Raw genomic sequence first — 57,671 nt, 5'->3', positions numbered from 1 at the left:
AACCCTTGATATCGCTCTGGATGCCCTCGATCACCTGAATGCAACAGGAAAAACCATCGGTGTTATCAGCCATGTTGAAGCGATGAAAGAGCGTATCCCTGTGCAAATCAAAGTAGAAAAAATGAATGGATTAGGAGTCAGTAAGTTATCGCCGGAATTCAGTGTTCATTGTCATAACAGAAATTGATATAACAAGACCATAAGGGAATTTGCCTGTCGTAAAATCCGTCTTTGGACGGATTTTACGGTGCAATGACAATATTGATAATAGTTCTAGATATTAGTTATACACCCATCATCAGAACCGCCAGACAAAACCAGCATTAACACTATTGTCCTGATGAGCAGAAGATAACAATCCACTATAACCAAGCGTAAATGACACATTCTTGCCTGCTGTCATTTCAGCATTTGCCTTCAAGACAAGGCCATCACGCGAAACCGGAACACTGTGGGCAACGAAAATTTTGTTACTTCCACGAAACGCTGAACTCACCGCGCGTTCACGTTCACCATACTGGTGTTGCCAACCTAACTCACCACGCAGGGCAATAATAGCTCCCCACTTGGTCTGCCAATCATGGTTAGCACGTAATCCAAGTGTGGAAAGCGTTGTTTCTGTATGCTGTTTATCAGCCTGAAGCGCTACGGGGCCACCACTTTCGTTAATATCATTATTACGGAAACCAACATAAGAAAGATTCATAAACGGTTCCAGATTTACCGGAGCTATAGGCAGATTGTACGCAGCTTCAACAAATAACTGTGCCGTCCGGCCACCATATTTTGCTTCCCCGCGATCGTACTGATAGCCATAGTTGACAGGACGATTGGTATCAATGCGATGCCAGGTGTATCCACCTCCGGTACGCAGCGCCAGATCACCAAAGCGACGATCACCATAAAGAGCGATGTGATAGTTATTACTGTCGGCACTGGTATGGTAGCCACCGTCAAGAGAGGTACGGGTATAACCAGTGGCGATACCAAAATGACTATAATTATCAATCGAACCGTCAGCTCCGAGTAGTACCCCGTAAGTGGAGGACTGATAGCCAGTAGCATTAAGTGTACCGGAGCCATGGCTCCATGCCCCAAGCAAACGAACCCAGGCCCCCTTATTCTCTCCATGATTACCATCTGCATGATTACTATTTACGTTATTATTCTCCGCATAAATACCGGATGATAACGAATGACCTTCAGCCTGCCTCAATCGGGTATTCAGGGTATCACGCAAGTAACGACTTTCATTAAGCAATGCAGAAGTTATGTCCGCATGGATTTGTCCATCAAGTTGTTTGAAAGCAGGACGAACCTGATCGGCAGAAGTAGATGGCAAAATACTCTCGTAAACCGGATTACCAGCACCGAGGGAATCAACAGCACCAGCCACAGAGCGTTCATTCTGCGTCAGTGCTACATCGGCAAAAGCGGTATTATTACGTGCTATATTGAGCGTCACTTTACTGGATTGATATGACAAGTTAGTGTTCAAGAAGAGATAGTTAGAATCAACTTTATCAAAACGCCCGCTGATATCTTTTTCTGTACTGAGAATATTATACTGCCGACCTGTCAGGTTATACGCTTTATCGTCAGCAAGATTATCGTGAGAAAGGAGGTTATTACTGTTCAGGAGAGCGATTTCTACCTTACCGCCGTTGATTTGTACCTTATCTCCTGCATGGATATTGTCATTGCGTCCATCAGATGTGATTTCAACAGAATAACGGGAGCCAGATTCAAAGGTAACTTCACGAGAAACATTGAGCTTACCAATAGAATAACCCGGACTGACCGTTCCTCCACGCTGAACCGCAAGGGAACCGAGGGTGCCATAACCACTGAATACACCGTTATCTTTTACCAAAACTGAGGAAGCCAGTGAATCGCTGATCCCCAATAATCCCTGTTTAACTACCGTCGGGCCAGAATAAGTATTCTTGCCAGTGAGGAATAACGCACCATTACCCTGTTTGATTAATCCACCGTGGCCACTGATATCATTACTCCAGATATCAACTTCACACTGTCTGCCTTCACAAACACGTTCGGTCGGTTTGCCTTTGTCGAGAACAGCACCAACACCGGGAATATCAGCGATAAACTGTCCATCCCCATAAATAACACCCTCTGGATCAGGAATACGAAAAGTCGTTGGAATATCCTCTGCCGTATAAAACATGCCAGGGCCATTTATCGCTTTACCGAGGTTAATCATTCCCCAACCGTAAATCTCATCAATGCCTGGTTTGCCCATATCAGTAGCAGTAGTACGGAGCACAGAAGAAACCTGAGCACCACTCATATACGGGAAACGCTCCATCAGAATAGCAATACCACCAGCAGCGTGAGGGGCTGCCATTGAAGTGCCACTGAATTTTTCATAATCGGTTTTTAGCGTATCCACACTTGTTCCATTTATCACTGAGCTATATATGTAACTACCTGGTGCACTGACACACAAACTGGCGGTATAACCACAGCGGGATGAAAATCCACTGATACTATAGGGAATGTTATTGCTGCTATTAGCATCTTGCTGCAAACTGGCAACCGTCAACCAGTTTGGTGCAATATCTGGGACAAACCAGGCCAAACCCGCGATAGCATCCGGCTCATTATAGTTGCCGCTGTTACCCGCAGCAAAAATGGTCACAATGCCACTACGCCCGGCATCAATTGCGCCCTGATACGCCCCACCCGGTTTTGTTCCCAATATTGATTTGATTTGATCGAACTGTTTCTGGGCATGTTCCAGATGGAAATGTGGCCCTTTGGGATCCCTCCCTGCATCTTCAAGCTTTCTATCAATACCAATGCCCCAACTGTTATTGATAATACGGGCTCCACTTGCTATCAGTGCATCCCATCCAGCCTGATATACACCACCGTCATTACCTAAAATAATGCCGTCCTCAGGGCCGGGATCGCCATTTTCAGCACTAATGATCTGGGCATTATAGGCCACACCATGCATTTTCCCGCCGTCACGGCTACCGGCAGCAATACCAGCAACATGAGTACCGTGATTTCCTAATTTGCCCCCCCGTTGTCGGCTCGGTGTACCATCGTAAGAGAAGGGATCACCTTTCTTCACCGCAATATAGGGATCGGTATACTCACGTATTCCGAAGGTGTAAAGATTGATAACCTTATCTTTTCCTACAAACTCAGGATGCTTGGCGTAAACAGCCTGATCAAATATTCCTAGTTTGATCCCTTTGCCGGTATAGCCTTTTGCATATGCTTCATCTGCGTGAATCGCACCAAGCCCCCACTCTGCAAGGAATTCACCTGATTGCCAACTGGTAGGATCACCCAACTTACCAGTTTCAATATAATTTTCCGCATATGCTCCGACGCTGCCAGCCGCAAGACAACAAGCAACGGCATAGTAAAGTACACATGGTTTCGTTTTGAATAAATTAGTTTTGAATAGATTAATTTCGGATGGGGTATTCTTAAATAGACCTGTCTTCTTCTTATTCATTTCAATCACTGTCCATTGTTGATTTGCCAAAATATCATTGCCATACCGCAAAAAAACTCTGTAACGAACTCAAAGGGATTGACGCAAATAACACTGCGATATTTTTCTTTGCCAATAAATCCCACATGAATCAATAATGACACACGCAGAATTGCACAATTAATTAACAATTAATATTCATTTATGTAACTTTATTTAATAGGGTGTACCAACGAATAACATTTATGGTGGGGAAGTTTTTTTCTAAAGGAGAAAAGGGATCTCCCACTACTGGCAGAGATAATTCCCAATATAGGAGAAAAGAAACAAACAATGAGATGTATTTCATAGCTCACACAATCTTGATCTATAATACTGCTCCTTTTGCAACATATTCAAAACACCATGGAACGATTTGTAGAAAACGCTATGTATGCTTCTCGCTGGCTACTTGCACCAGTTTATTTTGGTTTATCACTGGCCCTGTTTGCTCTGGCTATAAAATTCTTTCAGGAAATTATTCACATACTGCCACATATCTTTTCGGTTTCTGAATCAGAACTTATCCTGACCCTTCTTTCTCTGATTGATATGGCACTGGTTGGTGGGTTGTTGGTAATGGTCATGTTTTCCGGCTACGAAAACTTTGTTTCCACACTGGATATTGAGGAAAACAAGGAAAAGTTGAATTGGTTGGGAAAAATGGACGCGACGTCACTCAAAAATAAGGTTGCGGCTTCTATTGTTGCCATCTCATCAATTCATTTACTGCGTGTCTTTATGGATGCCCGCAATGTTCCAGACAATAAATTGATGTGGTATGTCATTATCCACCTCACTTTTGTTATATCAGCATTTGTGATGGGATATCTGGATAAACTTACACGCCACCATCATTAACAAGGAATTCTATCCTGCATGTCTCTCCCCTGATGCCAGCCTGATATCATTTGCTGGCATTACGGGCCCCTCCTTTTTTTCGTGATGAATTGCTACGGGCTGTTTCTTTCTGTAACTCTTCAATAAACCTGTCTACAACCATTTCAACCGTTTCACTTCTGGTTGCACCAAGCCTGTTGGACAGCCCATCTATTTTTCTAATAACAGACATCCTCAACGACAGAGAAATCGATCTTTTTTTCTCCTTATCAAGGTATACATGGCTGGTAGCTTCCTTAGATTTAAAGTTGTTATGTTGAGTAAGCAGTTCTTCAATTCTGCGTACTTCTTTCCTGGTTAGCATTCCCTTATCAACGAGTTGGTAAGTGTTTCCCATTTTGCTAAACCGGATGTCAGCACAATAATGATCCCTCAATTCTCTTAAGGTGCGAGTCAGTGTCGGTTCAGAACAACTGAGTGCCTCGATCACCTTCACCTTACTGACAGGCTTTTCATGCGAAAGTAGCAAAGTTAATTTGAAATTTCTAAGTTGTTTGGGGCTAAGTAACATCGTTTTCAATTACCGGGTCAGGAATACTAATTCCTAATATCAACTATAAACACAACATCCAGCATAGCTTTTCATTCTGGTAAATCAATATTAAAACAGGTTAAAAGTTCCATAGTTTTCTCCACCAGCTCCCGAACAGAGTCCGTTATATTTCGCCCGTTCCAGAATATTCACCGCCCAACGCCAGTGCGTAGCAGGTTCACACATTGCCCCCTGGAATTTGAATACCGCCTGATTTGAATTGAGGATCTGTAAAGCATCATCGTAATCACGAGTATTCACCATCAAGGCCCGATGAATATGTTCTATTTGCCCCGGATGAATAGCCGTTTTCCCAACAAGGCCATGAGCTATGTCCAGTGCCAGCTCTTTCTCAAGCAACTCCAGATTGTCAATATGTTCACAAACTGGCGCAGTTAAATAAAAACCCCGCGAGCCAAAAACAGCTACCAGCATTTTGATCACATACCCCATCGGGCCATCATATAAAGTAAGGTCACGCGAGCGCCGCATAGAAATCAGGTTCATCAGATCGTTACCACCAATACGTAAAGCAATAATACGCTCATAGCAAGGGTGAGATTTAAGCTTATCAGCGAGCTGATTCATTTGTTGCACATCAAAAACATCTTCAGTTTCCAATGTTGGCATGATCCCAAGATGGGTTGCAGCGACAATCTCCCACCATTCAGATAATGACATCTGCGTAAATTTAGGCAAAACCAAGCCAGCGACAGCACTAAGATTAACAGTATCGACCAAATATCGTCCCATTGATTCATTGCGTGGACGGATAAAAATCAGAGGATAATGATGTTTAATATCGGTAACAGCATTCTTTGACTCTGCCAGTGCCTGTAATACAAACACGAGATTTTCGATAGCATGGGGGATTTCCTGTTCAGTGACTGAATCCTCGAGACAGATCACCAGAGAGCGCAGCCCTACAACTTTATTGTGTAGCACAATTTCAGTAATATTCTGGCGGGTCGCTGGCATATACAACGTTGCACCAAGCTGATTTGCGGAAGGGATCGATTTCATCAGACTACCTTTTTCATGCTACTTTTTTTATAATCGTTACCGCGCGATATTGACCTATTAAATCGCCCACTTCTGTAATAGCAACATTTTTCTGCTGCGCTAAATAAACCAGTAAAGCGATATCAGGATCAGCCAGTGATCGGACAAGTACCTGTTCCGGTATACGCCGCAAGACCGCGCGGGTTGCTTCTGCAATTCCAGGTTTGATACGGTTAATACTATCGATCTTATAGATGTCAGCAAGAGTTGAAATGACGGTTTTACTCAATTGCAGCAAAGCCATTTTTTCTTGCGGTTGCCAATCCGCTGCTGGTACGGTCGTCAAATCTAAGCGATCACGGTATTCTGCGACAGTATCAACTAACAACCGGCTGCATTCAAACCCACTCAGATGACCACATTTAACACAACCGTGCAACCCTTCTTCACGCCAAATTGAACGCGATATCAGCCCAGATACAGGAGCCCCCATGATGCCGAAAGGAATTAACCAATCATCATCACAAGCTGCCAGCCATGAACATCCACAAGGATCAGCCAGCACCACCAAACGGGGAGTCGCCGAATAGCCAGCTCGTCCCACCAGCGAGCGGGATAGTTCTGCCATGATTGCACCTTTGCCTGTCCAACCATCTACAAACACCAACCCTTCCGTGCCATGCTGCTGTTCTATAAATGACAGTGCTACGTTGTCAATACCACGATCCCGTATGATACTGATCCCATAGTGGTAAGAGCGTTTTCCCATCTTCCGCAAAGCCTGATGCAGCATGACGCCTAATGGCACTCCCGCCCTGACCAAACTCGCCAGCACAATCGGTGTATCACCAAAGCGTAATATCAGAGACTTGGCAAGCATTACAACTTCCGTCGCCAGTCTGGCGGCTCCCAGTTGCAACGCTTTATCGAACAACTCTAAATGATAAGAGGTTGGCTCTGGTTCCTGACTCAACATATCGGAATAATGACGAGCACCAGATTGAATTAACTGCTCTTTAACCTCAACCGGGGTCATTTCAATCTGAACGGGCTCTAGCAAAAATTGGATATCATCGGCAGCATAAGAACCAGAAAAAGGAGCAAAGCCATTCATTTATTTTTAGTTCCGGTAGTTGTATTAAAATCTGGCTTAATCATAAGTTACAATTTCTACAGAAGGAGCGACAAGAGACAATTGCGCGATTAGCGCTGGATCAACCGAGGTTTTCGGTGTTTCAAGGCAAAGCAGTATACGATCGAACTGTTGGTGTGCAACGTTATAGAGGAAATTTGGTATCCCTAATCCGTAATTATCCGTAAATGCCATAACAGACTGAATTGCATGCCCGCAGGAGATAGGAGAACGGGTTGTCGAGCCAAACTTCACAGATGCACCTGTCTGTTCAAGCCGCTCCGCCAGCAAAAATGGTTGCCAAACAAACTCGCTGGAACCGAGTACCAGCACCTTCTCACCAGCATTGGCTTGAATATCAGTACCAAGATCATACTGAATATCAGCTAACCCCAGACGTCCCCAGTTTTGAATACCGATAATATCGACCTTTCCCCGTGCTGTGATATTGACTTGAGGCATGACAGGAACAGGGGCAGAACTATCTGCCTCCCACTGCCAATTTCCTTTAACCAAAGAAACAGTAGAGACAGGAAGCGGGCAGCGTCTTATGATGCTTTGGCCACTCCAGTCCGTCAGTGTCACTGTGATGATATGTTCTATTTGATCCAGCCCGGCATGATACAAAGCCTCGAACAGATTAAGAAAGGTATTACCGGTAGTTGCTTCATCATCGATCAGAACAAGGGTACGGGCACTGCTTACCCGTTGACGCAGATGATTTTCTTGCGGCCAGTAAATCAGATGATCTGTTGCATGACTATGATCCTCTTTAAATTCACACAACAGATCACCTTCTACCGGATGGCGCGTTGATGTCAGAAACACCGAAGAGGCCACTTTTTGCCGCGTCTCCTGAAAAACGCCGGCGGCCAATCCGACCGCCGTTTCTGCCATACCGATATAGAGCACAGGGCCAGGCAAATTAATCGGAAACTGTTCTGACAACTGCCGATAAACAGCCCGCATAATAGATGGGCTGACGGGAATATGGCGGCCTAATACTTTGCTGACAAATAAGAATGCTCTTTTAGGATTACGGCGTTCAGCAATATCAAACAATGTTTCCAAAGACGTTACACCACGTTCAGCCATGATAGTCAAAGTTCCACTATTTAACTGTTTCTTATAGAGCTGGCTGTTATCAACCTGAGATGGGTAACGCTGAAGGTGATTACATGTTGTCATTCAGAGACACCTTTTAAAAAAATTTTAGCCATTTCAAGAAGTGGTGCGGTGACAGTTGTGATGCTTTCATAGAACAAATTTCCCTTTCATAAACTCAATCTTGTTACTCAAAAAATGCCTATTGCTAAATTGCCGTTAGTCACAATGGACACATTCGTTTTCCAGTCTAAATTTGGTGAAATATGCATCGCAGTCTAGAACTGAGATTCCGCTTATGTCAATCATAATATGATTTTTTATGAGCAAATTTTGTTTGACTTTTTATCATGGACAAGAAATCATAAAAAATGAAGCCAGGTTGTTCTCTATCATGCATTTAATAGAGATGTGCAATTTGTGAGGATCATAATATGACAGGATTTTAACCATATATCTGGTCATATTATGATTTTTCCATAAGTGAAATTATCGCAATTCATCGATAACGATTTGCGATAAAAAAATAATTCACGATAAAAACAATTCACCGATAAATAAGAGGTGTTATTAATGGTTTCATTAAGTAAAAATCAGTCAGTCTCTCTCAGCAAACAGAGCACTTCACTGGCTAAAATTGATTTTGGTCTGGGATGGGACCCTGTAGCCCCAAAAAAAGGTTTCTTGTCACGCTTATTCGGCGGAGACAATAATGAAATCGATCTGGATGCAAGCTGCATCCTGCTTGATAAATCTGGTAATACCATTGATGTTGTCTGGTTTGGTCAACTGAATTCAGAATGTGGTTCTGTCAAACACAGCGGCGATAACCTGACTGGTGAAGGTGACGGAGATGATGAAGTCATCAGTGTCGATTTGATCAAGCTGCCTGCCAGTGTTGAATATCTTGCCTTTACCGTTAATAGCTTTCGAGGCCAAACGTTTAATGATGTTGATAACGCTTTTTGCCGCGTTGTTGATCAAAATGGTAAAGAGCTGGCGCGCTATCAGTTAAACGAACAGGGCGCCCATACTGGTATTATTATCTCTTCTCTGTGCCGTAACAGTGGTCAGTGGGATTTTACCGCACATGGTGTTGCTTGCCGTGGGCGTACCATTGAAAATATGTCTCCACAAATCGTTGAAACGGTGGTGCGCTAATGAACCTGACTCCGGGAGGAAATGCCTCCGTCTCCAACCAGGCACTGACCATAAGGGTACTTTCCGGATCATCAGTCGATGTCTCCGCTTTCCGTCTTTATGCTAATGGAAAAGTTCAAGGGGACCCGGACATGGTGTTTTATGGTCAGCCCAATAATGACGATAACACCATTCGTCTGTCCGGCGGCAATACCGATACTGCGTTTTCTGTTAACCTGCCAGCTCTGCGGCAAGAGGTTCAGAAAGTGGCATTTACCGCGACTTGCGACGGCAATCAAACCATCTCCGACCTGCACAATCTCTCTATTCAGGTAGAACTGAACGGAAGCGTGATCTTACAAGGACATGTTGAAGTTCAGGGACGTTCAGAAGCCGCCTTGATTCTGGGTGAACTTTATCGCCGCAACGGCGAGTGGAAATTCCGCTTTATTGCTCAAGGATTTAATGGCGGTCTCAAGCCCTTAGCTGAGCATTTTGGTATTGATATTATTGATGAGACGCCAACGCCTGCTCCTAACAGCGTTAATCTGAGCAAGGTTTCTCTTACCAAAGAAAAACCCGCTATCAGCCTGAATAAACGTGATAACTACGGTGAGATACGCATCAATCTGAATTGGAATCAGAATACTGCTCCTGCTAATCGGGGAATGTTCCACAACATCTTTAACACCAACAAAGGTGTGGATCTGGATCTCGGTGCATTCGTCCGGCTCCGTAATGGTACACGCGAAGTTATACAAGCATTAGGAGAGAGCTTTGGCGCTTACCATCACGATCCCTACGTACAGCTACAAGGGGATGATCGTACGGGTAATATCAAAGATGGCGAATGGCTCCATATCAATGGTCTTGAATGGAAAAACATCAGTGAAGTTCTGATCTACGCCTTTATCTACGAAGGTGTACCTAACTGGAACAGCACTGATGGTATTGTCACCATTTATGTCAATGGGCAACCTCCGATCGAAACGCGTCTGACGGAAGGCCACAATCGCAAAAATATGTGTGCCATTGCCCGTCTTGTTAATGAAAATGGTGCCATCAAAGTAGAACGCATCAACCAGTACTTCAGTGGGCACAAAGAAATGGACAGCGCCTTCGGATGGGGTTTTCGCTGGACATCAGGCAGTAAATGAGACTTCTGCTGTGATATAGGCGCTGTTATATAAATCGGTTATCACATAATTGGAGGAATTTATGTCCTTTTTAAACAAAATTAAATCAGCTTTCAATGCTGGTCGCGAAGAATTGACCAATCAAGTTGGCCGTTTCAAAAACAAAAAATTCATGGAAGGTACTGTAGCGGTATGCGCACATGTTGCGATGGCAAGCAATGGTGTCAGCTCTGAAGAGAAACAAAAAATGGTGGGGTTTATCAAAAACTCCCCTGAACTAAAAGTGTTCGATACCACTGAAATTATCGAATTCTTCAATAAACTGGTCAGTAGCTATGAATTTGATGCTGATATCGGCAAAGGTGAAGCCATGAAATACATTATGGCGCTGAAACAGCAACCGGAAGCGGCACAACTTGCTTTACGCGTCGGTATTGCCGTTGCCAAGAGTGATGGTGACTTTGATAACGATGAAAAAAATGCTGCCAGGGAAATATGTACATCCTTAGGCTTTGCTCCAGCAGATTTTGATCTGTAATCGCAGTTAATTTAAGAGGCTTACTTCATGGTATCCACGCACATTGGTTTTCCGATGGAAACCGTTGCTGTATTTATCCTTCTGTCGGTTGGTGCGCTTTTTATCGACCTCTTTATGCATCGTCATGACAAGCCAATTTCGTTGCGCAGTGCTGCCCTCTGGTCTGTTTTCTGGGTCGCCATTGCTTTTGCTTTCGCGGGCTTCCTGTTTGTCCATCACGGTGCTGAAGTAGCAAGTCTGTTCATTACCGGTTATGCACTGGAAAAAGTACTTTCTGTCGATAACCTGTTTGTCATCATGGCAATTTTCTCTTGGTTTGCGATCCCGGATCGTTATCGTCATCGCGTTCTTTACTGGGGCATTATCGGGGCCATTATCTTCCGTGGTATTTTTGTAGCCATCGGGACAAGCCTGCTAATGCTAGGGCCCTGGGTTGAAATGGTCTTTGCTGTTGTGGTCGGTTGGACGGCAGTGATGATGCTGAAAAGTGGTGACAATGATGATGAAATCGAAGACTACTCACAGCATCTTGCCTACCGTTTGGTGAAGCGCTTCTTCCCAATCTGGCCGAAACTGCGTGGTCATGCCTTTATTCTCAGTCAGAAAGAAGTCAATACGGAACTAACCAAACCGGAAAACGCAAATGTAGTTATTGATCGAGAAAAAACGGATCGAGAAAAAACAGCTCGTGCTGGCAAAGCAGCATTTTATGCCACCCCACTGTTGCTATGTCTGGCCGTTGTTGAACTGTCCGATGTCATGTTTGCTTTTGACTCCGTACCTGCGATTATCGCGGTCAGCCGCGAGCCTTTAATCGTTTATAGTGCCATGATGTTTGCTATCTTAGGCCTGCGTACACTCTACTTTGTACTGGAAGCGTTGAAAAAGTATCTGGTGCACTTGGAAAAGGCCGTGGTTGTCCTACTGTTCTTTATTGCTATTAAATTAGGGCTTAACGCATCTGAACATATGTTCCACCACGGTTATTCTATTTCGGCAACAACCAGTCTGTTTGTGGTGCTTGGGGTTCTGGCTGCTGGCATTATAGCCAGCCTTCTGTTTCCCCAGAAAGAAAAAACAAGCTGAATCCTGTATACCCTATGGATTCCAAGGTACAGCCAACAAAGCTGCAACTTGAAAAACGATGGGAATAAATAACTATTTAATCAGTGAGGAAATAACAATGGGTGTATCTCTTTCTAAAGGTGGTAACGTTTCTCTGAGCAAAGAAGCTCCAACTATGAAAAATGTTCTGATCGGTCTCGGTTGGGATACCCGCGCGACTGACGGACAAGATTTTGACCTTGATGCTTCTGCATTCCTGCTGGCAGCAAACGGCAAAGTACGCAGTGATAGCGATTTCATTTTCTACAACAACCTGAAATCTGCTGATGGCTCTATTATGCACACTGGCGACAACCGTACTGGTGAAGGGGATGGTGATGATGAGTCACTGAAAATCAAATTGGACCAGATCCCTGCTGACGTAGACAAGATCGTCTTTGTTGTCACTATCCATGATGCGCAAACACGCCGTCAGAGCTTCGGTCAAGTTTCAGGGGCTTTCATTCGTCTGGTTAATGATGATACGCAAGTTGAAGTTGCTCGCTATGATCTGACAGAAGATGCTTCTACTGAAACGGCTATGCTGTTTGGTGAATTGTATCGCCACAATGGCGAATGGAAATTCCGTGCAGTGGGTCAGGGTTATGCTGGTGGTCTGGCTTCTGTTTGTGCTCAGTATGGCATTAACGCAGCCTGATCTTAGTCTGGCTCAATAAATCACACCGTAATTAAAAACCCTGCCTGATAATATTGGCAGGGTTTTAACTTATCGAACGGGGTTAACGTTTTCTCACAACATGATTTTCTCACAACATAAAGTACTGCTAAAGTATCTCCACATATCCAAATAACACAAGGAACGTCAAATGAGTCTTCATGTTTTATTTCGCCATAATGATATCCCTGAATTAATTCTGCATGGTAGCGCCCTCAATGAGGCCGGGTTTATTGCTGATTCATTATTCCATATCTATCAATATTCAGATGGGATAATCATCTCTCTACTTGCCCCTCAGACTGATATTGCCAACCTGATCAATGAAATTGAAAACAAGCCAGAACAAGGAATAGACAATATTCGTGAAAACGGTGAACTCTATATTGCAGGTGATTGGCTAACTGACAGTCAATTGATAGAACAGCCAATTAATATTGAAATAACATCTGGGAAAATTATTCTTAAGCCCAAATTAGCAGAACTGTTAGCCTGAGCAACAGCTCGCCGTCTTATGTCAAAAATCTCTTAGAGATATCAACCGGAAAGATTATCCATTCTTTTCCGGTTGACTATTTAATTTTAAGCAGCCGAAAAATCTACTTTCCTCCCGCCAAATCCATGAAATTACCTGTTACATACGAAGCTTCATCAGACAATAGCCACGCAATGGCTTCTGCAATTTCTTCTGGCTGCCCTCCTCTTTTCATCGGCAGGGAATTTTTAATACGCTCGATCCTATCCGGCTCACCTCCATCTGCATGCATTTCTGTATAAATAAAGCCGGGCCGAACTGTATTCACCCTAATCCCTTGCGCTGCAACTTCTTGAGATAATCCGATAGTCAATGTATCAACAGCGCCTTTTGATGCAGCATAATCAATATATTCATAAGGGGAACCCAACCTTGCAGCCGCCGATGAAACGTTAACAATCGCACCTCCTTTACCTCCATGACGAAAGGCCATTCTTTTGACAGCTTCGCGGGCACAAAGAAAATACCCTGTTACATTGGTGGCAAATATGTCATTCAACCGTTCCGCTGTTAACTGCTCAATGGTAGCCTGAGGCTTTAAGATACCGGCATTATTCACCAGCCCGGATATATAACCCAGTTCCTCTTCTACCTTTTGGAACAAGGCCACGATCTGTTTTTCATCTGTTACATCCACTTGAACAGAAATTGCCGACTGCCCCAGGTTTCGGATCATATCCACAACTTCATGAGCACTGTTTTCACGAGTACGATAACCAATACCAATATGGTGCCCTCTCTTTGCCAGACACAAAGCTGTCGCTTTACCAATACCACGAGAACCGCCTGTAATAATTGTGACTTGCTGCATAATGCACTCTTCCTCTTTATTTTTCTGATGTAATTCCTTTAATTAACTGTGACTGTGATACGCTTAGGGAATCATTAAAGGTAAATCTTATTAATGTTTAACAACAAAAAGAGCTTTCGTTGGTATAAACCCGCTTATATCGGAATAATACCCTCCGATATAAGGTTTTACTAATACCGCGGTCACACCATAATAGACTGGGGCAATGGGAGCATCTTTTACAAAGGTATCGATAGCTTGTTGGAAATATATCTGACTATTGGTTTTACCGGCTTTTTCCACCCAATGATCAAATTCTTTATTAGAATAAAATGAAACATTATTGGTTTGATTGGTGCAGAAAATATTTAAGAAAGCCATCGGATTATTATAATCTCCAATCCATCCTCCTCTGACAACATCAAACCTACCCTCATGTTCATTATCCAACATGACTTTCCATTCCTGAGCTTGCAACTTAGTGATAACACCAAGATTCTTTTTCCACATAGATGCCGCAGCAATAGCAATTTTCTTATGTATTTCTGAAGTATTATAGGTCAGATTAAATTTCAGAGGATTATTCTGATTAAAGCCTGCTTCATTTAATAATTGTCGCGCTTTTTTATTACGCTGAGATTGTGTCCAAGTTGCATATTCAGGCTGTTTCAATTTAAACCCTCCGATTCCCGGTGGAAGTATGGTGTAAGCAGGCAGTTGGCCTTGAGCGACAATCCTATTGGCAATAATATCCCGATTCAAAGCTAAATTGAGTGCTTGTCTGACTCTGACATCATTGAATGGAGGCTTTTTATTATTAAACTGGTAATAATACGTACTGAGGATCGGTGAGATATGGATCTGATCGCCTATTTTTTTCTTTAATGAAGCAAAATCTTCTAACGGAATGGTAAATGTGATATCTATTTCCCCCGCTAAATAGCGGTTTAACTCTGCTTTATTTGATTCAATTGGCAGATACGTTACTTTATTAATTACCGTATCCTTATTATCCCAATAATCAGAATTTCTGACACCGACAATTTTTTCATTTACCACCCATTCAGATAATTTAAATGGCCCACTGGAGACAAAATGCTCTGGTTGTACCCATTTATCACCATACTTTGTCACTACATTCTCATTAATAGGATCCAGAATGGGAAAGGCTAATACTTGCAAAAAATAACCAACAGGCTTTTCTAACTTCACCTCAACAGTGGCATCATCCAATGCTTTTACACCTAGCTCTTCAACTTTTTTCTGCCCTTTTAATATCTCTTTAGCATTTACAACAGAGGCATCAGCAAGATAACTACCATAAGGAGAAACCGTTGCAGGATCAATTAGGCGTCGCCAGCTAAAGACAACATCATGTGCAGTGATCGGTGTCCCATCAGACCATTTGATGCCTTTTCTTAAATGAAAAATCCACTTTTGATTATCTTTTGTTTCCCAACTTTCGGCCAATTTGGGTTCAATATTGCCATCTTTATTAGTCCCAACTAATCCATCAAAAAAATCATTGATAATATTAATTGACACATTATCTTCAACTTTATCTATATCAAGTGATACTGGCTCTGCGCCATTATTACGAATAATCTCCTGTTTTTCATCTAATTGTGTATCAGGTGGAATAACTGCGGCATAAGATAGTGTAATACCGCTCAAAGCCATACTCATAGAATAAATTAATAACCTAATTATTCTATTAATAATTTTATTTAACATACCATTTTCCTCTATTGCTGTGATGTAATTTTTATTATTGAGTAGAAATATTTATTCATACTTAATAAACACACATCCAATTTTATTATTTAATAAATAATTTTGTGAAATAACAATTTAAAAAAACTAATTAACTTAAGATATACAGAGCAAAATCAATCTATTATAAAATTAAATTAATTAGATAATTATTTGATATTGATATATCAAAGAGAAATAAAAAAGCTGCAACTTCATCAGATGCAGCTTGAATCCTATCAAAGATAATTTTTTATCCTTTAATACTCAATAACATAAAGGTCTTTAGTGGATATATATCCTAGCGGGTTAATATAAAAACCGCCGACATAAGGCTTCACCATTCTCGCACTAACATAATAATAAATGGGAATAACGGGAGAATCTTTAGTAATAATATCTAATCCTTTTTGCTGATATGACTTATCGTTAGTCTCACTCGCTTTTTTTATCAATACATCATAATCTCTGCTCTCATATAAGGATGTATTTTTAACCTGCCCTGACATAAACATATTCAAAAAATTCATCGGGCTATTATAATCAGCAATCCATGCTCTTCTGATAACTTCGAATTTACCCTGATGCATATTATCCAACATGACTTTCCACTCCTGATTCTGCAAGACAGCTTCAACACCAAGATTCTTTTTCCACATTGAACTGACAGCAATAGCAATTTTTTTGTGCGATTCATGGGTATTGTAAAGCAAATTAAATTTCAGGGGATTATTCTGATTAAAACCCGCTTCATTCAATAATTCTTTAGCTTTTTTAATACGCTGTTCCTGAGTCCAGGAAGCATAATCAGGCCCGGTAAATTCAAAACCACCCACATTTGGTGGGACAATCGTATAAGCCGGTTTTTGCCCCTGCCTTAATACCTTATATGCAATAACATCTCTGTCTACAGCTAAATTTAATGCTTGTCTGACTTTAATATTATCAAAAGGCGGTTTTTTGTTATTAATTTCATAAAAATAAACACCTATCTGAGGTGAGATATGGACTTGATCTCCCATTGTCTCTTTTAATGATTCAAAAGATTCCAATGGAATTGTATTGGTAAAGTCAACCTCTCCTGCCAAATAACGCCCTAAAGCGGCTTTCTCAGAGCCGATAACCAGATAACTCACTTTATCAATCACGGTATTCTTATCATCCCAGTAATGAGGATTTCTGACACCGACTAATTTTTCATTTACCATCCATTCAGACAATTTAAATGGCCCATTGCCTACAAAATTTCCCGGTCTTGTCCATTTATCACCATACTTATTAATTACTTTTTCATTAAGGGGAACCATAACAGGGTGAGCCAGTGCCTGTAAAAGATCTCCCATTGGTTTCTCCAGATGTATTTCTAATGTCATATCATCTAATGCTTTTACTCCAAGCTCTTCACCTTTCTTCTTACCTGTAAGAATATCATTCGCATTGATAATACTGGTATTTTCAAGATAGCTACCATAAGGTGAACCAATATCAGGATCAACCAAACGTCGCCAACTGAATACGAAATCATGGGCGGTAATCGGTGTACCATCAGACCATTTAATGCCTTTTCTTAAATGGAAAATCCATATTTTATTATCATAGGTTTTCCAACTTTCAGCTAGTCTCGGTTCGATATTGCCTTGCCTGTCGGTATAAACTAAACCATCAAAAAAATCATGAATAATATCAAATTCCACATTACTGGAAACTTTATGCGTATCCAGTGAAGCAGGTTCTGTTAAACTATTACGGACAATTTCTTGTTTAGCTGCCAATTTTATCCCTTCAGGTACAACAGCGGCATAAGACAATGAGGTATTTGCAACTATTACTGCAATAACAAATGAAAGTATTTTAAATTTTTTCATTTTCATTATTTTAACCCTATGATTATATAATAATTATTCTTAAATAGGACCATTCATATAATCAGAGCCTGTTTACACAGGCTCTGAATTCTTTCTAATGTTTTATTACATAAAGATCTTTCGTCGAAATATAATCCATTGGGGTAACATAAAATCCACCGACATAAGGTTTTACCAACTTATTACTGACATAATAGTAGACAGGAATAGCAGGAGTATCATTGGTTAAAATATCTATCGCCTTTTGATAATACATAACATCATTAGTTTCACCAGCTTTAATTACCAAATGATCGAAATCACTATTTTCATAGAGAGGAATATTTTGACTACTTCCTGTCAGGAACGTATCCAGAAATGACATAGGACTATTATAATCTGCTATCCATGCATACCTGACCACATCAAATTTATTTTGATGCATATTATCCAGCATGACTTTCCATTCTTGATTTTGCAAATTAGCTTGAACACCAAGATTTTTTTTCCACATTGAAGTCACTGCAATAGCTATTTTTTTGTGGGTTTCTCTTGTATTATAAAGTAGATTAAATTTTAGTGGGTTATCTTTATTAAAACCAGCCTCATTTAATAACTCCCTGGCTTTTTTAATCCGTTGTTCTTGTGTCCAGGAAGCATATTCAGGTGGCGTTAAACTTAATCCGCCAATATTAGGTGGAATAATATTATACGCAGGCAATTGCCCCTGAGCTAAAACCTTATCCGCAATAATATCTCTATCAATAGCTAAACTTAATGCCTGCCTGACTCTGATATCATTAAATGGTGGTTTCTTAGTATTAAAAACATAATAATAAGTAGATAACATAGGAATAATATGCATTTGATCACTAAACTCTTTTTTTAATGATGTAAAAGAGTCTAATTCAATCGTTTTAGTTATATCGACTTCCCCTGCGAGATACCGGTTCAGATCTGCTTTTTCTGATACGATTGTAAGATAAGTAACTTTATTAATGATTGTATTTTTATCATCCCAATATTGAGGATTCCTGATACCAACGACTTTTTCATTTACCCGCCACTCTGAAAGTTTAAAAGCCCCACTACCAACAAAAGTCTCTGGTTGTGTCCACTTATCACCATATTTTTTGACTACTTTTTCGCTGATGGGAACCAGAATCGGGTGGGTTAGCATCTGTAATAAATACGCAACAGGCTTATCCAATTTCACTTCCAATGTAAAATCATCCAGCGCTTTTACACCAAGCTCTTCTACTTTTTTCTTGCCAAGTAATACATCATTTGCATTTATCACATGAGCCGTTGCAAGATAGCTGCTATAAGGGGAACCCATAGTTGGATCAAGTAGACGCCGCCAACTGAATACCACATCATGGGCAGTAATCGGCGTACCATCAGACCACTTAATTCCTTTTCTTAAATGGAAAATCCATGTCTGGTTATCAGCCGTTTCCCAACGCTCTGCCAATCTCGGTTCGATATTCCCTTTTCTATCGGTGTAAACCAAACCATCAAAAAAATCATGGATAATATCTAACTCAGTATTACTTTCTACTTTATGCACATCCAGAGAAGCAGGAAATGAGCCGTTATTGCGCACAATTTCCTGTTTCTCTGCCAGCTCTGTACCAGGAGGGATAATGGCAGCCTGAGCCAAACTAACACTGCCCAATATAATTCCTATCGAGCAGGTTAATACTTTAGATATTTTATTTTTTATTAGCTTCACCATCATTTTTTGCATATTAGTGCTCTCCATAACTGTTTTTTATTATTAAATTACTGTCATATTTATAATTACCATCTTTATTATTAACCATTTAAAAAAATGACTCTTACTTGTAATATTCTTACATAATTTGAGTAGATTAAAGATATAAGTACAACGCATAATAATTAGCATTGAACTTATTATTTAAAATGATAAGCAATCTACCATACTGTTTCGATAACTGTGTTATCTACAGTAATATCTCGTATCTATAATCATCGTCACATTATCTTTTTAAATCAGAAATCAAGGGATCAGCAATCAATGATGTTGCCTGCTCCGTCGAACAGGCATCAATAAAGTTAAGGTTTATTTTTTATCAGTCAGATCAATTTGATAAATTGCAAACCCAACATCATCATTTTTCAGATATTTCACCGGATATTGAGCCTGTTCTTTGATAAACTTCGCGGCCTTTTCTGATGAAGAAGTTTCAAAGCGGACATCCAGTTTCTTGTCTGTTTTGATTGGCAGGAATGACCAGTTATTTTCCGCCTGTGTTGATACCACACCTTTCTCTTTGGTCATTCTGGAAATATAAGCAGCCAGAATAGCGCGGTTTTCATCCGGTGAAGCGAATGCAATATGGCCTTCACCTGTTCCTGCAAATTTACCACCGTAACCTCGGTAGTTATTGGTGGCTATCAGGAATATTGCTTTTGGATCAATAGGCTTAGCTTGATAAGTAACGTCCTTAATACGGTTCGCATCTTTGTTGAGCAATTGGCAATCTGTGTCGTATTTCGCTGGCTGAGTCAGATCTATCTTGTAATTGACACCACTGATGGTATCAAAGTTATAAGTTCGAAAACCCTTCCAGTTCAACAAATCTTGTGGTTTGGTGGAGTTAGGATCTATCTGGTTATACATGCCGGCTGAACATTCCAGCCACTCCACAACATCAGCCCCACTCGCTTTCACCACAACCAACGTGTTCGGGTAGAGATACAAATCAGCCGCGTTACGGAATGTCAGGTCACCTTTTTCTACTTCCACAAACTCAGCCGGTGCATTTTTACGTCCACCCGCCTTGAATGGTGCAGCAGCCCCCAGAACGGGCAGATCTGCCAGATCAGGGTCACCCTGAATAAAACGCTTGGTGTAATCAACCTGAGCATCGTTAACGATCTGAACCGTTGGGTCACTCTGGATCAGCGCAAGATAACTGTACATATTGGCAGAGGCTTTACCAATGAACTTGCCGACGAAATCACGGGTTCCCTGATTGGCTTCTTCAATAATCGCTGCCAGTTTGTTATCACTTTCAACCAGTGCTTTCTTATGCGTTTTATCATAAATAGGGCGCGCTTCAGCTTTAGCAGATTCCACTTTCCATTCACCGCTGCTATTGTTGATAACCATATCAACAACCCCCAAATGGTCTCCCCACTGGCCCGGCATTACGGCAGGAATGCCATTGACGGTGCCATTAGCAACATTAACACCTTTAATACCGTTATACTCCTCGCTTGGGAAAACCCCGTGCGCATGGCCGAACATAATGGCATTAATACCGGGAACTTCACTCAAATAATAAACAGAGTTTTCTGCCATTGCTTTATAAGGTTCTTGAGAGAAGCCGGAATGCGGAATGGCAATAATCAGATCAGCACCCGCTTTCTTCATTTCAGGTACGAACTTTTTTGCCGTCTCAGTGATATCGTTGACAACGATTTTGCCATCCAGGTTGGCTTTATCCCAAATACTGATCTGCGGTGGAACAAAACCGATATAACCGATCTTAATGATGTGCTCTCTGTCTTCACGATCTTTAACAGGGGTATCAACGATAATATAAGGTGTGAAGTAATTTTTGCCCGTCTTGGCATCCATAATATTGGCGTTAATATAAGGGAACTTAGCCCCTGCTATCACCTGTTTCAGGTAATCCAAACCAAAGTTAAATTCATGGTTACCGAAGTTACCCACGGTATAATCCATTGTGTTCATCAGTTGGTGGGCCGGATGGACTTCATCCTGTTTGAGTCCTTTTGCCACGATGTAATCTGCCATTGGGTTTCCCTGGATCAGATCACCATTATCAACCAGAATTACGTTAGTAGCTTCAGCTTTGGCAGCTTTAATTAAACTCGCAGTACGAACCAGACCAAACTGCTCAGTCGGTTTATCCTTAAAGTAATCGAAATCAATCAGGTTGCTATGAACATCCGATGTTTCCATAACCCGTAAATCAACGGTTGCCGCATTAACATTAAATGCCACCAACATCGCTAACGTTGAAATTCTCAAGCCATACTTCAACATGTTATCCCTCTCTATAGATAGAGTTTCCAGAATGGTTTATTTCTTATCTCTGTAAACTGGATTGTCGCTGCGAGCATCATCATATGCCACTTCGACAAACAGACGTATGTGATTGTACTGATTGTTCTTGTATTTCTGATATTACCTGTAACATAGAAACAGAATTCGCTCACAAAATCAGAAAATTAACCGAAATCAGGTTACAGAGAGATATGCCCTTCATTTTTATTCGAAAAATAAAGGGCAAAAATAGAGGGTATCGTTATTTATTAGGCCACAACCACGCTGCACCACGCACTCCACTGGAATCACCATGCAGCGCTTTTCTAATCGGTGTTGCACACTCGCCACCAAAGACCCACTCACTCACTAAATCCGGCAAGGTCTGATAAAGGCGATCAACATTACTCATACCGCCACCTAGCACAATAACATCAGGATCAAGTAAATTAACAACCTGTGCTAATGCCCGTGCCAGACGCCTTTCGTAACGCTGGATGGCCAGTTCCGCAATTTTATCTCCCTGAGCTACAGCTTCCATAATTTCATGGCCTTTTTTGTGCACGCCACTCAAACGGAAATAATCCTTCATAAAACCGGTTCCCGATACAAACATTTCGGTACAGCCTGGTTTACCGCAGAAACAACGAACCTCTTCCTGATATACCCGATCTTCGTCATCCATCCACGGTAATGGGTTATGCCCCCACTCTCCAGTCAGACCATTACCACCTGCATGTACCTTGCCATCAAATACCAGACCTGAACCACAGCCAGTCCCGATAATAACGGCAAACACCATTGGCATACCTGCTGCTGCACCATCAGTCGCTTCTGAGACAGCCAGACAGTTTGCGTCATTAGCAACCCGGACTTCACGTCCTAGAAAAGCGGAGATGTCTTTATCCAAAACCTGACCGTTCAGCCAGACTGAATTAGCATTTTTCACTTTTCCGGTAAAAGGTGAAATTGCTCCAGGAATGCCAATTCCTATTGTGCCTTTCTGCCCGGTTGCCTGTTCCGCATCCGCTATCAAACCGGCAATAGCGGCCAGTGTTTGCTGATAGCCATTGCGGGGAGTATCCACCCGTTTCCGAAACAGTTCTTCACCCTGATCGCCCAATGCGATCACTTCAATCTTGGTTCCACCAAGATCAATACCTATACGCATAGCTTACCTTTTTCTCTGTGGTTTACCGTCAGCCGAATTTTTTCAGGCTAATTGAATCGTGTTGTCGTAAGATCATTGCCTGAGCAGCATTAACAATCAAGAACTATAACGTCACTTTGTTTTAGGAATTGGGCGTTTTAGATAATGAATGAAATTCCAAAAAGGAAATAGATGAAATTCTAGGGCTTCGCCGCATGATTCGTTATCATGCGCAGCTATGCTTTTTAAATAACGTTTCATATGACATTTGTCATAATGCACAAATATGGGGTAACCGCATGTTATGGTTCAAAAATTTAATGATTTACCGTTTAAATCGAGAAATTTCACTTTCTGCGGATGAACTGGAAAAACAATTAAGCCCATTGGCATTCACCCCATGCGGCAGTCAGGACATGATGAAAACGGGTTGGGTTCCACCCATGGGCGCTCATGGTGAAGCATTAACTCATGCTGTCGGTAATCAGATCCTGATTTGTGCACGCAAGGAAGAAAAAATGCTGCCTTCCCCGGTCATTAAACAGGAACTACAAACCAAAATCGCCCGTCTGGAAGGAGAACAGCATCGGAAGTTGAAAAAAACCGAGAAAGATTCACTGAAAGATGAAGTGATCCACACCTTATTACCAAGAGCATTTAGCCGTTTCAGCCAGACTTATATCTGGATAGATACCGTTAACAATCTGATTATTGTTGATTCAGCCAGTGCTAAACGTGCCGAAGATAATCTGGCGTTATTAAGAAAAACACTTGGCTCATTGCCTGTTGTTCCCCTGACGTTCAAAGATCCCATTGAGCTGACACTAACTGAGTGGGTACGTTCAGGTAATTTACCTGCCGGTTATGCTCTGATGGATGAAGCTGAATTAAAAGCTATCCTGGAAGAAGGCGGGGTTATTCGCTGCAAGAAACAAGAGTTAGTGTCTGACGAAATCGCGACACACATTGAGTCCGGGAAATATGTCACCAAACTGGCACTGGACTGGGAAGAGCGTATTCAATTCATGTTGTCAGATGATGGCGCTTACAAACGTATTAAATTCAGTGAGACATTGCGTGAACAAAATGATGATATTGATCGTGAAGATGTTGCTCAACGATTCGATGCGGATTTCACGCTGATGACTGGTGAATTAAGTGCACTGATAAAGAATACTATTGATGCGCTAGGTGGTGAAGCTGAAAGATAATTTTATCTACTTAATAGATTTCAAAAAGCAACTAACAACACTGCCGCTTGATATAAACAGGACATAAAAAGAATACGGCCTCAATGGTATTTCCATTGAGGCCGTTGTTATGGCTATCATTATCTTACACTAATCGTTACTTTACACAAATGTGACTGCACACAATTAGAAACGGTATATCACGCCAACACCCATAACATTATCTGTTTTAATCTTAGTTGTTTTAGTAAAGTCATTATTTTTCAGCAGGTTGATCTTATATTCAGCATAAGTACCCATATTCTTGTTGAAATTATAAGATGCCCCGATAGAGATATACTTCACCAGATCTTCAGATCCTTTGGTTCTCAATAAATTATTCTCGCCCAAATCGTTGCCCAGGTCTTTGCCTCTGGAATAGACATAACCAATAGACGGACGCAAACCAAAATCAAATAGATATTGCGCCATTAACTCAATGTTTTCCGTTTTATTCGCAAACATCACATGATTATCTACAGCGCTGCCGAATCGGGTCAAATTACGAGCCTGGCCATACACCGCTGCCAGATAGACATTATTTCTATCGTACTTAGCTGATACCAACCATGCTTCAGCTTTGTTCCCTTTCGCCAGTACCTTAGCTGATGCCGTACCCTGTTTTTGTGCTTGAGTACGATTAGAATTGCCATAAGAAGCTGCAACAGTCACACCATTGCCAAAATCGTAAGAGCTGGAAAGGCCAAAACCATCACCATTCTGCCGCATAACATCATCACGAGCATTTTTAGTGCTACTATCATTTTTGGCCTGATATTGCAGGGCAAAATTCCACCCGTTCACCAGACCAAAAAAGTCAGTATTACGATAAGTTAATAACCCTGTCGAACGCCCCATCATAAAATTATCAGTTGCAGCCATGCTATCGCCACCAAAAACGGGAAGCATATCTGTAAACGTGTTGGCATCATATACCACGCCGAAGTTACGACCATAATCCAGGGTGCCATAATGACCCAGTTTAAGGCCGACAAAAGCCAGACGTGTTCTTGCAAATTTGCTGCTTTCAACTTCGGTGCTGTTGGCCCCCAGATTGAATTCCCAGCGCCCGAATCCTGAAATTGTGTCTGTAAGTTGGGTTGTCCCTCTCACACCGATACGGCCGCTGGAGTTATCACCCGCTTCTTTGCTTTTTGATTTAGCAAAGTAGTGTTGAACTTCAGCCTTTCCATATAAATCAATTTTATTACCATCCTTATTATAAACCTCGGCCGCATTTGCAGCCCCAGCGATAAGGAAAACCGGAATCGCCATTGCTATTACGTTGTGTTTTATCATTATTATGGTCCTCACTAGTGTTGTTATTACCTTTTGTCACCTACCTTTTCCACCGACAGGAAATACATTTTCTAAGAAATAGTTAGGCAGACTAACATTTAGCAACTTTTGTTACCTTTCGGTTAATTTTGTAATCAACAATAGCGATACTAAGACCCAATTTAACGATTTGCTAACAAAATTTAACCAAAAGTGCTACCCTGTGAGACAGATCACATAGTAATCATATTTTCAATAATTTAATAACATCAATTATGATAATTAGTTATTAAAAACAGTAAGTTATAAATAATAAGGGAGTTGATGAAAAATAAAAGAAATGTCCTGAGCAGCATTTTTCACTGCTAATTACATAGATCATATGACAATTATTTATTTTAAATATTGACAAGTGACTGTAAGTTCTGTATTTGGTTGAAATTGATAAATTTCCATTTATTTCAAGTAAACATTTCTTCCTTATTAATGGAATAAAGCCAATGCGGTACATTAAATATCGACAACTTATAAGGTGCTAAAATGGCAGAAAATCATCCACGCCCACGAGGTCGTCCGTCAATTCCCGAACAAGAAATACGTGAGAAAATCCATGATATTACTCTTTCTCTGCTGTTAAATCAGGGCTATAACACAACCACTATGGATGTTATTGCCCAAAAAGCAAAAATCGCCAAAAAGACACTCTACCGTTTCGTTAAAAATAGAGAAGATTTGATTGAACAAGTTATATTAAAATGGAGAGATAACACAGTCCTTCCTCTGACTAAAAATGCCAATAATTACCAACAAGTTATAATTTCATTGAGAAATTATTTGATGGGGATCGCTGAAAAATCCTTATCTAAAGATGCCGTCGGATTATTCAAATTATTACAGTCTGATTTTCCTCATCGGGATACCTTCTTAGAAAAATATCAACAAGGTGGTATTGAAAAAAACAAAATTATTTTAGCAAATTGGCTAGAACAGCAATATAAACAAGGATTATTAAAAGAATTTAATTATAAAACATTCAGTGAGTTGGCTATCTCTATGGTGATTGCAGAGCCGCTCAGACAAATGGTACTGGGGCAAACGCCACCTTTACCAGAAACTGATATTTCCCACCGCATTGCAGCAATTATAAATTTACTTAAGTCTGGATTACCTGAGAGATAAGCATTTTTTCTCACAGAAATACATAAGGCGTTGAGTTCATGACAATCACTCATCGCCTTATTTTAATTTATAATAGACAATCAGATTTTAAGCATTATCATCTATAATTTGATATTTATTTGTTCCGATCAACATTTGCCGAAAGCGTTCAAAACAAGTTATTTTATGCAGTTGATTAATAACTTTATCATGGCTAAAGATATCTAATAACGCATCATAACACTCTGCAAAACATGCCTTGTCTATTCTGTTTATTGCTATTAAAAAAATAACATGCACACGTTCATCTTTCCCCCAATGTATCCCTTTGGGACTGATAACAACAGCAACACCCGTTTTTATTGCATCCATCTTTACTGAATGAGGTAATGCCAGAATGCCAAAAGCCGTTGAGGAAGCACTTTCACGTTGATAAACATATCTGACAAAATCAGCTTCAACATAACCTTTGGCAAACATTGTCTGACAAAGATCATCAATAAGTGCATCTCTGTGCTGAAAGCCAGGTTCAAACCAAAACAGACCTTGTTCAAAAAATAGATCAAAATTACGTTGTAGCGTCCTCTTCTTCCGGTTTGCATTAGCAATATCAATTTTTCTAATCAACTGCGTGCGCTTATTCCGTAATTGAAAAGGAGAAATACACACTGTTTCATAATTATGGCTGGCAGGAAGATTTATTGTTGTAATCAATAATTCGAACTCCAGAGCCTCCAATTCAGAAGGGGACGAAATTCTCTTAATCACACTTATTTCATTACCAAAATCACACAATAATTGATGATAGATTTTATTTTCAATTCCTCGATAACCAGGGCATAAAAGTACTGCCCGCACTTTATTATCATGACTTTTTTGCCGTTCAAATTCAGCACCAACATGCAGGGAAATAAAAGAAATCTCATCTTCATTCAGTTTTTTACCTAAGAATTCATTTAATTGTAACGAAATAAAAACAGCGATATCAAAAATTATGCGACACTCCTTTTTTATTACCTCCAGCATAGGATTTTTAGTATAAGTATTATACTCCAACCGTATTTTCAGCCCTGAAATATGCAAAGAAAATAATGAGACAAAATCATCTGATCCAAAATCAATCAGATAGTGTTCCTGTACAGATTCAATAATTTTTTTTGTAAATTGGTATAAATCTGCATCTACCAAATCAATTGATTCACGATTTTTAGTATGATTAGAACTGATGTTGATTTTCAACAAAGTATAACAGGCATTCCTTTCATTCTCTGATATTGAAACATTAAATTTATGTTGCAGATTATCACATAACTCATCAGTTATAGAGTGTAATTTATTATCCCTGAAAAAATTTAGCTGATTATCTAAACGCTGGTCATGCTTTAATCTATTTATCAGTATCAGAAAATGTAAAACAAGATTGCTATAAGCGAGATCATAAACAGAATAGCTCCATTTATAAAATATCTCCTTAATAAGATTAGATACCATTTCTACCTGTTGAGTACCAAATATGGTTTCTAATGTTTTTAATTCATTGAAACGATAATCTGTTTGTTCGATAATAGTATGGTAAATCAATTCTCTTAATTTTTGTTCTGCCCCCAAAATTTCAATATGGTTATTCCTGCATAAAAACCTGACATTAAACCTTTCAAATGAACTATTCATTTTATATATCAATGATTTTAACGTTGAGTCACTGATATACAAATCAGCACTGATATCATAAATATTATTACTTTTCTTAAATAACAGGATGGACTTAATCAAAAAACATGCCCTTTCCTGATAGGTTTTCGGCTGATTATTGGGTTTTTGGTGTAATTTGAGATCTTTATCAGATGATAAAAAATACCCTGTTCGTCCAGAAAGAATAATTTTCTCTCCGTAGGCTTCATTAATTTCCGCTACATAATTTTTTATCGTTCTAATGGAGACGTTTAAAATCTGAGATAATTTTATTGCTAACGTCGGGGTATTTTTATTCAGTAAATAATCCAATAATTCCTTCTGCTTAGGTCTTAGCATTATAACCCCCTGTTAAATGAATAAATAATACCTTAAATTTACTGAGATCATCAGCTTAGAAAAAATATCATTTTGCCCTCCTAAAGTGAAAACACATAATTGAATATTGAATCAAAATTCAAGATAGTAGTTTATATGTCAAAAAACAAAAATCAATTAGCAGCAAAATAATAAGGAATTTATATGAGAAATATTTTTATTATGTTGTGTTGTGGAGCAGGCATTTCCAGTGGAATGTTAGCAACAAAAACCAGAAATGCCGCCAGACAAAAAGGCATATCAGTTACCGTCGAAGCCAGAAGTGAAAGCGAGGTAGCAGAATACTTTTCAGTTATCGATATCCTGTTTCTTGGCCCTCATTATGCTTCGCAAAAAGATGAGTTCCAAAAACATGCTGATATTTACAATATTCCTGTGCTTGTCGTACCCCAAAATATTTATGGAAAATTAGATGGGGAAGCATTACTGGAATTAGCCATAAACACGTTAGATCATTAATTTTACTCTTTACAACACCAGGGATTTCACTTACTCAGAATAAACAAAGACAATAATAAAGAGAGATGCGAAATGAAAGCATTTATGTCGTGGTTATCTGACTCATTTGCGCCGGCGATGCAAAATTTTACTAAGCGGCCGTGGGTAGCCGCTATTTCTGGCTCCATGCAGAAAAATATTCCTTTTATTTTAGCAGGATCACTGATATTTTTTTATAATGTATTTCGTACTTACCTTCCTTTTTTGCCCAATCTTGGCCGGATCGCCGAATACTCTTTCGGTATGCTCGGTTTAATTACCGCGTTTATGATAGCTAATCAGATGATGGAAAAACTTCATCATTTTCGTTATACCCTAATTGCCGGGCTGACTTCCATTTGTATCTATATGATGTTCATCAAGCCAGAGTTCGCTGACGGCAACATGATTGTCAGTTTTGAACGATTCGGTCCCGCAGGCATTTTATTGGGTATTGTCACGGGGTTATTTGTTTCCTATCTGTTTCATCTATATACCAAAATGGGTTTATTGAAAGAGAGTTCCCTACCTGATTTTGTTGTCGGCTGGATACATGCCATTATCCCGATTCTGATTTCCATCGGCGCAGGAACATTATTGGTATTTACCTTTGAAGTTGATGTCTTTTCCCGGCTACTTTCTCTCTTTTCTCCCATTGCTGCATTCGGGCAAACATTGCCGGGATTCATACTCATGGCATTAATCCCTGCTATTGCAATGTCGATGGGAATTTCAGTCTGGACATTTACCGGCCTGCAAATGCCTATCTTTATGCTTGGTATCAGTGCCAATATGACGCTGGTGGCAGCAGGACAGTCCCCTACCAATATTGTGACCTATGAAACCATGTATACAGCGGCTTTGATTACAATGGGAGGAACCGGTGCCACTCTCGCATTGAATCTTTTAATGCTGTTTTCTAAGTCCAGAGAGCTTAAAGCCACAGGCTACATCTGCATAGGGCCTTCTTTCTTCAATATCAACGAACCGCTCGTGTTTGGTACACCGATTGTCCTCAACCCACTGTTAATGCTTCCCATGTGGATTAACGCAATCACCAGTCCTATTATCGTCTGGGTATTCATGCGTTCAGACTGGTTGAATATTCCTGCCAAAATGATTCAGGTCGGTCAAATACCTGCCCCGTTCTCCAGTGTCATGATTACGGAAGATTGGCGGGCTGTCATCTGTTACGCCGTACTAATGGCCGTATTCCTGATTACCTGGTATCCCTTCTTTAAAGTGTATGAGAAAAAAAGGATTGAGGAAGAGAGCACCAATGCAGCATAAGTTATCTATCCAACTCCATTAGAAGGAAAATAACAATGAACGGTGAGGAAAATATTTTAATTCCTATTTCTATGGAAATAATTCTCGATGCAGGTAATGCCAGAGAAAAAAGTGAAAAAGCCATAAAATATGCCCGTGATGGTGATTTTTATAATGCGCATTTATATATGGAAAAAGCACGCAAAATGATGTTATCTGCCCATCAGATACAGACTGAAGTTATTCAGAAAGAGACTCAAGGAGATAGTTTTCATTTAAGTCTACTGTTTATTCATGCTCAGGATACATTGATGGCGATACGCAGTGAGTTAATTCTGAGAGAAGAGATTATTAGTTTATATAAATACCTTCACACTACAACCAATAATAAAGAGGAAAAACAGCATGTCGAAAAATAATACTCTGTTTCCTGAAGATTTTCTTTGGGGAGCTGCAACCAGTGCCTATCAGGTTGAAGGAGCAGCGGAAGAATATGGCAAGAAATTATCACAACAAGATATTCTCAATAATAACCCTGGATTAGCTGATACTCATATTACCAGTGACCATTATCACCGCTATAAAGAAGATGTCGCATTAATGAAAGAGCTAGGTTTGAAAGCCTATCGTTTCTCCATCGCATGGTCGCGCATTTTCCCTGACGGGATCGGTAATCCTAATGATAAAGGCGTGCAGTTTTACCACAATCTTATCGATGAACTATTGGAAAACGGTATTACACCAATCCCGACACTTTATCATTATGATATGCCTATGGCATTGGTGGAAAAATATCATGGTTGGATCGATAGACAAAGTGTAAATGATTTTGCCTATTATGCTGAATTTGTCATCAGAGAATATAGCGGGAAAGTCAAATATTGGCTGACCATCAATGAACAAAGTATTATCGTACAATTCTGGACGAAAAAGTGTTTTATCCCTGAGCAATATCTTCATAATGAGCAGATTAAGTATCAGATAAATCACCATATGAATCTGGCTCATGCGATTGCCTGTAAGTTAGTTCATCAATGGGTGCCTGATGGTCAGGTCGGCGCAGCATTGGGATATTCCGCTATTTACCCGCTGACCAGCAAACCAGAAGATAATTTGGCGGCCCAAAATGCCAATGATCTACGCAATTACTATTTCACCGATATCTATCTGAAAGGACAATATAATCAATCCGCATTGAATTACCTGAAAAATCATGGTCTGGCGCCCAATATTGAAGACGGCGATATGGAATTAATCAAAGAGGGCTATTCTGATTTTTTGGCACTCAATTATTATTGCAGCCATACCGCTGCCGCAGCGCCAGCAAATGCTCAGAGACGAATGGATGGTTTTAATCCAACAGGTATCAAAGGACACATTGACGGCTATGAGATCCAACCTCATTACTATCAGATCCATAAAAACCCACAACTTGATACCACAGACTGGGATTGGGCGATCGACCCGCTTGGGCTTGAATATCTGTTACGCGATTTATATACCCGCTATCAGAAGCCGTTGATGATCACGGAAAATGGTTTCGGTGCTGATGATGTACTGGAATCTGATGGCACCATTAATGACAGTTACCGCATTGATTATCTGGAAAAACATCTTCAGGCTATAAAACGAGCGATGGATTCGGGTGTTGTGGTTCTCTCTTATAATCCGTGGAGTTTTATTGACCTTCTTTCCACCAGCAATGGTTACAAAAAACGGTATGGCTTTGTTTATGTTAATCGCACTGATGACGATCTAAAAGACCTCGGCCGTTATAAGAAAGATTCATTTTATTGGTATCAGCAAGTTATTCAGACACGTGGTGGTTCATTAACTGAATCCTGATTTTCTTTTTAGGTAAATTTATGATCGAATATTCCGTCGTAGTCACAGCCCCTTCGGGGCTGCATACCCGGCCTTCTGCCCAACTTTGTAATTTAGCCAAAACTTACAATGGCACAATAGAAATTATCAGGGGGGATAAAAGTGCCAATTTAAAAAGCATGTTCAAAATTATGTCAATGGGAATAAAAAGTGGCATGGAAGTCACTATTCGGGTTGAAGGAGAAAATGAAGAGGAGATCGCGCAATCAGTTATTGATCTTATTCGTAATATTAAAGAGTAAGTTCTATATCTTATAGGTTGTCTATTGGAGATATCTTATGATCTCTTTTGATGAAATGGAAAATATCGCACATCAACTTATTTCCCCGACACAATTAAATAAATATATTAAATATGGTCATGTAGCTGCGGTTATTCAGTGTAAATCCGGGCATATTTATACCGGTATGAATATTGATACTGCCTGTTCAATGGGATTTTGTGCAGAACATGGTGCCATTGCAGATATGATAAAACATAGAGAAACTCAGATTATTAAAATTATCGCGGTTAATAAATTTGGAGCTATCATTCCCCCCTGTGGCCGCTGTCGGGAGTTTATCAGTCAGATCAATAGAGAAAATATCCACGCCGAGGTGAAAGTAAACAAAGAGTTGGTTTTGCCACTTGGAGAATTACTGCCGTTTGACTGGAAAAATCTGTAGGGTATTTTATTATTATTTTGTGTCTAGCCTGATAGGAAAACTGCCCGATTTAATCATTCGGGCAGTTTCTATTATTCAAGTAAATTAACCACTAATAACGTTATTTAGCTTCTACCGCTTCCATTCCGACCAGACCAACTTTCAGATAGCCAGCCTTGCGCAGAGAATCCATCACGCTCATTAACGTTTCATAATCCACAGTTTTATCCGCCTGAAAGAAAATCGTGGTTTCTTTATTGGCTTGGGTTGTTTGATCCAGTACCGAAGACAGCGTGTCACGCTCAACCAATTGATCACCAACATATAGCTGACGATCTGCTTTTACTGTCAGAAAGACCGGTTTCTCTGGTCGCGGTTGTGGTTTGGCTGACGATGCAGGTAAATCGACTTTGATATCAACTGTTGCCAGTGGTGCTGCCACCATGAAGATGATCAACAACACCAACATCACATCAATAAATGGCGTGACGTTAATCTCGTGTAATTCACCGTTATCGTCCAAATTTTCATTAAGACGTATTGCCATAATTGACTACCTTGTTTCTGCTTGTTCAGTTTTTCTGTCAGCCAAATCAAGATCACGGCCAAGCAACAGAATTGCCTGTGCCGCCATATCACCTACTTGTCCACGATATGATGAAATCACGCGGGCAAAAACGTTATAGATAACTACCGCCGGAATTGCAGCAACCAAACCCAATGCTGTCGCCAAGAGTGCTTCTGCAATACCCGGAGCAACAACCGCCAGGTTAGTAGTTTGTGAATGCGCGATACCAATGAAGCTGTTCATGATCCCCCAGACTGTACCAAACAGGCCGACAAACGGTGAAATCGCGCCGATAGTCGCCAGATAACCGTTTCCACGTCCCAGATGACGGCTGATTGCCGCAACAGCACGTTCCATGCGGAATGAGGCGCGCTCTTTGGTTCCATCTTTGTCAGTACTTTCAACAGATAAGTTGCGTTCAGACTGTGCTTCGTTCAATAACAGGTGGCTGATACTATTCTTACCGAAATCAGCGGCAATTTTCACGGCTGCATCCAGATTAGCAACGTCAGACAATGCCAGTTGCTCTCTTCGTAAACGGCGACGAGCCATTAATAATTCACTTCCTTTGGAGAAGAAAAGTGCCCATGTAATAATAGAAGCAATCACCAAACCTACCATGACGCTTTTTACCACGACATCCGCATTCTGATACATACCCCAAACGGAAAGATCCGTTGCAAAACCGCTGGATAAGTTTTCAGAACCTTCCACAGCAATTGATTCCGCTGCTTCTGTTATTTCAGTCATTTCGGTCGTTACTGCTTGCTGTTCAGCCGGCGCTGACGCATCCGTTTTCTGAGCTTCGCCTTGCTGTGGATCTGCCTTCGTCTCTCCTGCTTGCGGAGCCGTAGAAGATACTGGTGTTGCCGGGGCCGCTACCTGAGTGGCAGCCTGATTTTCTGGCGCAGCAGCCGCTGTTGTTGGTACGGTATTAGCTGGTACGGTATTAGCTGGTGCGGTATTAGCCCACGCTGAACCTGTTAACCCGAGTGCCAATAGAATAGAAGCTGTCAAATTACGCATCAGTTAGCCTTACTCTCTTTTTTATAGATTCTGTTACTTAGCAATGAATCGCGTTTACTCATCTTGCTAATCCTAATATATCCTGAGCCATAGCTCGCTTTTCCACCTGATAAGGTTCCGTTTAGCCCTATTTCATGCTTTTCATCACGTGAGGGAAAAGTCCATTCCAAATGATATCAGACATTGAGCGATTTGATAGTAATTATCATTACTATTTAATAAAAAAGTGGTAATGAAAAGAGGCGATTTCACCACAACCCTTTTTTTCACTATCACCAATCACCTTGAATTTTCGTCAAGTTGCAAGAATCCCTTTGTAAAAAACGTGACAAATCTTTTAACTTGCAATGATTATTTGAGTAATCAACGTTAATTGAGGGGGAAATCATATGGCAGAAAAAAAGAAACTGGAGACCAAACTGGTTGATGTCGGAAGAAAGCATAAATTCACGCTTAATGCTGTCAACCCCATTATCCAACGAACTTCATCCGTCATTTTCAAAACGGTTGAAGATTTGAGACACGCCATAAAACATCGTGCTAACGGTGAACTATTCTATGGGCGTCGTGGCACATTGACGCATTTTGCTTTTCAGGAAGCAATGGCAGAGCTGGAAGGCGGCGTGGGGTGTGCACTGTATCCATCCGGTACAGCCGCTATTACCAACAGTATTCTGTCATTTGTAGAAACAGGCGACCATATTTTAGTAGCAGGGACTGCCTATGAACCGACGCAAGAGTTTTGCAATCACGTTCTCAAAAAGCTGAATATTTCCACCGATTATTTTGACCCAATGATCGGAAAAGAGATTGCCACGCTCATTCAACCAAATACAAAGGTTATCTTTCTGGAATCCCCTGGTTCCCTCACGATGGAGGTTCAGGATGTCCCTGCTATCGTACAGGCTGCCCGGCAGGTTAATCCTGAAATTGTCATTATGATCGATAATACATGGTCTGCCGGTATTCTCTTCAAGGCATTGGATTTTGGTGTCGATATTTCTATTCAATCCGCCACAAAATATATCATCGGCCATTCGGATGGCATGTTGGGCACGGCTGTCGCCAATAAACGCTGTTGGGATCAACTGCGGGAAAATTCTTATCTGATGGGGCAAATTGCCGACCCCGATACAGTTTATTCCGCAACCCGTGGATTACATACGCTGGCTGTCCGCTTAAAACAACATGAAGAAAGCAGCCTCGAAATTGCTAAGTGGCTATCCCAACGGCCTGAAGTCGCTGAGGTTTATCACCCCGCGCTACCTTCTTGTCCCGGACATCACTATTTTCAACGTGACTTCACCGGTTCCAGCGGGCTGTTCTCTTTCCTCCTGAATATTAACCTGAATCCTACTCAACTTTCTGATTATCTTGATAATTTACAACACTTTAAAATGGCGTTTTCCTGGGGAGGATTTGAATCATTAATTTTGGGTATATCACCTGAATCACTCGCGACTTTACGCCACTATCATTTTTCCAAACATTATCATTTTCCCAAAAAAGAAAGAACGTTAATCCGTGTACATATCGGACTCGAAAATCCCCAGGATCTGATTGCTGACTTGGATGCCGCTTTTACCCGCATTGCTGTACGTTAACATACATAACTTAATACATAATGATCGTCCCCCTGAATGGCTATCTTCCCGCTACAGATGGCCACTGTTTTCTTCCTTATCTTCAATTGATTCTCTTCATGCCAGATCAAATCACCTCCCCCACAGCAAATTTGCGGTACACTGGGACACATGTGTTTATTTGATACTTTTTGTTGTTGTTCAAAAACTGTTATTCAAAAACAGTTGTTCAAAAACAATTGCGCAAAAACGGTTGTGTAAAGGTATCGTGCAGAAATTACAGGATAAATAATGGAAACGTTAAACGGGATCGTGCATGCACTTTGGCAGCATGATTTTACCCAACTCGCCAATCCCGATATCATCTGGATTATTTATGGTGTTATCTTTGTCACGCTGGTGTTAGAAAACGGTTTGTTACCCGCCGCATTTTTGCCCGGCGATACTCTTCTGGTTCTTGCTGGTGCGTTAATCGCTAAAGGTGTTATGGGGTTCTTTCCGACCATCATTTTATTAACTATTGCAGCAAGTCTCGGATGTTGGTTAGGTTATTTGCAAGGACGCTGGTTAGGCCATACCCGTATCGTTAAGAACTGGTTGGCTCAACTTCCTCTACAGTACCGCCAACGTGCCAATATCTTATTTACCAAACATGGTTTGGCGGCGTTGCTCATCGGGCGTTTTCTCGCCTTTGTCCGTACTCTCCTGCCAACTTTTGCAGGTATTTCTGGACTGAATAATAAACGCTTTCAATTTTTTAATTGGTTAAGTGGCTTTTTATGGGTCATCATAATCGTGAGTCTTGGCTATATCTTGAATCAAATCCCTTTCGTCAAAGCGCATCAGGATTTAGTCATGAATATCTTGATGATCTTGCCTGTCATTCTGTTGTTCAGCGGTCTTACCGCATCTCTATTGATGTATTGGCGCCACAAAAAAGCGTCATCAAGAAAACGTAAATGAATATATTGGTTATTCATCGCTATTTTAAAAACCTTTGTTTTCTCTGGTTATTAACTCATCAATCTTAAAAGTAAAACAATTAGAGTCCGCTCCGACAGGTATCATGATTGTCAATGATTTGAATTCTGACCAAATTTTGACAGAAAAATTAAGTACCTCTGAAATAGAGTGGACTCTGTTACTGCTTCTGTAAGAAAAATGGGATGCTAAACGTGAAAAACTCCTGCAATATGCTGAACGTATTCGGAATTTCAACTTGATGGCAGTCCAATACCGAGTATGCTCAGAAAACTAAAACAGCAAGGTTTGATTGTGTTAGGTGAACACCAGGATATACGCTTGCCGCCAGTAAGCGAACTTACGAAGTGTCCATCTGATATGCCAAATCTGAAGGAGGTAAAAATGGGTCAGCAGACAATAATTAAACTCGCTGATGGGAACCTCATGCCACAATTAGGGCTTGGGGTTTGGCAAGCGAGTAATGAGCAGGTTGTTAACGCTATCCACACCGCATTGGAAGTAGGCTATCGTTCTATTGACACTGCGGCAATTTATCACAATGAAAAAGGCGTAGGGAAAGCACTACAAGAAAGCAATATTCCACGCGAAGAGATTTTTATCACAACCAAACTGTGGAATGATCGCCATCAGGATGCACAAATCGCATTACAAGAAAGTCTGGATCGGCTAAAACTGGATTACGTCGATCTTTTCCTGATTCACTGGCCTGTCCCCCTGCAAGATAAGTATGTTGAAACATGGAAGCAGTTCATTGAATTGAAAGAGTCGGGACTGGTGCGCAGTATTGGTGTTTGTAATTTTCACATTGAACATTTACAGAAATTAATATCAGAAACAGGCGTCTCACCTGTAATCAATCAAATCGAACTGCATCCACTGATGCAACAGCGACAACTTCATTCATGGAATGCCACCCACCATATTACAACTGAATCCTGGAGCCCATTGTCTCACGGTGGAAAAGGTGTTTTTGACCACCCCATAATTGAAAATCTGGCTGTTAAATATGAAAAAACACCGGCTCAAATTGTTATTCGCTGGCATCTTGATTCTGGCATGATTGTTATTCCCAAATCAGTCACTCCTCACCGTATTAAAGAAAATTTTGCCGTTTTTGATTTCAAATTAGAGAAAGAAGATCTGGCTTCCATCGCTAGGTTAGATATAGGTAAACGTCTTGGCCCCAATCCCGATACTTATAATCTGACTGTACTCAATTTAGGATAGAACGCATATAAAATCTTAATGATAGTCCAGCATAATAAACTGAAAAATCATGCCTGAATTCTGCCCCCTACAGAGTTCAGGCAGTTTAAATACAACATTTTTTATTCATGACTTTTTGTAATAGATTTTCGTTTCTTAAGCTACGGTTTGAAATCTATTTGTATAAATTAGTATTTGCATCCGATATTCAATTATACTTTAACCATACTCAATAGATTTGGTTATTTAATTGGCAATGTATCTAATTGATAAAAATATGATTGAGAGGTGCTTATGTGGAACATATCTCCGCAAAGAGGATATATGCAGTTTTTAGCTAATTTTATGTCACCTATAGAGGCTAATATTATCCTTGGCAGAATGTTATCTGAGGGTATACACGCAAAAATAATTGATGAAGGCCTGGTGTGGAATAACTATATGTATTCCCATGCTTTTGGCGGAGTAAAGCTATTGGTGCATCGTTCTGACCGTAAGCGCGCTGAAGAAATACTTTCTAAGATTGACGATAATAAATATTTATTAGATGAAAAAAAACCTGACCTTGAAACGCCTGTTTCAACACCATCAAAACGGCCACTTTATGTATTAATAAATTCCTTTTTGGTTATATTATTATTTTTGATGATTGGTATTGCATTACCATTAAAATTGAATTACTAGTTACCAAAACAGAGTTAAATATAAAATACCCCTGTATAACCTGCTGCTATATCAATAATTAAAAAACTAATCAAACTTATAAGAAATATAAATAATAACTATGTTTACTATCTATATACAAACCACGATCTACTCTTGCTTTATTACTTTAGGTAACAGCAAAAATAAACTGATCAGCGAAGACGTTATTTATAGTGATAATCGTCATAAATGTTTTCATGGTGAAATTTCAAATAGCATCAGGGTAAATGATAATGACTTACATAATAATTTCTCTATTAATGTTGATTCCTTTTTTCTTTATAGTAAAACGGTTCCTATTATCAAGCCATGTCCATTACAATGTTTTCGGAATTATACTAACGATATTAGCTATCTCTTTTCATATGTATGTTTTCCGTTTTGGGCATCCTCCTCTTGTTCATTCGGCACTTCCACATCATGCCATCATTTTTTATGGTTCCATTGCAGCAGCACTATTACATTGTCTGATCTATTCCATCTGCTTCAAGCTGTATTACGATGATAAGGATTTTTACGATGATCACTAAAAACAGCACCATCCTGAGTCATTTTGCTCAGGCAATACCATGCCCTTCACCCCGAATTATTTTCTATTTTGGTATCCAACCCGGCTAGCGGGTGGAATTATCTACTCTGTCTTCGCCATCCGATGATTTGGTATTAGCGGTCAGCAAATAAGGTGATTGCTGCCAACGGCTAGGAGCAAGCTGTAGCAAGTTATGAGCAAGAATAAACCCAATCGCCAATGCTAGCAGCAGCATAACTCTGAGCAAATTAGTCGTGTTATCTACTTGCTTGGCTTCTGTTGCTAATCTGTGAGTATCCAACGTCAAACGGAGAAAGCCTTTGGGTTTATTTTTACCCGGTATGGGAACAACAATTTGTTGGTTAAAATAGCTACCTGCTTTTTTACCATCCAAAGATAACCGCTCACGAACAGAGACAAGTTCACCACTTCGTGCAACCTGTGTTCCATTTTCCAGATAAACACTGGCATCCAGGATGCGGCTTTTGTTGGTCAAATAGTTCAGATTGTCCATAATCTTCTTATTATTAAGATCTTTGCTGCCGTTATCCATATAATCAGACAGACTGAATGCAACCTGTTTTGCTAATGTATTCGCTAAATCTTCAAACTGATCCATATGGGCTTGTTGCTGTGAACGGCTAAAATAGGAAACCCCCTGCATCAGCAACACCAGCAGTGCTATACAGATTAAAATAATCGCCGTCTTGTGCAGTCGAAATTTTAGTTTTGCTTTACTCATAATTATCCAACCCCAAACTCGTAACATTCCAATGTTGCCAGATATAATAATGATAGGATAGTTTGAAAAGCATTTTTTACCTGCCAAAATTACATGGAATTACAGGAGCCGATATTCATGTCTAACAATCTGGCCTATCGCTATTTACCCGATGAAATCCATAAATGGCCGGGATTACCGTTATCCCTCAGTGGGGATGAAGTTATGCCACTGGATTACCGGGCAGGAGACAGTGGTTGGTTACTATATGGTCGCAATTTGGATAAACAACGTATTAGTAATTTCCAGCATCGTCTGGGAGCCGCCATTGTTGTCGTTTCCTCATGGCGCATTGATGATTATCAAGTTGTTCGCATCGCAGGAAGCCTTTCTCCACGCATAAAACGCTTAGCAGATGAATGTCATCTGGATGTTGTTCCATTGGGACAAATCCCACGCTTGCGTTCGCCAGGGTTGTTAGTCATGGATATGGACTCAACCGCCATTCAGATTGAATGTATTGATGAAATTGCACGACTGGCTGGTGTTGGTGACAAAGTCGCTGAGATTACAGAACGAGCAATGCAGGGAGAATTAGATTTCTCAGAAAGCTTACATCAGCGAGTTGCCCAACTGGCTGGTGCTGATGCCGCTATATTACAGCAAGTGATGGATACACTCCCCCTTATGCCGGGTTTGACCAGCCTTGTCCGCAAACTACAATCTCTGGACTGGCATGTCGCCATTGCATCCGGGGGTTTTACCTTCTTTGCTGATAATCTTCGCCAGCAATTGCGCCTTTTTGCCGCAGTTGCCAATCAGCTCGAAATAAAAAATGGCAAATTGACAGGCAAAATCAAAGGGCCAATTGTTGATGCAAAATATAAAGCGACCACTTTGCTACGGCTGGCAAAAGAGTTGGATATTCCACTTAGCCAAACTGTGGCAATCGGGGATGGTGCCAACGATTTGAAAATGATCCGCAAGGCAGGACTGGGTATTGCCTATCATGCAAAACCGAAAGTATATACACACGCTAAAGTAGGTATTCGCCATGCGGATTTGATGGGCGTTTTGTGTATTTTGAGCGGCGGCTTAAAACACGAAGAGCGTTAAAGTTATTTTTTAGCTGTCCAGAGCAGTCATATCAGGGAGTATACAGTGGCAAAAGCAGCAAAACGGGCGTTTGTCTGTAACGAATGTGGGGCGGATTATCCGCGCTGGCAGGGGCAATGCACTGCATGTCAGGCATGGAATACCATTACAGAAGTGCGTTTGGCCGCAACTTCATCTTCTTCCCGCAATGATCGTTTCAGTGGTTATGCAGGAGATGCCGGAGTCAGTAAAGTACAAAAACTTTCCGAAATCAGTTTGGAAGAGCGGCCTCGTTTTTCCACTGGGTTTAAAGAGTTTGACCGTGTACTGGGCGGTGGAGTCGTCCCTGGGAGTGCCATTTTGATAGGTGGTAACCCCGGTGCAGGCAAAAGTACCCTGTTACTGCAAACCATGTGTCAACTATCTGAGCAGATGAAAACCTTATATGTAACGGGTGAAGAATCGTTGCAACAAGTGGCAATGAGAGCACATCGGCTAGGCTTGCCGACGGATAAACTGAACATGTTGTCGGAAACAAGCATTGAACAGATTTGTCTGATTGCCGAACAGGAACAACCTAAGCTGATAGTTATTGACTCCATTCAGGTTATGCACATGGCTGATATCCAATCTTCACCCGGCAGTGTGGCACAAGTCAGGGAAACTGCGGCTTATCTGACCCGATTTGCTAAAACCTGCGGTGTTGCAATTATCATGGTTGGCCATGTGACAAAAGATGGTTCTCTGGCTGGTCCGAAGGTATTGGAGCACTGTATAGACTGTTCGGTGATGCTGGATGGTGAAGCCGATTCTCGTTTCCGTACTCTCCGTAGTCATAAAAACCGTTTTGGTGCAGTCAATGAATTAGGGGTATTCGCTATGACCGAACAGGGATTACGGGAAGTGAATAATCCCTCCGCCATTTTCTTGAGTCGTGGTGATGAAATCACCTCAGGCAGCTCCGTTATGATTGTCTGGGAAGGGACTCGTCCTTTACTGGTGGAAATTCAGGCTTTGGTTGATCATTCCATGATGTCGAATCCTCGTCGGGTAGCCGTGGGGCTTGAGCAAAACCGTCTGGCTATTCTATTAGCGATATTACATAAGCATGGTGGTTTGCAAATGGCAGATCAGGATGTCTTCGTTAATGTAGTCGGTGGGGTAAAAGTGACTGAAACCAGCGCTGACCTTGCATTACTGCTCTCTTTAGTTTCCAGCTTTCGTGATCGCCCTTTGTCCCGTGATTTAGTGGTATTTGGTGAGGTTGGGCTGGCCGGGGAAATTCGCCCTGTCCCCAGTGGTCAGGAGCGTATTTCAGAAGCTGCCAAGCACGGTTTTAAACGGGCAATTGTGCCTTATGCTAATATGCCGAAAAAAGCATTACCGGGAATGAAAGTCTTTGGAGTCAAAAAATTGACAGATGCTCTGTCTGTTCTTGATGAGCTGGATGACTAACCATGAATATATAAGGAAACAGACGATATAATTTTTATTTAATCATCGTCCGTTTGCCTAATTCCGGGATTAGATAAGAATTTAATTATTATTAATTTCGTTTTTACCTTTCACAGTAAGCATGTTATGTTGTTTAGTATACTAAACAAGGAGGGTATATGGGACAATTTGACTATTTAAAAGAGGTGATTAAAGAGGCGAATCACACACTACAGCAAGTCGCTGATGCATGTGGTATGACAAAAGGCTATTTAAGCCAACTTATTAACGGCAAGATAAAAAGTCCGAGCGCACAGAAATTAGCATCTCTTCATCAACATTTAGGATTGGCGTACCCTATGGAAAAGAAAACTATCGGTGTCGTGTTTGGTAAATTTTACCCGTTACATACCGGGCATATTTATTTAATCCAACGAGCATCCAGCCAAGTCGATGAATTGCACGTCATTCTCTGCTATGACGAGTTACGGGATCGAGAGCTGTTTATCAATAGCTCAATGTCTCAACAGCCTACGGTCAGTGACCGTCTGAGATGGTTGTTACAAACGTTTAAATATCAAAAAAATATCCATATCCACGCTTTTGATGAACAAGGTATGGAACCCTATCCACACGGTTGGGAATCCTGGAGTGAAAGTACAAAACGCTTCATGGCCACAAAAGGCATCAATCCTGACTATATCTATTCCAGCGAAGCACAGGATGTCCCATGCTATAAAGCGCATTTTGGCATTGAAACTATCCTTATTGACCCACAACGCTCATTCATGAATATCAGTGGAAGCCAGATACGACAGGCTCCTTTCCATTATTGGGAATATATCCCGACAGAAGTAAAGCCGTTTTTTGTGCGTACTGTCGCTATTCTTGGTGGTGAATCAAGTGGGAAATCTACGTTGGTAAACAAACTGGCGAATATGTTTAACACGACGAGTGCATGGGAATATGGGCGTGAGTATGTATTTTCCCATTTAGGGGGAGATGAGATGGCTCTGCAATACTCCGATTACGATAAAATAGCTTTAGGACACGCACAATACATTGATTTCTCAGTAAAATATGCCAACAAAGTCGCCTTTATTGATACTGACTTTGTCACAACACAGGCATTCTGCAAACGCTACGAAGGGAAAGAACATCCCTTTGTTCAGGCAATGGTTGATGAATATCGATTTGATCTGGTCATTCTCTTGGAAAATAACACGCCCTGGGTGGCAGATGGGCTGAGAAGCCTGGGCAATGAACAAGAGCGTAAAGAATTTCAGCAATTGCTTAAAAGCTTGTTGAAGAAAAATAACATTGATTATGTATGTGTTAACTCACCTGATTATGATCAACGTTTTCTTCGCTGTGTTGAACTTGTTCAGGAAATGTTAATGGCATAACTCATTTTTATATCAATAGATTTCAAGTAGCCGCAATGGCAGATAAAGCAGATAAATAAGCGCAAATAACCAGGCGGCAACTTGAAAAATTAGGACATATATACTAATAACCTGAACGGTTACTATATAATGATTAATTAAGATGATTTATTTTCTATAGTAATTTTTATTATTTCATGTTTTATTGTAAAACACTCTATAATTAAATATTTCATTGTGTTATTTTTTCATCAGTAACAAAATAAATTGTGATAATAATATTTTTTGATGCTTAGGTTTTACTGTTTAGGCTTGAATTGTCGAGAAATAAGTCATTTAATTAACGGACCTATTGATTTATCTATATAAAATTCATTTATTATCAACAAAAACCACATAATTTCCGTGTGATTTTTATTAAGGATGGAGGTGATGTAAAAAATATTGGCCTTTTGACATGAGTAAAATGACTTTTTTCCTTATTATAAAATTGGAATAAAAACAGAATAATTTATACCTTTTTATTTATGTTATCTTCTTCTCAGTAATAGCGGATATCATTAACATTTGACTCTAAGACTAAGAAATATCTCATTTATTATATAATAATTGTAAATAATAATTGACATAAGTTTTGTATTGTCGAGATATTTCATTCGTGAACTATTTAAATTAGTACAATGTCTTATTGATATTAATAAGCTGCCAATAAATTTAGATAACATATTTAAGGAAAAAGCTTTAACTTTTTAACCTAATTGTGTTGAGAATATGAACTTAAATCAATTTAAATCGATTGAAGTTATCAATATTTCATATGGTCTAACTGATAATACAGTTAATTATGAAATGATTTCAGACATCACATTTTCTATTATACCAGGTGAAATTACTTTGATAACAGGGCCGAAGACATCAACCAACAGCATATTGCTATCGATTGCTTCGGGTATGTTACAACCAGATCAAGGAGATGTATTAATCAATAATAACAAACTAAAACTAATGAGTGATTCCGAGTTAGGTCAGTTTCATTCGAAAAATAGTGGTTTTATTTTTCAGGGTTTTAATTTATCCAGTGAGCTTACGCTGTTAGATAACTTGTTATTATCCAACTCTTACGGGTTATCTCTTTCTCAAAAACAAGCGGTAAGTATTGCACAGAAATCGTTAGATATTGTGAAATTAAGTGACAAGAGCCGTTATTATCCAGGAGAGCTTTCTGAAAACGAAAGACAACGAGCGGCTATGGCAAAAGCACTCGTAAGAAGACCTGAGTATCTATTTGCAGATGAACCGACTCGTCACTTAGACCATCAGGAATTAAAGATGTTTGTTGATATCTTTAAATTTATCGCACATGAGCAGAAAGGCACAGTAGTGATCGCCTCTCAAGATAAACGCCTGATTCAATACGCTGATAGTATAATTACTCTAGAAAGAGGTAAAGTCATTAAAACTTATGAATCCTTCCAAGAGCAAAGAGTTATGGTGTCATAACTGTATGTTTCCTTAAAAGAGCGAAAACGGCCTGATATCAGGCCGTTTCTTATTTAACTGAGATATCCCCGTCGTCTTTCAAGTTGCAGCTTTGTTGATTTCGCTTCATTGCCGTCGCGCTGCATCTTGAAATCCATAGGATATAAATCTTATTTACTGATTTTCTTATACTTAATGCGATGAGGCTCCAACGCTTCAGCGCCCAGTGTCCGCTTCTTGTAGTCTTCGTATTCGCTGAAGTTTCCTTCAAAGAAACTCACCTTACCTTCATCTTGATAGTCAATGATGTGCGTTGCGATACGGTCAAGGAACCAACGGTCATGGGAAATAACCATTGCACATCCTGGGAATTCCAACAGAGCATTTTCCAGTGCGCGCAGAGTTTCAATATCCAGATCATTGGTTGGTTCGTCCAGCAACAACATATTACCGCCTACTTGCAGAAGTTTCGCCAGATGCAGACGGCCACGCTCACCACCGGACAATTCACCAACGCGCTTTCCTTGATCCACGCCTTTAAAGTTAAAGCGGCCTACATAAGCACGGCTTGGGATCTCAAAGCTACCGATGCGCATAATATCCTGCCCGCCGGACACCTCTTCCCATACTGTCTTCTTGTCATCCATGTTGTCGCGGAACTGATCAACGGAAGCCAGTTTCACCGTCTCACCCAAAGTGATTGAGCCAGAATCCGGTTGTTCCTGACCAGACAACATACGGAACAGAGTTGATTTACCCGCACCGTTCGGGCCGATAATCCCAACAATCGCCCCTTTTGGCAGAGAGAAACTCAGGTTATCAATCAGAACCCGATCACCATAAGATTTAGTCAGGTTACTCACTTCCAGTACCTTGTCCCCCATCCTTGGCCCAGGCGGAATGAACAATTCACTGGTTTCGTTACGTTTCTGGTATTCAACGTTATTGAGTTCTTCAAAGCGAGCCAGACGAGCCTTACCTTTGGCCTGACGTCCTTTCGGATTCTGACGAACCCATTCCAGTTCTTTCTCAATGGATTTACGGCGAGCAGCTTCTGTTGAAGCTTCTTGTGCCAGACGAGCATCTTTCTGCTCCAGCCACGAAGAATAGTTACCTTCCCATGGAATACCTTCGCCACGGTCAAGCTCCAAGATCCAGCCCGCAACGTTATCGAGGAAGTAACGGTCGTGAGTAATAGCAACGACAGTACCTTCATAATCGTGCAGGAAGCGCTCCAGCCATGCTACAGATTCAGCATCAAGGTGGTTGGTCGGTTCGTCAAGCAATAGCATGTCTGGTTTTTCCAGCAACAGGCGACAAATCGCAACACGGCGACGTTCTCCCCCGGACAGATGCTCAATTTTAGCATCCCATGCTGGCAAACGCAGAGCATTAGCCGCTCGTTCAAGTTGGTTATCCAGATTATGACCGTCATGAGACTGGATAATCGCTTCCAGTTCACCTTGCTCTTTAGCCAGTTTGTCGAAATCCGCATCTGGATCAGCATAAGCAGCATAAACTTCATCAAGACGTGTCAGTGCATTTTTAACTTCGCTGACGGCTTCTTCCACTGCTTCACGAACGGTATGTTCAGGATTGAGTTTAGGCTCCTGCGGCAAATAACCAATTTTGATGCCCGGTTGTGGACGCGCTTCCCCCTCAATATCTTTATCAATACCTGCCATGATACGCAGTAAGGTCGATTTACCAGCACCATTCAGACCAAGAACACCGATTTTTGCTCCAGGGAAAAAACTTAAGGAAATATTTTTCAGAATATGCCTTTTCGGGGGAACAATTTTTCCAACCCGGTGCATACTATAAACATATTGAGCCAAAGTAATGTACCTTTTTGATAATTAAGGAAATATTTAATATTAGTTTACGCTTGTGGGGCTTGGATGGGGTATTTTACCTTAAATTTAGCCGATCGTGTTGCTACCTGTTTAGCATTATGTTCAATTACGTTCATCGTTGTAATAAATCACATCAATATTATTATAATTAAAACAATTTATATTTCGTTCACTACGGTCAATCTTCTGGAGGAGTATGTGGCTATAAGTAAATGGCGGCATTTTATAATGACTGTTAGTCTGGCTTCTGTTATTGGCATAGCTCATGCAGACTCTCTGGAAACTCAGCGGGAGCGCTATCAGGCAATAAAACTCGCGTGGGATGCGAAAAATATGGCAGAAGTTGATCGGTTGATGCCAACATTAAGGGATTACCCTTTGTATCCTTATCTGGAGTATCGCCAATTAGTTCATAACCTGAAAATTGTTTCTCCTCAGCAAGTTCGCCACTTCATGACCACTTACCCGACCCTGCCACCCGCTCACTCTCTGTCATCCCGATACATCAACTCCTTGGCAAGTGACGGAGATTGGTATGGCATTCTGGCATTCAGTCCCAATGCACCCAATACTGTAGCAGCACGTTGTAATTATTACTTTGCTAAATGGGCAATAGGAAACCAGAAAGCGGCCTGGGAAGGCGCTAAAGAAATTTGGCTACGTGGCGACTCATTGCCCGATGATTGCGATGATTTGTTGAATGTCTGGGAACGCGCCGGGCACTTATCCGTAAGTTTAATATTGCAGCGTATCGAATTAGCAGTAGAGGAGAATAATGCAACCCTCGCGAGTTATCTTATCAAGCGCTTACCCTTGAATTATCGCAACTTAAGAACTCATTTACTGAAATTGCAAAGTGATCCCGCATCTGTCGAACACTTTGCCAGAACAATAAGACCAACTGACTTCACCCGTTCCATGGTCATCAATGCCTTTTCTTATTTTGCCCGTAAAAATGCTGAGCAGGCCAGACTCAGTCTCACCGCCATTGCACGGGCACAAAAAATGAATAACCAGGAAAGACAGAGATTAAAAGACATCGTGGCATGGCAACTAATGGGGGATATTACGCCAGAGCAAGCAAAATGGCGGGATAATGCAATACAAGGTTCACACTCCAGCGCTCTGATTGAACGCCGCATTCGCTTGGCGTTACGGGATGCCGATGAAAAAGGGCTGGCGGAATGGTTAAACTTGTTACCTAAAAATGTCCTGCAAAAAGATGAATGGCAATATTGGCGTGCGATTGTCCTGCTAAATACCGGTAAGAAAAAGGAAGGAGATACCATATTACGTAATTTGATGGAGCATCGTGGTTTCTATCCCATGGTAGCAGCACAGAAATTACATATGCCCTATCCTCTGGTGATCAATAAGTCAGAAAGACCTGATGCTTCCATCGCGAAGTTACCGCAGATTAAGCGGGTCCGTGAATTGATGTATTGGCGTATGGATGATCTGGCCCGCTCAGAATGGATCAACTTAGTTTCTTCACAAAACAGCACTAAACAAGAACAACTGGCTCGTTATGCGTTTGAGCAAAATTGGCCTGCGCTGAGTGTTCAGGCGACGATCACCGGCAAAATGTGGGATCATCTTGAAGAACGTTTTCCTTTAGCGTGGCAAAATGAATTTGCCCACTTCACTTCAGATAAAAGTATTTCACAAAGTTATGCAATGGCTATTGCGCGACAGGAAAGCGCATGGTATCCACAAGCCCAGTCTTCAAAAGGCGCGAGCGGATTAATGCAACTGATGCCCAAAACGGCAGAACATACAGTAAAGAGCAAAAAAATTGATGGCTATGTCAGCAGCAATCAATTAATGAACCCGACCATAAATATCAAAATTGGCACTGCATATCTGGAATCGATTTATCAGAGTTTTGGTAAGAACCGTATTCTCGCCAGTGCCGCCTATAACGCAGGTCCCAGAAATGTCGAACGGTGGTTAACCAATAGTGCGGGAAACATTGATGCTATCGCTTTTATTGAAAGTATTCCTTTTTCTGAAACACGCTCTTACGTCAAAAATGTACTGGCTTATGATGTGTTCTATCATAATTTCATGGGGAAATTATCTAATGTGTTGACTGATGCTGAATGGCAAAGACGTTACTAATTTCAGATCTAATTGTGATATGATTTTGTACTAGTTAAATAGTATGGCTATAGATTATGACACAAAATCATTTGATTGACCCGGCACTTTCCCCGGAAGATGGCGATGACTGGCTTGCTTTTGTTAAGTTATTACAAACGGCATTTGAACAAAATTTGCAACATCAAATTTTACAGTTATTATTGACACCCGATGAACGTACAGCGTTATCAACCAGAGTTCGGATTATTCAAGAGTTGATGCGTGGGCAAATGAGTCAACGCGAACTCAAAAACGAACTTAGTGTTGGGATTGCAACAATCACTCGTGGCTCAAATAGCTTGAAATCAGCGTCAGCCCATGTCAAAGAGTGGTTGGAAACGCAGTTATTGAAGTAAATCAGTTATGATAATAGCTGTTCTGACGATACCTGTTTTGGCAATGGCGGTTAAATAATCAATCAGTAACAGAGGCCATATTATTATGGCCTCCGATAGTTATGCCATTAAGGTTGGTTGTTCAATTCTTTATAAATTTCATGATGGATAGGAACGAGAGCCAGTATCAGTGCCTGATGGTAAACACTAGTACGAGTCAGGATGCCATTGGTGAAAAAACCAATTGCCCCACCTTTTTGTTTGATGTTATCAACACCAGTCAGATAAGCCATTTCGTGACCAAGCTCACGTCCCTCACGAATACCTTCCAGTACCTTTTCAGGCAGCATCAGACTGGCAGAACGCGATTCACCCCGGATTTGCTTATACTCGATAACCATCCAGGCAAAAGTCATGTCATCTTCGATTCCGGCTTCAACACCGACCCAGAAATCGGCTTCCGGCCTAACCTGACGAGCTGCCATAACCCGATGGCGAGCGCCAGTACGAGTTTCAGTATTACCAATTGGCTGTTGAGGGACACTACTGTCTACATTGACATCTTCTATACGGTATGTTCCTGGGCCAAAAACATCATCAAATGCAAGGCTAATCGCTTTTATTTTCGCAGGGTTAGTTGTTGCAGCAATAACATGATACATAATAAATAAGTAATCCTTTGAACTATTTCATGATGCAGTATAACGGAAAATAACTATGTTACAGGTATATCTTGTTCGTCATGGCGAAACAGAATGGAATGTGGCTCGTCGTATTCAAGGGCAATCTGACAGCCCATTGACTGAAATTGGGCGGCGTCAGGCACTCTTGGTAGCACAAAGAGTGCGGTCAGAGAACATTACACATGTTATCACTAGTGACCTTGGTCGAACACGCGAAACCGCAGAAATTATTGCAAAAGCCTGTGGCTGTGAGGTGATATTAGAGCCACGCTTGCGGGAAATAAACATGGGCATTCTGGAAAACCGTGAACTGAGTTCCCTGACACAAGAAGAAGAGTCCTGGCGCAAAAGTCTTGTCGATGGAACACCAAACGGACGGATACCAGGAGGTGAATCAATGAACGAGGTATGCAGTCGTATGCGTGCAGCACTGGAAAGCTGTCTTGACCTACCAGCAGGAAGTCGCCCTTTGCTGGTGAGTCATGGCATGGCGTTAGTCAGTCTGATTTTCTCTATTTTGGGATTACCAGCCAACTCTGAACGTCGCCTGCGGCTGAGGAACTGCTCTATCTCAAGGGTAGATTACCAGGATAGCCCATGGCTGGCTTCTGGTTGGATTGTTGAAACAGCGGGCGATATCACACACCTGAATATGCCCGCATTAGATGAGCTACAAGGCTAACGCTGAATTGGGATGAGGTACTCAAACTCCACAACATGGCTTTGAGACTCATCCTCCAACTTCTTCCTTTCAAGATTAGTAAGATAGTATCGCTCGACATCGTATCCTTTCCTGCGAGTGATATTCAGTTGGGGTAAACAAACGGTATAGATATTAAAGAGAAATTCATTGAGACGCTCTTCTTTACCAAAATAACTGAATGAAATGTATTCCCCTCCGGGCAAAACAACCGGCTGACTATCTTTAGTGTCAAAAGTCGCATATTCCGGCTCTATTGCAGTGGTATAAAAAACCGTCTGCTCATCATCATGCTCTGTACTGATAGTGGAATGATGCAATCCATACAATTTAGGAGGTAAAATTTCAGCATGTTGCAGATAGAAAACCCAAAAGTTATTGCGCATCTCCGTACAGGCTTTCGACCATTGTTCCAGTGTATAGGAGCAGGTATGCTCAGTACCGACAAGTAATTTATCTTCCAACGTCACAAACTTATGTTCAGGTAACGGTTTGTTATCCAGCATAATCGGAGGACAAATCCCGGTAGCACACCACTCTTCACTTCGGCGATAAGAGGCCGGTGTCCGGTTGAACTGTTTTTTGAAAGCTCTGGTAAAAGTTTGTTGAGAATCAAAACGATATTGCAGAGCGATGTCCAGAATGGGACGACCGGTTAAACGCAATGCAACGGCAGCCTTGGACAACCGTCTGGCACGAATGTAGGAGCCAATAGCTTGTCCCGTAACATCCTTAAACATGCGCTGTAAGTGCCACTTGGAATAACCTGCTTTTGCTGCAACATTATCAAGGGATAGTGGACGATCCAGATTATTATCCAACCAATGCAGCAGATCTCGAATGATGTTGGTTTGATCCATACATCTCCCTAATTCATCAAGACAAAAAGAAAACCATACAATTTTAAGATAACTCAATGTTTAAAAAATTTTCAGAATGAAAATGTTGTATAGATTGATAATTAGCACCTATCATTTCCAAACTCTAAGATGGCTTTAACTACCTGATTTTTTTTTAATTCACCAAGCATACTGTCGTTTTCACAACACAATCCTTTTCCCTGTCATGACAGCAACATCTATTGTAACTACCCAGAGCAGCTATTTTCATTTCAATTCCTAATTTGACAAGCATTCTCTTGATATCATAAAGCAGAATATGGTGGCACAATCATAACAGATAAAACCTGACACCCAATAAAACAAGACAAAACTTGGAATAAGCTAATGGCAAATCTGATCATTTGTCAAGCTTACCTTTAGACTCTATTACCAATGATGATGGGAAAAATTATTAAAATAATTTGCCTCTATCAATGTATATTGATGGGTGATAGACAACAGTGATACCCCATGAAATTTTCTATGAAAAAAACATATTTTGTATATCTTTGAGAAAGTATGAGCATCCGTAAAAACAGATTTAATACTCACTCTTTACTCGTTTTGAATGTATGTTCAGCTATAATGCCATGTTTTTCTTCATAGATGCATTAACTTTGAAAATGCCTTTGCAAAAGCCATTGATTCGCATTATATGTCAATGATAGATATTTTCACCGTGTTTATTTAATTAAAATGGACTAAATATGGTAACAATTAAGAAAATAGTGATTGCTGTTGCCCTACTCTGTTCTCCGGTGATCCTGCACGCCGAAGAGATCGGATCTGTTGATACCGTGTTCAAACTTTTTGGGCCAGATAACAAAATAGTGATAGAAGCTTTTGATGATCCGGATGTTAAAAATGTAACTTGCTATTTAAGCAGAGCTAAAACAGGTGGAATTAAAGGCGGTTTAGGATTAGCAGAAGACACTTCTGATGCCGCGATCTCTTGTCAGCAGGTCGGGCCAATCGAACCGGCAGATAAGATCCTTAATTCACCAAAAAAAGGGCAAGTCGTTTTTCAGAAAAGAACATCGTTAGTGTTTAAAAAACTTCAGGTTGTCCGTTTTTACGATCCAAAACGTAATACACTGATCTACCTAACCTATTCCGACAAAGTCATTGATGGTTCACCTAAAAATGCCATCAGCGCCGTACCAATTATGCCGTGGAAAGAGTAGAGCAACCAACGAAACACAGCCTAAATAAAGAATAGCTATTAAAAAAACCCTGAACTCACTTAAGTATTCAGGGTTTTTTTGTTGATATTGTATTTTTAAAATAAAGATTTTTATAAATGCAATAAATCAAAAAACAATAAATGGCGGGAACAAATATTAGTCTTCCAGATCACCACAGAAACGATAGCCTTCACCATGAATAGTGGCAATAATTTCTGGGGTATCCGGTGTCGATTCGAAGTGTTTACGAATTCGACGAATAGTGACATCCACAGTACGATCATGTGGCTTCAGTTCACGCCCGGTCATTTTTTTCAACAACTCTGCACGAGTCTGAATTTTTCCCGGATTCTCACAGAAGTGGAGCATCGCACGAAACTCACTGCGTGGCAGCTTATAGTGATCTCCCATTGGGTTTACCAGTGAGCGACTATTGATATCCAATTCCCAACCATTGAACTTATAACTTTCAACTTGGCGGCGTTCTTCACCTGAATGGCTCAGATTCATAGTACGGGAGAGCAGGTTCCGCGCACGAATAGTTAACTCCCGCGGGTTGAAAGGCTTGGTGATGTAGTCATCAGCACCAATTTCAAGGCCAAGTATTTTATCCACCTCATTATCACGCCCAGTTAAGAACATCAGGGCAACATTTGCCTGCTCACGTAATTCACGGGCAAGAAGCAGACCATTTTTGCCTGGCAGATTGATATCCATAATCACTAAGTTAATATCGTTATCTGACAAAATATTGTGCATTTCTAAGCCATCATTGGCTTCATAAACAACATACCCTTCAGCTTCAAAAATACTCTTCAAGGTATTGCGTGTGACAATTTCGTCTTCAACAATCAAAATATGCGGGGTTTGCATGGTTGCTACCTAAAAATCGCTAAAAAAACAGAACCTGTATGACATAAGCTGTTATTATTAAAAGTAAAAATCCCACTCTCGTTCTGGATTACAGAAAACGCAGCTCATATCTAAAAAATGTTGTTGATATGTTTTACGCTAAAAGCATTTGTTGCTTCTCTCTGAAGGTACATACCCGAAAACCCATTTCAGCAGGGGCTATATTAGTCTATTAACAGCAATATAACAGCTAGTAATGCATTTGCCCTCTAAAAAAACCAACTTTTGTTGATACATATCAAAATCAATTGTAGCACGATAACATTATTTGTAATTGTTAATTTAAAATTAACCATTTTGTTATTAATTTGAAAAATTTATGTTAATAATTTGCTATATTGCCTCTAATGCTTAGAGAGATCAACCCAACACTTAAATGTTAAAATTAGCGTGTTTTATCATAAAGATGAAATAATTACAAAATATGTTTTTTATAAAATTAAATGCTGATAAAAATATTTCAAACCAGATAATGGCTCAATTATCGAATCATATTTTGAACGATTACAACACAGAAAATGATGCTTTTTTCCACGATGATTTTAAAAATTATTTGACTTCAACCACAGTTTCCTTTAACCAATAGGGGTCGAACAGAATTAAAAGACAGACAGGAAACCATGCGCTACGTTAGCCCGAAAAATACAATTACTGCAAACACAGTTACTGCTAAAACAATCACTACGATTACCACCGGAACCACGAGTTACGGTGCGGGCTGACGCGTACAAATAAAATAGTAAAAAGCCCGTATCCCACAAGATACGGGCTTTTTTTTGACACTTTTTTTAACAGAAAGTCAGGAGAGAAATACCCATGCGAGTACTAAAATTTGGGGGCACTTCAGTCGCAAACTATCAACGCGTACTGAGTGTGGCTGATATCGCTGAAAGTGAACTATCCCTTGGGCAAGTCGCCCTGGTTCTTTCTGCACCCGCAAAAATTACAAACCATTTAGTAGCAATGATAACCAAAACGGTTGCAGGACAAGACATTGTTTCCAATATGAGCGATACCACCCAAATCTTTACTGATTTGTTGTCAGGATTAAAAGAACATCAGCCAAATTTCGATTACGAATATCTGAAAGGTGTTATCGCGCGTGAACTGGCTAATCTAAAGCAAGCCCTACATGGTATTTCTCTGTTAAAACAGTGCCCGGACTGCATTAATGCAGCCCTGATTTGTTGTGGTGAAAAATTATCCATTGCGATTATGTCCTCCGTACTACAAGCTCGCGGACATAAAGTATTTATTATCGATCCAGTTAAAAACCTTCTTGCTCACGGACACTATCTCGAATCCACTGTTGATATCCACGAATCCACCAAACGTATTACAGCACTGAATATTCCTGCTGACCATATTATCCTGATGGCTGGCTTTACTGCGGGTAATGATAATGGTGAACTGGTTGTTCTTGGGCGTAATGGTTCCGATTATTCAGCCGCAGTGCTGGCAGCATGCTTACGTGCGGATTGCTGTGAAATCTGGACTGACGTAGATGGTGTTTATACCTGTGACCCACGTTCCGTTTCTGATGCCCGTCTATTAAAAAGCCTGTCCTATCAGGAAGCCATGGAACTTTCCTATTTTGGTGCTAAAGTCCTTCATCCCCGCACTATTGCGCCTATCGCTCAATTCCAGATCCCTTGTCTGATTAAAAATACTGCCAACCCTGATGCACCAGGAACGTTCATTGGTGAAGGACAAAAAGACGAAAGTATGCTTATTAAGGGCATCACTAACCTGAATCATATGGCAATGATCAACGTTTCAGGCCCCGGCATGAAAGGTATGGTCGGCATGGCAGCAAGAGTATTTGCCGTTATGTCCCGCTCAGGCATTTCTGTCGTGCTGATCACACAGTCCTCATCAGAATACAGCATCAGTTTCTGTGTACCGCAAAAAGAGTTGAACAGAGCACAAAAAGCACTGACAGAAGAATTTTATCTGGAATTGAAAGACGGTGTGCTTGATCCCATTGATGTGATAGATAACCTCGCCATCATTTCTGTGGTTGGTGATGGAATGCGCACACAACGTGGCATCTCTGCCCGTTTCTTCTCGGCATTGACCCGTGCCAATATTAACATCATCGCTCTTGCTCAAGGTTCATCGGAACGCTCCATTTCCGCAGTCATTGACAATGATGTTGCTACAACAGCGGTTCGTCTCTGTCACCAAATGCTGTTTAATACTGCTCAAGTGGTTGAAGTGTTTGTTGTCGGTGTGGGCGGTGTGGGCAGCGCATTGATTGAACAAATCCGCCGCCAACAATCATGGCTGAAACAAAAACATATTGATCTCCGCGTCTGCGGTATTGCCAATTCACGGGCTATGCTAACAGATATGCAGGGCATCAGTTTAGATAACTGGCAACAGGCTCTGTCAGAAGCCAGTGAGCCTTTCAGCCTGAGCCGATTGATCCGGCTTGAAAAAGAGTATCATCTCCTGAACCCGGTGATTGTGGACTGTACATCAAATCAATCCATTGCCGAACAATATGCCAGTTTCCTGAGCGATGGCTTCAATGTTGTCACACCGAATAAAAAAGCCAATACACTTTCAATGGCCTATTATCAAGAAATCCGTCAGGCTGCTGGAAAGTCGAAGCGTAAGTTCCTGTATGACACCAACGTAGGCGCAGGATTACCTGTCATCGAAAACTTACAGAATTTGCTGAACGCCGGGGATGAGTTAGTTCAGTTCAACGGTATCCTGTCAGGTTCTCTGTCTTACATTTTCGGTATGCTGGATGAAGGTATGACACTTTCGCAAGCAACATTGCTGGCAAAAGAAAAAGGCTTTACGGAACCCGACCCACGAGATGATCTATCAGGCATGGATGTTGCACGTAAACTATTAATTCTGGCACGTGAATCTGGCTATGAACTGGAATTGGAAGATATTCATGTCGAGCCCGTTTTACCGACATCATTTGACGCCAGTGGTGATGTCAGCGATTTTCTGCAACGTTTACCGCAGTTGGATCTGGAATTTAATCGCCGGGTTGCAGATGCCGCAAAGCAAGAAAAAGTGTTGCGCTATGTCGGCATCATTGAACAAGGCCGTTGTATGGTGAAAATTGCCGCAGTCGATGGCAATGATCCACTTTATAAAGTCAAAAATGGCGAAAACGCACTGGCTTTCTATACCCGTTATTATCAACCAATCCCACTGGTGCTGCGTGGCTACGGTGCAGGGAATGATGTGACGGCAGCAGGCGTTTTTGCTGATATATTACGCACTCTGTCATGGAAATTGGGGGTTTAATGGTGGTCAGGGTTTATGCGCCTGCCTCTATCGGTAACGTTGGGGTTGGGTTTGATGTGCTTGGCGCAGCAGTTTCTCCTGTTGAT

Annotated in this window: 50 protein-coding genes and 1 other annotated feature (2 of these 51 running past the window's edge); of the genes, 30 read left to right on the top strand and 20 right to left on the bottom strand. The window is 40.8% G+C overall.

Going from position 1 to position 57,671, the window contains the following annotated elements; genetic code table 11:
- Positions 1-187 carry the 3' end of an AAA family ATPase gene (locus ABLA85_RS09755; RefSeq protein WP_367963557.1) on the top strand. It extends 3,539 nt beyond the left edge of the window, so only the last 187 of its 3,726 coding nucleotides appear in the window; its start codon lies beyond the left edge, outside the window; its stop codon occupies positions 185-187.
- A 111-nt stretch (positions 188-298) separates the two neighbouring features.
- Here ABLA85_RS09755 and ABLA85_RS09750 read toward each other — a convergent pair whose 3' ends face one another.
- Positions 299-3,496 carry an autotransporter domain-containing protein gene (locus ABLA85_RS09750; protein ID WP_367963622.1) on the bottom strand — a complete coding sequence of 1,066 codons (3,198 nt, stop codon included), beginning with the start codon at positions 3,494-3,496 and terminating at the stop codon, positions 299-301.
- Between the two features lie 384 nt (positions 3,497-3,880).
- Here ABLA85_RS09750 and ABLA85_RS09745 point away from each other — a divergent pair, with 384 nt between their 5' ends.
- Positions 3,881-4,375: a TIGR00645 family protein gene (locus ABLA85_RS09745; RefSeq protein ID WP_367963556.1), complete on the top strand. Its 495-nt coding sequence runs from the start codon at positions 3,881-3,883 to the stop codon at positions 4,373-4,375.
- Positions 4,376-4,421: 46 nt separating this feature from the next.
- Here ABLA85_RS09745 and ABLA85_RS09740 read toward each other — a convergent pair whose 3' ends face one another.
- The 4 genes from ABLA85_RS09740 to ABLA85_RS09725 form a co-directional block, all read right to left on the bottom strand.
- A complete protein-coding gene (locus ABLA85_RS09740) occupies positions 4,422-4,925 on the bottom strand; it encodes a tellurium resistance protein TerW (protein ID WP_367963554.1) in 504 nt (167 codons plus the stop codon).
- Between the two features lie 90 nt (positions 4,926-5,015).
- The gene (locus ABLA85_RS09735; protein WP_367963552.1) at positions 5,016-5,969 is read right to left on the bottom strand and encodes an HpcH/HpaI aldolase/citrate lyase family protein; all 954 of its coding nucleotides are present in this window, start codon (positions 5,967-5,969) and stop codon (positions 5,016-5,018) included.
- Between the two features lie 13 nt (positions 5,970-5,982).
- Positions 5,983-7,062, bottom strand: coding sequence for a cysteine protease StiP family protein (locus ABLA85_RS09730; RefSeq protein WP_367963550.1), 1,080 nt, complete (start codon positions 7,060-7,062; stop codon positions 5,983-5,985).
- 36 nt (positions 7,063-7,098) lie between these two features.
- The gene (locus tag ABLA85_RS09725) at positions 7,099-8,268 is read right to left on the bottom strand and encodes a phosphoribosyltransferase domain-containing protein (RefSeq protein ID WP_367963548.1); all 1,170 of its coding nucleotides are present in this window, start codon (positions 8,266-8,268) and stop codon (positions 7,099-7,101) included.
- A 489-nt stretch (positions 8,269-8,757) separates the two neighbouring features.
- On the opposite strand from ABLA85_RS09725, the gene ABLA85_RS09720 reads away from it, so the two are divergent.
- The 6 genes from ABLA85_RS09720 (at position 8,758) to ABLA85_RS09695 (ending at position 13,274) form a co-directional block, all read left to right on the top strand.
- Positions 8,758-9,345, top strand: coding sequence for a TerD family protein (locus ABLA85_RS09720; protein ID WP_367963546.1), 588 nt, complete (start codon positions 8,758-8,760; stop codon positions 9,343-9,345).
- Entirely contained in the window at positions 9,345-10,481 is a 1,137-nt protein-coding gene (locus ABLA85_RS09715) for a TerD family protein (RefSeq protein ID WP_367963544.1), read from the top strand. Before ABLA85_RS09720 ends, ABLA85_RS09715 begins: the two co-directional genes overlap by 1 nt.
- Before the next feature lie 61 nt (positions 10,482-10,542).
- The gene (locus ABLA85_RS09710) at positions 10,543-10,998 is read left to right on the top strand and encodes a tellurite resistance TerB family protein (RefSeq protein WP_367963542.1); all 456 of its coding nucleotides are present in this window, start codon (positions 10,543-10,545) and stop codon (positions 10,996-10,998) included.
- A 27-nt stretch (positions 10,999-11,025) separates the two neighbouring features.
- Positions 11,026-12,084 carry a TerC/Alx family metal homeostasis membrane protein gene (locus ABLA85_RS09705; RefSeq protein ID WP_367963540.1) on the top strand — a complete coding sequence of 353 codons (1,059 nt, stop codon included), beginning with the start codon at positions 11,026-11,028 and terminating at the stop codon, positions 12,082-12,084.
- Between the two features lie 97 nt (positions 12,085-12,181).
- Positions 12,182-12,760: a TerD family protein gene (locus tag ABLA85_RS09700; protein ID WP_367963537.1), complete on the top strand. Its 579-nt coding sequence runs from the start codon at positions 12,182-12,184 to the stop codon at positions 12,758-12,760.
- Positions 12,761-12,929: 169 nt separating this feature from the next.
- Complete coding sequence (locus ABLA85_RS09695; RefSeq protein ID WP_367963534.1) at positions 12,930-13,274, top strand: hypothetical protein; 345 nt, start codon at positions 12,930-12,932, stop codon at positions 13,272-13,274.
- 103 nt (positions 13,275-13,377) lie between these two features.
- Here the strand turns inward: ABLA85_RS09695 and ABLA85_RS09690 are convergent, their stop codons facing one another.
- The 6 genes from ABLA85_RS09690 to mak all read right to left on the bottom strand — a co-directional run bounded on the left by ABLA85_RS09690 (position 13,378) and on the right by mak (position 22,912).
- Positions 13,378-14,124, bottom strand: coding sequence for an SDR family oxidoreductase (locus ABLA85_RS09690; RefSeq protein ID WP_367963532.1), 747 nt, complete (start codon positions 14,122-14,124; stop codon positions 13,378-13,380).
- Positions 14,125-14,214: 90 nt separating this feature from the next.
- Entirely contained in the window at positions 14,215-15,837 is a 1,623-nt protein-coding gene (locus ABLA85_RS09685; protein WP_367963530.1) for an ABC transporter substrate-binding protein, read from the bottom strand.
- Between the two features lie 278 nt (positions 15,838-16,115).
- Complete coding sequence (locus ABLA85_RS09680) at positions 16,116-17,726, bottom strand: ABC transporter substrate-binding protein (RefSeq protein ID WP_367963529.1); 1,611 nt, start codon at positions 17,724-17,726, stop codon at positions 16,116-16,118.
- Between the two features lie 88 nt (positions 17,727-17,814).
- On the bottom strand, positions 17,815-19,449 hold the full coding sequence (locus ABLA85_RS09675) for an ABC transporter substrate-binding protein (RefSeq protein WP_367963526.1): 1,635 nt from the start codon (positions 19,447-19,449) through the stop codon (positions 17,815-17,817).
- 336 nt (positions 19,450-19,785) lie between these two features.
- Complete coding sequence (locus tag ABLA85_RS09670; RefSeq protein WP_367963523.1) at positions 19,786-21,741, bottom strand: bifunctional 2',3'-cyclic-nucleotide 2'-phosphodiesterase/3'-nucleotidase; 1,956 nt, start codon at positions 21,739-21,741, stop codon at positions 19,786-19,788.
- A gap of 262 nt (positions 21,742-22,003) precedes the next feature.
- Complete coding sequence (mak, locus tag ABLA85_RS09665; protein ID WP_367963520.1) at positions 22,004-22,912, bottom strand: fructokinase; 909 nt, start codon at positions 22,910-22,912, stop codon at positions 22,004-22,006.
- Between the two features lie 278 nt (positions 22,913-23,190).
- Here mak and rdgC point away from each other — a divergent pair, with 278 nt between their 5' ends.
- Complete coding sequence (gene rdgC, locus ABLA85_RS09660) at positions 23,191-24,102, top strand: recombination-associated protein RdgC (protein ID WP_367963517.1); 912 nt, start codon at positions 23,191-23,193, stop codon at positions 24,100-24,102.
- Between the two features lie 165 nt (positions 24,103-24,267).
- On the opposite strand, the gene ABLA85_RS09655 is transcribed toward rdgC, so the two are convergent.
- Positions 24,268-25,419 (bottom strand): porin, encoded by a 1,152-nt coding sequence (locus tag ABLA85_RS09655; protein ID WP_367963514.1) that lies wholly within the window; start codon positions 25,417-25,419, stop codon positions 24,268-24,270.
- Positions 25,420-25,938: 519 nt separating this feature from the next.
- On the opposite strand from ABLA85_RS09655, the gene ABLA85_RS09650 reads away from it, so the two are divergent.
- On the top strand, positions 25,939-26,577 hold the full coding sequence (locus ABLA85_RS09650; RefSeq protein ID WP_367963513.1) for a TetR/AcrR family transcriptional regulator: 639 nt from the start codon (positions 25,939-25,941) through the stop codon (positions 26,575-26,577).
- An 87-nt stretch (positions 26,578-26,664) separates the two neighbouring features.
- On the opposite strand, the gene ABLA85_RS09645 is transcribed toward ABLA85_RS09650, so the two are convergent.
- A complete protein-coding gene (locus ABLA85_RS09645; protein ID WP_367963511.1) occupies positions 26,665-28,587 on the bottom strand; it encodes a transcription antiterminator in 1,923 nt (640 codons plus the stop codon).
- A 183-nt stretch (positions 28,588-28,770) separates the two neighbouring features.
- Between ABLA85_RS09645 and ABLA85_RS09640 the strand changes: the two genes are divergently transcribed.
- From ABLA85_RS09640 to ABLA85_RS09615, 6 genes are all read left to right on the top strand, one after another.
- A complete protein-coding gene (locus ABLA85_RS09640) occupies positions 28,771-29,085 on the top strand; it encodes a PTS sugar transporter subunit IIB (RefSeq protein WP_367963509.1) in 315 nt (104 codons plus the stop codon).
- A 72-nt stretch (positions 29,086-29,157) separates the two neighbouring features.
- Positions 29,158-30,393 (top strand): PTS transporter subunit EIIC, encoded by a 1,236-nt coding sequence (locus ABLA85_RS09635; protein ID WP_367963507.1) that lies wholly within the window; start codon positions 29,158-29,160, stop codon positions 30,391-30,393.
- Positions 30,394-30,428: 35 nt separating this feature from the next.
- Complete coding sequence (locus ABLA85_RS09630; RefSeq protein WP_367963505.1) at positions 30,429-30,791, top strand: PTS lactose/cellobiose transporter subunit IIA; 363 nt, start codon at positions 30,429-30,431, stop codon at positions 30,789-30,791.
- Entirely contained in the window at positions 30,778-32,217 is a 1,440-nt protein-coding gene (locus ABLA85_RS09625; protein ID WP_367963503.1) for a glycoside hydrolase family 1 protein, read from the top strand. The genes ABLA85_RS09630 and ABLA85_RS09625 overlap by 14 nt, the downstream gene beginning before the upstream one ends.
- A gap of 20 nt (positions 32,218-32,237) precedes the next feature.
- Complete coding sequence (locus tag ABLA85_RS09620) at positions 32,238-32,498, top strand: HPr family phosphocarrier protein (RefSeq protein ID WP_367963501.1); 261 nt, start codon at positions 32,238-32,240, stop codon at positions 32,496-32,498.
- A gap of 37 nt (positions 32,499-32,535) precedes the next feature.
- Complete coding sequence (locus ABLA85_RS09615; RefSeq protein WP_367963498.1) at positions 32,536-32,922, top strand: cytidine deaminase; 387 nt, start codon at positions 32,536-32,538, stop codon at positions 32,920-32,922.
- 100 nt (positions 32,923-33,022) lie between these two features.
- Here ABLA85_RS09615 and exbD read toward each other — a convergent pair whose 3' ends face one another.
- Together exbD and exbB are read right to left on the bottom strand one after the other, a co-directional pair.
- Complete coding sequence (gene exbD, locus ABLA85_RS09610; RefSeq protein ID WP_367963497.1) at positions 33,023-33,448, bottom strand: TonB system transport protein ExbD; 426 nt, start codon at positions 33,446-33,448, stop codon at positions 33,023-33,025.
- 6 nt (positions 33,449-33,454) lie between these two features.
- A complete protein-coding gene (gene exbB, locus ABLA85_RS09605) occupies positions 33,455-34,495 on the bottom strand; it encodes a tonB-system energizer ExbB (RefSeq protein ID WP_367963495.1) in 1,041 nt (346 codons plus the stop codon).
- A 389-nt stretch (positions 34,496-34,884) separates the two neighbouring features.
- Here exbB and metC point away from each other — a divergent pair, with 389 nt between their 5' ends.
- The 4 genes from metC (at position 34,885) to ABLA85_RS09585 (ending at position 38,952) form a co-directional block, all read left to right on the top strand.
- Positions 34,885-36,099, top strand: coding sequence for a cystathionine beta-lyase (gene metC, locus ABLA85_RS09600; protein ID WP_367963493.1), 1,215 nt, complete (start codon positions 34,885-34,887; stop codon positions 36,097-36,099).
- Between the two features lie 270 nt (positions 36,100-36,369).
- Positions 36,370-37,041 carry a DedA family protein gene (locus ABLA85_RS09595; protein WP_367963491.1) on the top strand — a complete coding sequence of 224 codons (672 nt, stop codon included), beginning with the start codon at positions 36,370-36,372 and terminating at the stop codon, positions 37,039-37,041.
- 402 nt (positions 37,042-37,443) lie between these two features.
- Positions 37,444-38,289: a 2,5-didehydrogluconate reductase DkgA gene (gene dkgA, locus ABLA85_RS09590; RefSeq protein WP_367963489.1), complete on the top strand. Its 846-nt coding sequence runs from the start codon at positions 37,444-37,446 to the stop codon at positions 38,287-38,289.
- Between the two features lie 303 nt (positions 38,290-38,592).
- Positions 38,593-38,952, top strand: a complete 360-nt coding sequence (locus tag ABLA85_RS09585; RefSeq protein WP_367963486.1) for a hypothetical protein — start codon at positions 38,593-38,595, stop codon at positions 38,950-38,952.
- A gap of 635 nt (positions 38,953-39,587) precedes the next feature.
- Here the strand turns inward: ABLA85_RS09585 and ABLA85_RS09580 are convergent.
- Entirely contained in the window at positions 39,588-40,244 is a 657-nt protein-coding gene (locus tag ABLA85_RS09580) for a YtjB family periplasmic protein (RefSeq protein ID WP_187649717.1), read from the bottom strand.
- Between the two features lie 117 nt (positions 40,245-40,361).
- Between ABLA85_RS09580 and serB the strand changes: the two genes are divergently transcribed.
- The 4 genes from serB to ABLA85_RS09560 all read left to right on the top strand — a co-directional run bounded on the left by serB (position 40,362) and on the right by ABLA85_RS09560 (position 45,637).
- Positions 40,362-41,339, top strand: a complete 978-nt coding sequence (gene serB / locus ABLA85_RS09575) for a phosphoserine phosphatase (RefSeq protein ID WP_047678246.1) — start codon at positions 40,362-40,364, stop codon at positions 41,337-41,339.
- A gap of 45 nt (positions 41,340-41,384) precedes the next feature.
- Entirely contained in the window at positions 41,385-42,773 is a 1,389-nt protein-coding gene (radA, locus tag ABLA85_RS09570; RefSeq protein ID WP_367963484.1) for a DNA repair protein RadA, read from the top strand.
- 158 nt (positions 42,774-42,931) lie between these two features.
- Positions 42,932-44,158, top strand: coding sequence for a multifunctional transcriptional regulator/nicotinamide-nucleotide adenylyltransferase/ribosylnicotinamide kinase NadR (nadR, locus tag ABLA85_RS09565; protein WP_367963482.1), 1,227 nt, complete (start codon positions 42,932-42,934; stop codon positions 44,156-44,158).
- Positions 44,159-44,908: 750 nt separating this feature from the next.
- On the top strand, positions 44,909-45,637 hold the full coding sequence (locus tag ABLA85_RS09560; RefSeq protein ID WP_367963480.1) for an ABC transporter ATP-binding protein: 729 nt from the start codon (positions 44,909-44,911) through the stop codon (positions 45,635-45,637).
- Positions 45,638-45,786: 149 nt separating this feature from the next.
- Here the strand turns inward: ABLA85_RS09560 and ettA are convergent, their stop codons facing one another.
- Positions 45,787-47,454, bottom strand: coding sequence for an energy-dependent translational throttle protein EttA (gene ettA / locus ABLA85_RS09555; RefSeq protein ID WP_047679151.1), 1,668 nt, complete (start codon positions 47,452-47,454; stop codon positions 45,787-45,789).
- 222 nt (positions 47,455-47,676) lie between these two features.
- Between ettA and sltY the strand changes: the two genes are divergently transcribed.
- Both sltY and trpR read left to right on the top strand, forming a co-directional pair.
- Positions 47,677-49,593 carry a murein transglycosylase gene (gene sltY / locus ABLA85_RS09550; RefSeq protein ID WP_367963620.1) on the top strand — a complete coding sequence of 639 codons (1,917 nt, stop codon included), beginning with the start codon at positions 47,677-47,679 and terminating at the stop codon, positions 49,591-49,593.
- A gap of 56 nt (positions 49,594-49,649) precedes the next feature.
- Positions 49,650-49,970, top strand: coding sequence for a trp operon repressor (gene trpR, locus ABLA85_RS09545; protein ID WP_367963477.1), 321 nt, complete (start codon positions 49,650-49,652; stop codon positions 49,968-49,970).
- Positions 49,971-50,077: 107 nt separating this feature from the next.
- On the opposite strand, the gene yjjX is transcribed toward trpR, so the two are convergent.
- On the bottom strand, positions 50,078-50,611 hold the full coding sequence (gene yjjX, locus ABLA85_RS09540; RefSeq protein WP_038184016.1) for an inosine/xanthosine triphosphatase: 534 nt from the start codon (positions 50,609-50,611) through the stop codon (positions 50,078-50,080).
- A gap of 55 nt (positions 50,612-50,666) precedes the next feature.
- Between yjjX and gpmB the strand changes: the two genes are divergently transcribed.
- Complete coding sequence (gene gpmB / locus ABLA85_RS09535; RefSeq protein ID WP_367963475.1) at positions 50,667-51,314, top strand: 2,3-diphosphoglycerate-dependent phosphoglycerate mutase GpmB; 648 nt, start codon at positions 50,667-50,669, stop codon at positions 51,312-51,314.
- Here gpmB and robA read toward each other — a convergent pair.
- Positions 51,311-52,192 carry an MDR efflux pump AcrAB transcriptional activator RobA gene (robA, locus tag ABLA85_RS09530; RefSeq protein ID WP_367963472.1) on the bottom strand — a complete coding sequence of 294 codons (882 nt, stop codon included), beginning with the start codon at positions 52,190-52,192 and terminating at the stop codon, positions 51,311-51,313. The two genes, gpmB and robA, sit on opposite strands and share 4 nt — an antisense overlap.
- A gap of 728 nt (positions 52,193-52,920) precedes the next feature.
- Here robA and creA point away from each other — a divergent pair.
- Complete coding sequence (gene creA, locus ABLA85_RS09525) at positions 52,921-53,397, top strand: protein CreA (RefSeq protein WP_047679142.1); 477 nt, start codon at positions 52,921-52,923, stop codon at positions 53,395-53,397.
- A 156-nt stretch (positions 53,398-53,553) separates the two neighbouring features.
- Here the strand turns inward: creA and arcA are convergent, their stop codons facing one another.
- Positions 53,554-54,270 carry a two-component system response regulator ArcA gene (gene arcA / locus ABLA85_RS09520; protein ID WP_047679140.1) on the bottom strand — a complete coding sequence of 239 codons (717 nt, stop codon included), beginning with the start codon at positions 54,268-54,270 and terminating at the stop codon, positions 53,554-53,556.
- 701 nt (positions 54,271-54,971) lie between these two features.
- Positions 54,972-55,088, top strand: a sequence feature (Thr leader region).
- A gap of 37 nt (positions 55,089-55,125) precedes the next feature.
- On the opposite strand from arcA, the gene thrA reads away from it, so the two are divergent.
- Both thrA and thrB read left to right on the top strand, forming a co-directional pair.
- Positions 55,126-57,585, top strand: coding sequence for a bifunctional aspartate kinase/homoserine dehydrogenase I (gene thrA / locus ABLA85_RS09515; RefSeq protein WP_367963468.1), 2,460 nt, complete (start codon positions 55,126-55,128; stop codon positions 57,583-57,585).
- On the top strand, positions 57,567-57,671 hold the beginning of the coding sequence (gene thrB / locus ABLA85_RS09510) for a homoserine kinase (protein WP_367963466.1). The gene runs 846 nt beyond the window's last position; only the first 105 of its 951 coding nucleotides appear in the window; its start codon is at positions 57,567-57,569; its stop codon lies off the right edge, out of view. The genes thrA and thrB overlap by 19 nt, the downstream gene beginning before the upstream one ends.

The sequence above is a fragment of the Xenorhabdus sp. SGI246 genome (assembly GCF_040838225.1).
Classification (GTDB): Bacteria; Pseudomonadota; Gammaproteobacteria; order Enterobacterales; family Enterobacteriaceae; genus Xenorhabdus; species Xenorhabdus indica.
The sequence above is the reverse complement of the archived record's forward strand: the minus strand, read 5'-3'. Positions and strand labels throughout refer to the sequence as shown.

What these genes read in the sequence shown, in the direction of transcription:
- ABLA85_RS09750 (WP_367963622.1), bottom strand. Translation starts at nt 3,496, where the DNA reads ATGAATAAGAAGAAGACAGGTCTATTTAAGAATACCCCATCCGAAATT.
- ABLA85_RS09745 (WP_367963556.1), top strand. Translation starts at nt 3,881, where the DNA reads ATGGAACGATTTGTAGAAAACGCTATGTATGCTTCTCGCTGGCTACTT.
- ABLA85_RS09740 (WP_367963554.1), bottom strand. Translation starts at nt 4,925, where the DNA reads ATGTTACTTAGCCCCAAACAACTTAGAAATTTCAAATTAACTTTGCTA.
- ABLA85_RS09735 (WP_367963552.1), bottom strand. Translation starts at nt 5,969, where the DNA reads ATGAAATCGATCCCTTCCGCAAATCAGCTTGGTGCAACGTTGTATATG.
- ABLA85_RS09730 (WP_367963550.1), bottom strand. Translation starts at nt 7,062, where the DNA reads ATGAATGGCTTTGCTCCTTTTTCTGGTTCTTATGCTGCCGATGATATC.
- ABLA85_RS09725 (WP_367963548.1), bottom strand. Translation starts at nt 8,268, where the DNA reads ATGACAACATGTAATCACCTTCAGCGTTACCCATCTCAGGTTGATAAC.
- ABLA85_RS09720 (WP_367963546.1), top strand. Translation starts at nt 8,758, where the DNA reads ATGGTTTCATTAAGTAAAAATCAGTCAGTCTCTCTCAGCAAACAGAGC.
- ABLA85_RS09715 (WP_367963544.1), top strand. Translation starts at nt 9,345, where the DNA reads ATGAACCTGACTCCGGGAGGAAATGCCTCCGTCTCCAACCAGGCACTG.
- ABLA85_RS09710 (WP_367963542.1), top strand. Translation starts at nt 10,543, where the DNA reads ATGTCCTTTTTAAACAAAATTAAATCAGCTTTCAATGCTGGTCGCGAA.
- ABLA85_RS09705 (WP_367963540.1), top strand. Translation starts at nt 11,026, where the DNA reads ATGGTATCCACGCACATTGGTTTTCCGATGGAAACCGTTGCTGTATTT.
- ABLA85_RS09700 (WP_367963537.1), top strand. Translation starts at nt 12,182, where the DNA reads ATGGGTGTATCTCTTTCTAAAGGTGGTAACGTTTCTCTGAGCAAAGAA.
- ABLA85_RS09695 (WP_367963534.1), top strand. Translation starts at nt 12,930, where the DNA reads ATGAGTCTTCATGTTTTATTTCGCCATAATGATATCCCTGAATTAATT.
- ABLA85_RS09690 (WP_367963532.1), bottom strand. Translation starts at nt 14,124, where the DNA reads ATGCAGCAAGTCACAATTATTACAGGCGGTTCTCGTGGTATTGGTAAA.
- ABLA85_RS09685 (WP_367963530.1), bottom strand. Translation starts at nt 15,837, where the DNA reads ATGTTAAATAAAATTATTAATAGAATAATTAGGTTATTAATTTATTCT.
- ABLA85_RS09680 (WP_367963529.1), bottom strand. Translation starts at nt 17,726, where the DNA reads ATGAAAATGAAAAAATTTAAAATACTTTCATTTGTTATTGCAGTAATA.
- ABLA85_RS09675 (WP_367963526.1), bottom strand. Translation starts at nt 19,449, where the DNA reads ATGCAAAAAATGATGGTGAAGCTAATAAAAAATAAAATATCTAAAGTA.
- ABLA85_RS09670 (WP_367963523.1), bottom strand. Translation starts at nt 21,741, where the DNA reads ATGTTGAAGTATGGCTTGAGAATTTCAACGTTAGCGATGTTGGTGGCA.
- mak (WP_367963520.1), bottom strand. Translation starts at nt 22,912, where the DNA reads ATGCGTATAGGTATTGATCTTGGTGGAACCAAGATTGAAGTGATCGCA.
- rdgC (WP_367963517.1), top strand. Translation starts at nt 23,191, where the DNA reads ATGTTATGGTTCAAAAATTTAATGATTTACCGTTTAAATCGAGAAATT.
- ABLA85_RS09655 (WP_367963514.1), bottom strand. Translation starts at nt 25,419, where the DNA reads ATGATAAAACACAACGTAATAGCAATGGCGATTCCGGTTTTCCTTATC.
- ABLA85_RS09650 (WP_367963513.1), top strand. Translation starts at nt 25,939, where the DNA reads ATGGCAGAAAATCATCCACGCCCACGAGGTCGTCCGTCAATTCCCGAA.
- ABLA85_RS09645 (WP_367963511.1), bottom strand. Translation starts at nt 28,587, where the DNA reads ATGCTAAGACCTAAGCAGAAGGAATTATTGGATTATTTACTGAATAAA.
- ABLA85_RS09640 (WP_367963509.1), top strand. Translation starts at nt 28,771, where the DNA reads ATGAGAAATATTTTTATTATGTTGTGTTGTGGAGCAGGCATTTCCAGT.
- ABLA85_RS09635 (WP_367963507.1), top strand. Translation starts at nt 29,158, where the DNA reads ATGAAAGCATTTATGTCGTGGTTATCTGACTCATTTGCGCCGGCGATG.
- ABLA85_RS09630 (WP_367963505.1), top strand. Translation starts at nt 30,429, where the DNA reads ATGAACGGTGAGGAAAATATTTTAATTCCTATTTCTATGGAAATAATT.
- ABLA85_RS09625 (WP_367963503.1), top strand. Translation starts at nt 30,778, where the DNA reads ATGTCGAAAAATAATACTCTGTTTCCTGAAGATTTTCTTTGGGGAGCT.
- ABLA85_RS09620 (WP_367963501.1), top strand. Translation starts at nt 32,238, where the DNA reads ATGATCGAATATTCCGTCGTAGTCACAGCCCCTTCGGGGCTGCATACC.
- ABLA85_RS09615 (WP_367963498.1), top strand. Translation starts at nt 32,536, where the DNA reads ATGATCTCTTTTGATGAAATGGAAAATATCGCACATCAACTTATTTCC.
- exbD (WP_367963497.1), bottom strand. Translation starts at nt 33,448, where the DNA reads ATGGCAATACGTCTTAATGAAAATTTGGACGATAACGGTGAATTACAC.
- exbB (WP_367963495.1), bottom strand. Translation starts at nt 34,495, where the DNA reads ATGCGTAATTTGACAGCTTCTATTCTATTGGCACTCGGGTTAACAGGT.
- metC (WP_367963493.1), top strand. Translation starts at nt 34,885, where the DNA reads ATGGCAGAAAAAAAGAAACTGGAGACCAAACTGGTTGATGTCGGAAGA.
- ABLA85_RS09595 (WP_367963491.1), top strand. Translation starts at nt 36,370, where the DNA reads ATGGAAACGTTAAACGGGATCGTGCATGCACTTTGGCAGCATGATTTT.
- dkgA (WP_367963489.1), top strand. Translation starts at nt 37,444, where the DNA reads ATGGGTCAGCAGACAATAATTAAACTCGCTGATGGGAACCTCATGCCA.
- ABLA85_RS09585 (WP_367963486.1), top strand. Translation starts at nt 38,593, where the DNA reads ATGCAGTTTTTAGCTAATTTTATGTCACCTATAGAGGCTAATATTATC.
- ABLA85_RS09580 (WP_187649717.1), bottom strand. Translation starts at nt 40,244, where the DNA reads ATGAGTAAAGCAAAACTAAAATTTCGACTGCACAAGACGGCGATTATT.
- serB (WP_047678246.1), top strand. Translation starts at nt 40,362, where the DNA reads ATGTCTAACAATCTGGCCTATCGCTATTTACCCGATGAAATCCATAAA.
- nadR (WP_367963482.1), top strand. Translation starts at nt 42,932, where the DNA reads ATGGGACAATTTGACTATTTAAAAGAGGTGATTAAAGAGGCGAATCAC.
- ABLA85_RS09560 (WP_367963480.1), top strand. Translation starts at nt 44,909, where the DNA reads ATGAACTTAAATCAATTTAAATCGATTGAAGTTATCAATATTTCATAT.
- trpR (WP_367963477.1), top strand. Translation starts at nt 49,650, where the DNA reads ATGACACAAAATCATTTGATTGACCCGGCACTTTCCCCGGAAGATGGC.
- yjjX (WP_038184016.1), bottom strand. Translation starts at nt 50,611, where the DNA reads ATGTATCATGTTATTGCTGCAACAACTAACCCTGCGAAAATAAAAGCG.
- gpmB (WP_367963475.1), top strand. Translation starts at nt 50,667, where the DNA reads ATGTTACAGGTATATCTTGTTCGTCATGGCGAAACAGAATGGAATGTG.
- robA (WP_367963472.1), bottom strand. Translation starts at nt 52,192, where the DNA reads ATGGATCAAACCAACATCATTCGAGATCTGCTGCATTGGTTGGATAAT.
- creA (WP_047679142.1), top strand. Translation starts at nt 52,921, where the DNA reads ATGGTAACAATTAAGAAAATAGTGATTGCTGTTGCCCTACTCTGTTCT.
- arcA (WP_047679140.1), bottom strand. Translation starts at nt 54,270, where the DNA reads ATGCAAACCCCGCATATTTTGATTGTTGAAGACGAAATTGTCACACGC.
- thrA (WP_367963468.1), top strand. Translation starts at nt 55,126, where the DNA reads ATGCGAGTACTAAAATTTGGGGGCACTTCAGTCGCAAACTATCAACGC.